Annotated in this window: 41 protein-coding genes and 2 pseudogenes; 17 read left to right on the top strand and 26 right to left on the bottom strand. The window is 65.9% G+C overall.

Annotation, left to right across the window (positions count from 1 at the left end):
* Positions 1-692: 692 nt before the first annotated feature.
* From HDA45_RS42540 to HDA45_RS32780, 5 genes and pseudogenes are all read right to left on the bottom strand, one after another.
* Positions 693-890 (bottom strand): annotated as a pseudogene (locus HDA45_RS42540) (phosphoglucosamine mutase); the annotation flags it as partial.
* A 181-nt stretch (positions 891-1,071) separates the two neighbouring features.
* Positions 1,072-1,356 carry a 5-methylcytosine restriction system specificity protein McrC gene (locus tag HDA45_RS42535; RefSeq protein WP_343072212.1) on the bottom strand — a complete coding sequence of 95 codons (285 nt, stop codon included), beginning with the start codon at positions 1,354-1,356 and terminating at the stop codon, positions 1,072-1,074.
* 233 nt (positions 1,357-1,589) lie between these two features.
* On the bottom strand, positions 1,590-5,843 hold the full coding sequence (locus HDA45_RS32790) for a wHTH domain-containing protein (RefSeq protein ID WP_184901896.1): 4,254 nt from the start codon (positions 5,841-5,843) through the stop codon (positions 1,590-1,592).
* A 1,013-nt stretch (positions 5,844-6,856) separates the two neighbouring features.
* Positions 6,857-7,326, bottom strand: a pseudogene (locus HDA45_RS32785) (transposase); the annotation flags it as partial.
* A gap of 15 nt (positions 7,327-7,341) precedes the next feature.
* The gene (locus HDA45_RS32780; protein WP_246480869.1) at positions 7,342-7,707 is read right to left on the bottom strand and encodes a DUF6998 domain-containing protein; all 366 of its coding nucleotides are present in this window, start codon (positions 7,705-7,707) and stop codon (positions 7,342-7,344) included.
* 546 nt (positions 7,708-8,253) lie between these two features.
* Between HDA45_RS32780 and HDA45_RS32775 the strand changes: the two genes are divergently transcribed.
* On the top strand, positions 8,254-9,747 hold the full coding sequence (locus tag HDA45_RS32775; RefSeq protein ID WP_343072211.1) for an RNA-binding domain-containing protein: 1,494 nt from the start codon (positions 8,254-8,256) through the stop codon (positions 9,745-9,747).
* 1,251 nt (positions 9,748-10,998) lie between these two features.
* Here HDA45_RS32775 and HDA45_RS32770 read toward each other — a convergent pair.
* Positions 10,999-11,262, bottom strand: coding sequence for a ribbon-helix-helix protein, CopG family (locus HDA45_RS32770; protein ID WP_184901894.1), 264 nt, complete (start codon positions 11,260-11,262; stop codon positions 10,999-11,001).
* Between the two features lie 591 nt (positions 11,263-11,853).
* Here HDA45_RS32770 and HDA45_RS32765 point away from each other — a divergent pair.
* From HDA45_RS32765 to HDA45_RS32750, 4 genes are all read left to right on the top strand, one after another.
* Positions 11,854-12,192 (top strand): hypothetical protein, encoded by a 339-nt coding sequence (locus tag HDA45_RS32765; protein WP_184901892.1) that lies wholly within the window; start codon positions 11,854-11,856, stop codon positions 12,190-12,192.
* A gap of 1,119 nt (positions 12,193-13,311) precedes the next feature.
* Positions 13,312-13,569 carry a hypothetical protein gene (locus HDA45_RS32760; protein WP_184901890.1) on the top strand — a complete coding sequence of 86 codons (258 nt, stop codon included), beginning with the start codon at positions 13,312-13,314 and terminating at the stop codon, positions 13,567-13,569.
* 758 nt (positions 13,570-14,327) lie between these two features.
* Positions 14,328-15,158 (top strand): sigma-70 family RNA polymerase sigma factor, encoded by an 831-nt coding sequence (locus HDA45_RS32755; RefSeq protein WP_184901888.1) that lies wholly within the window; start codon positions 14,328-14,330, stop codon positions 15,156-15,158.
* Complete coding sequence (locus HDA45_RS32750) at positions 15,151-15,483, top strand: hypothetical protein (protein ID WP_184901886.1); 333 nt, start codon at positions 15,151-15,153, stop codon at positions 15,481-15,483. Before HDA45_RS32755 ends, HDA45_RS32750 begins: the two co-directional genes overlap by 8 nt.
* 464 nt (positions 15,484-15,947) lie before the next feature.
* Here the strand turns inward: HDA45_RS32750 and HDA45_RS32745 are convergent, their stop codons facing one another.
* From HDA45_RS32745 to HDA45_RS32660, 18 genes are all read right to left on the bottom strand, one after another.
* Entirely contained in the window at positions 15,948-17,024 is a 1,077-nt protein-coding gene (locus HDA45_RS32745) for a hypothetical protein (RefSeq protein WP_184901884.1), read from the bottom strand.
* A gap of 55 nt (positions 17,025-17,079) precedes the next feature.
* Entirely contained in the window at positions 17,080-18,150 is a 1,071-nt protein-coding gene (locus HDA45_RS32740) for a hypothetical protein (protein WP_184901882.1), read from the bottom strand.
* Complete coding sequence (locus HDA45_RS32735; RefSeq protein WP_184901880.1) at positions 18,147-20,726, bottom strand: hypothetical protein; 2,580 nt, start codon at positions 20,724-20,726, stop codon at positions 18,147-18,149. The genes HDA45_RS32740 and HDA45_RS32735 overlap by 4 nt, the downstream gene beginning before the upstream one ends.
* 329 nt (positions 20,727-21,055) lie before the next feature.
* Positions 21,056-21,625, bottom strand: a complete 570-nt coding sequence (locus tag HDA45_RS32730) for a hypothetical protein (protein WP_184901878.1) — start codon at positions 21,623-21,625, stop codon at positions 21,056-21,058.
* Positions 21,626-22,079: 454 nt separating this feature from the next.
* Positions 22,080-23,834: a tetratricopeptide repeat protein gene (locus tag HDA45_RS32725; RefSeq protein WP_184901876.1), complete on the bottom strand. Its 1,755-nt coding sequence runs from the start codon at positions 23,832-23,834 to the stop codon at positions 22,080-22,082.
* A gap of 29 nt (positions 23,835-23,863) precedes the next feature.
* Entirely contained in the window at positions 23,864-24,928 is a 1,065-nt protein-coding gene (locus HDA45_RS32720; protein WP_184901873.1) for a protein kinase domain-containing protein, read from the bottom strand.
* On the bottom strand, positions 24,925-25,233 hold the full coding sequence (locus tag HDA45_RS32715; protein ID WP_184901871.1) for a helix-turn-helix domain-containing protein: 309 nt from the start codon (positions 25,231-25,233) through the stop codon (positions 24,925-24,927). Before HDA45_RS32715 ends, HDA45_RS32720 begins: the two co-directional genes overlap by 4 nt.
* Positions 25,234-26,658: 1,425 nt before the next feature.
* Positions 26,659-28,188, bottom strand: coding sequence for a tyrosine-type recombinase/integrase (locus HDA45_RS32710; protein ID WP_246480867.1), 1,530 nt, complete (start codon positions 28,186-28,188; stop codon positions 26,659-26,661).
* A gap of 30 nt (positions 28,189-28,218) precedes the next feature.
* A complete protein-coding gene (locus HDA45_RS43095) occupies positions 28,219-28,494 on the bottom strand; it encodes a helix-turn-helix domain-containing protein (RefSeq protein ID WP_343072210.1) in 276 nt (91 codons plus the stop codon).
* Between the two features lie 170 nt (positions 28,495-28,664).
* On the bottom strand, positions 28,665-28,856 hold the full coding sequence (locus HDA45_RS32700) for a hypothetical protein (RefSeq protein ID WP_184901869.1): 192 nt from the start codon (positions 28,854-28,856) through the stop codon (positions 28,665-28,667).
* 327 nt (positions 28,857-29,183) lie between these two features.
* Positions 29,184-29,669 (bottom strand): recombinase family protein, encoded by a 486-nt coding sequence (locus HDA45_RS32695; RefSeq protein WP_184901867.1) that lies wholly within the window; start codon positions 29,667-29,669, stop codon positions 29,184-29,186.
* A 245-nt stretch (positions 29,670-29,914) separates the two neighbouring features.
* Positions 29,915-30,406: a hypothetical protein gene (locus tag HDA45_RS32690; RefSeq protein ID WP_184901865.1), complete on the bottom strand. Its 492-nt coding sequence runs from the start codon at positions 30,404-30,406 to the stop codon at positions 29,915-29,917.
* Positions 30,360-30,566 (bottom strand): hypothetical protein, encoded by a 207-nt coding sequence (locus HDA45_RS32685; RefSeq protein ID WP_184901863.1) that lies wholly within the window; start codon positions 30,564-30,566, stop codon positions 30,360-30,362. Before HDA45_RS32685 ends, HDA45_RS32690 begins: the two co-directional genes overlap by 47 nt.
* Positions 30,567-30,672: 106 nt before the next feature.
* Positions 30,673-31,650: a DNA cytosine methyltransferase gene (locus HDA45_RS32680; protein WP_184901861.1), complete on the bottom strand. Its 978-nt coding sequence runs from the start codon at positions 31,648-31,650 to the stop codon at positions 30,673-30,675.
* Positions 31,647-32,534 (bottom strand): deazapurine DNA modification protein DpdA family protein, encoded by an 888-nt coding sequence (locus HDA45_RS32675; protein ID WP_343072209.1) that lies wholly within the window; start codon positions 32,532-32,534, stop codon positions 31,647-31,649. The genes HDA45_RS32680 and HDA45_RS32675 overlap by 4 nt, the downstream gene beginning before the upstream one ends.
* Complete coding sequence (locus HDA45_RS32670; RefSeq protein ID WP_246480865.1) at positions 32,531-33,091, bottom strand: VUT family protein; 561 nt, start codon at positions 33,089-33,091, stop codon at positions 32,531-32,533. Before HDA45_RS32670 ends, HDA45_RS32675 begins: the two co-directional genes overlap by 4 nt.
* Before the next feature lie 139 nt (positions 33,092-33,230).
* Positions 33,231-34,310 carry a TRM11 family SAM-dependent methyltransferase gene (locus tag HDA45_RS32665; RefSeq protein WP_184901859.1) on the bottom strand — a complete coding sequence of 360 codons (1,080 nt, stop codon included), beginning with the start codon at positions 34,308-34,310 and terminating at the stop codon, positions 33,231-33,233.
* Between the two features lie 68 nt (positions 34,311-34,378).
* Complete coding sequence (locus tag HDA45_RS32660) at positions 34,379-35,254, bottom strand: hypothetical protein (protein WP_343072208.1); 876 nt, start codon at positions 35,252-35,254, stop codon at positions 34,379-34,381.
* A 737-nt stretch (positions 35,255-35,991) separates the two neighbouring features.
* Here HDA45_RS32660 and HDA45_RS32655 point away from each other — a divergent pair.
* The 8 genes from HDA45_RS32655 (at position 35,992) to HDA45_RS32620 (ending at position 48,061) form a co-directional block, all read left to right on the top strand.
* Complete coding sequence (locus HDA45_RS32655; RefSeq protein WP_184901857.1) at positions 35,992-37,050, top strand: sigma-70 family RNA polymerase sigma factor; 1,059 nt, start codon at positions 35,992-35,994, stop codon at positions 37,048-37,050.
* A 221-nt stretch (positions 37,051-37,271) separates the two neighbouring features.
* Positions 37,272-37,595: an Mbov_0395 family pilin-like conjugal transfer protein gene (locus HDA45_RS32650; RefSeq protein ID WP_184901855.1), complete on the top strand. Its 324-nt coding sequence runs from the start codon at positions 37,272-37,274 to the stop codon at positions 37,593-37,595.
* Positions 37,596-38,081: 486 nt separating this feature from the next.
* Positions 38,082-39,974, top strand: a complete 1,893-nt coding sequence (locus HDA45_RS32645; RefSeq protein WP_184901853.1) for a TrbL/VirB6 family protein — start codon at positions 38,082-38,084, stop codon at positions 39,972-39,974.
* A 13-nt stretch (positions 39,975-39,987) separates the two neighbouring features.
* Positions 39,988-41,217: a PrgI family protein gene (locus tag HDA45_RS32640; RefSeq protein ID WP_184901851.1), complete on the top strand. Its 1,230-nt coding sequence runs from the start codon at positions 39,988-39,990 to the stop codon at positions 41,215-41,217.
* 6 nt (positions 41,218-41,223) lie between these two features.
* Positions 41,224-43,191, top strand: a complete 1,968-nt coding sequence (locus tag HDA45_RS32635; RefSeq protein ID WP_184901849.1) for a VirB4 family type IV secretion system protein — start codon at positions 41,224-41,226, stop codon at positions 43,189-43,191.
* 68 nt (positions 43,192-43,259) lie between these two features.
* Entirely contained in the window at positions 43,260-45,827 is a 2,568-nt protein-coding gene (locus tag HDA45_RS32630; protein WP_184901847.1) for a type IV secretory system conjugative DNA transfer family protein, read from the top strand.
* Between the two features lie 130 nt (positions 45,828-45,957).
* The gene (locus tag HDA45_RS32625; RefSeq protein WP_184901845.1) at positions 45,958-47,025 is read left to right on the top strand and encodes a replication-relaxation family protein; all 1,068 of its coding nucleotides are present in this window, start codon (positions 45,958-45,960) and stop codon (positions 47,023-47,025) included.
* A 61-nt stretch (positions 47,026-47,086) separates the two neighbouring features.
* Positions 47,087-48,061 (top strand): C40 family peptidase, encoded by a 975-nt coding sequence (locus HDA45_RS32620; RefSeq protein ID WP_184901843.1) that lies wholly within the window; start codon positions 47,087-47,089, stop codon positions 48,059-48,061.
* A 329-nt stretch (positions 48,062-48,390) separates the two neighbouring features.
* Here the strand turns inward: HDA45_RS32620 and HDA45_RS32615 are convergent, their stop codons facing one another.
* Entirely contained in the window at positions 48,391-51,171 is a 2,781-nt protein-coding gene (locus tag HDA45_RS32615) for a tetratricopeptide repeat protein (RefSeq protein ID WP_184901841.1), read from the bottom strand.
* Between the two features lie 320 nt (positions 51,172-51,491).
* Between HDA45_RS32615 and HDA45_RS32610 the strand changes: the two genes are divergently transcribed.
* Positions 51,492-52,598, top strand: a complete 1,107-nt coding sequence (locus tag HDA45_RS32610) for a ThiF family adenylyltransferase (RefSeq protein ID WP_184906289.1) — start codon at positions 51,492-51,494, stop codon at positions 52,596-52,598.
* Here the strand turns inward: HDA45_RS32610 and HDA45_RS32605 are convergent.
* Positions 52,595-54,718, bottom strand: coding sequence for a tetratricopeptide repeat protein (locus HDA45_RS32605; RefSeq protein WP_184901839.1), 2,124 nt, complete (start codon positions 54,716-54,718; stop codon positions 52,595-52,597). The genes HDA45_RS32610 and HDA45_RS32605 overlap by 4 nt on opposite strands.
* 698 nt (positions 54,719-55,416) lie before the next feature.
* Between HDA45_RS32605 and HDA45_RS32600 the strand changes: the two genes are divergently transcribed.
* The 3 genes from HDA45_RS32600 (at position 55,417) to HDA45_RS32590 (ending at position 57,671) form a co-directional block, all read left to right on the top strand.
* Entirely contained in the window at positions 55,417-55,932 is a 516-nt protein-coding gene (locus HDA45_RS32600; RefSeq protein ID WP_184901837.1) for a hypothetical protein, read from the top strand.
* Between the two features lie 6 nt (positions 55,933-55,938).
* Positions 55,939-57,078: a hypothetical protein gene (locus HDA45_RS32595; protein WP_246480864.1), complete on the top strand. Its 1,140-nt coding sequence runs from the start codon at positions 55,939-55,941 to the stop codon at positions 57,076-57,078.
* Between the two features lie 104 nt (positions 57,079-57,182).
* On the top strand, positions 57,183-57,671 hold the full coding sequence (locus HDA45_RS32590) for a hypothetical protein (RefSeq protein ID WP_184901835.1): 489 nt from the start codon (positions 57,183-57,185) through the stop codon (positions 57,669-57,671).

Genomic DNA, 57,671 nt, shown 5'->3' with positions numbered 1-57,671 from the left:
GGAGGGCAACGCCAAGATCCGGACAACGGGAGGAAGTTCACCGCCTGACGTGACCGCGCCGGTTCCAAAGTGCGCATTGCGAGGGTAACCATCGACGTCACTGGCGTTCTGCTCGAGAACACGGATCACGCCCAACCGACCTGCGACCACACCGAGCTTGTCCAGCTGTGGAAGCAAAGAACTCCGAATCTGATGCAGTCCGCGGCGGAAGCAGAAAGGCTGCTACGCCTATCGGCACACCGGAACAAACGGAGACCACCGCGAGTAGCGCCCAGGCGAAATTGCCGCCGAAGGACCAAAATCCCCGCAGAACGGCAGCGATGTTTATGCAGTGGGCCGGGTCGGGCTCGAACCGACGGCCAAGGGATTATGAGACCGCAGATCCGGCATGTCAGCCAGTGTCGTCGAATGCTAGATTCTGCCGGTTTGTGCAGGTCAACGCCAGTTTGAGCTCGGGCCGAGTGTCGCTGCGTGTCTGCCTGTATCGGGCTCTACGTGGGCAACGGAGCCCAATCGGAGACGCCGAGCCCTTCCATTCAACGGCACCTTCTCTGGGTGTTGCGATTCTTATCGGCCCTGGAGAGCCGAACCCGTCGATGAGCAAGTCGCAGCGTTGTGGCCGAAGCAGCCGGTGACCGTCCGGCTCGAGGCCTGGACATGATCTGCGCCGCCCTGGATCGCACAGTCGCCGACGCCGCTGACTGGGCGGTGTCTTGCTCGGCGGCCTCGACCATCACGCGCACCAGATGTTCGAAGCCCGACGGGCGGACCACAACTCGGCCGTGGTCGCCAAGCCCGAGATTCGCCTTCTCGACCGCGTCACGAACCTCTGCCGAGTTGACGATCGCGGTTTTGTCGTGAACCGGCACGTTGACCAGAACCTGCGGCAGAGCGGTGAATCACGCTGGCGAGTTCCGTGGTGGCCGCCTCCCACGCCTCCCGGCTCGTCCAGCGGGCCACGTTGACGAGCTGGAACCGGGTCTCCGAGCATTGGGCCGGTGCAGCCGGGCATAGATGGAGCCAGGCTTGGTGCTCACGATCACGGCACGCCTCCCGACGTTGCCAGATGGTTCAGTCGAGAGTATCCATGCGTCTGCTTGTGATCAGTGTGCTCAACGCGGTTGTGCAGTCGCTTTCGGTCGTCGGGAGCTGGACGAAGTTCATGGCCCGGTTCTGCTGGGTGAGCCATGGGTTGCGCTGCTGGATGTCCGGCGGTGGCTGCTGGTCGAGTGTTGGGTAGGCGAGGGCACCGAGTTCTGCTTTGTGTGCGGTGAGGTAGCTGTTGAGCTGGTAGAGGTCTTCTCGGTCAACTCCGCAGCGGTCGTTGAGTGGTTTGCATTTGGCGTCGATGATCACTTTTGGTGCGTCGGGAGCCGATGAGAATGTCGGGATAGAGACGGCCTAGCACCGCGGTGGGGTGGTGGGCTGATCGCAGCAGCGGTGTGGAGATGTGGTGCTGGGTGCCGTGTGTGACGGGAAGGGCGGTTGCGCGGCGGGCGCAGTGGAGGACGAACAGCTCCCACAGCTCTGCGACGTCGATGAGCAGGCCTGTATCCCGGACGTACGGCTCTGCGATCAGCGTCGAGGGTCTATGAGTCCTGGATAGTCGGAACGCGCGCGAGCAGTGGCGGTAGCACGGTTTCCAGGTCGGGTACGCGGCACCCGAGTTCGGTCATCCGGGCGGCTGCGGCCATGATGCTGATGCGGCAGCGGATGGCAGCCCGGATCAGGTTCGCGATGGAGACCGGTTGGTAGGGATCTTGCCACCTGTTGTGCGAGGTGAGTTCGCGCCAAGATAGCAATTTGACGTCCGAGTCGAAGCAGCAGGCCGGGACTTGATCTTCCGGCGGGGATTGGTATCCAAGAGAGGTGAGCCTCCTCGTCACATCACGAGGGCTCAGGCGATTCTGATGCGCAATTCGGATGATATGAGCTTCCGGAACTGGAACACCTTCAGGGATAAACTTGAATAAATCGAAATTGCTCGACATGGCTTTAAGGTCAAGCTCGGAGCTTGTTGTCGGTAGGTTATCATAATTTTCGACCTGAATTCCGAGTCGCCGCAATCGAATACCCGCCTCCCAGGGTGAACACTCTGCTCCGACCGCAGCCCGGATGACAATCTGCGGGCGAACTACCCCAGAGTACAACATGTTCTGCACGCGATCGACAATCTGTCGATCTTTCGAATCAAGGATTAGCGCCGAATCCACTTCCACGGGAACATTGAATCCCAATTTACTCAGTCGAGAGGCGACCTCCATTTGCGAAATACTGGTCTTGAGTGAAATGTCAATCAGGCAGGCGACCGACACGACGTCACGAAACGACGACATCGCCACTAAGATGGCAACGTCATTACTGTCGAGCGATACTGGAATCGCATACACTTCCTGAAAGTCGAGTCCTGCCATAGTAAGCATTTCAGCCGCACTTCTTGGAGATATACCCCGACGCGCGACGCGATAAGCCAATTCGGCCCGAGATACGCCTTCACCTAGCGTTAACCAGAATTCTGCTGCCAACTGGGCAATCTGTGGCTCCAATTCAAAGATGCTGATCGAGACCGTTCGAGATCCATGAACGGGCAGCTTGAGCTCTCGCGCCCGATAAAGCAATTGATCGACTTCTTGATGGCTCGCAATGGCGAACTGCACAAGTTTCTGAAAGCTAATCCCACCTTTTAGTGATATCCACGGCCGCTTGCCATCGTTGTTGTAGCTAAGGAGGCGCAGATCGGAGTCCTCGACTCGTCGCGGCAGATCGGTGGAGTCAGGTGTGCTATAGCCGAATTCCTTCAACCGGTCTGCGACACGGGTGATGGGCATCTTGAGCCGGACGCTTGCCACGATCAGATGGGAGACATCGACAGGGCCGACCGCCAGCCACGGAGGGCGGCCGTCTGCGGACCTACTCAGAAGAGCGAGGTCGATCGGAGAATGTCGAGGCGTGGCCTCGGTGATCAGCCGGGGGCGGGAAAGGTTGAGCAACTGCATGCGCTCGGAGATGACATCTTCTTCGACGCCCAAGTCGGCGCACGACTTGAAGAACGGTCCCAACGGAAGCTCACTGTCCAGTCCGTCGCGAGCATAATCAGCCAGGTTTCCGAGAATCAGCGTGTCGGATGGCTTGGCGGGCAACAACTTTCTGGTGCGTTCGACTGCGATCCCACTCAGCGAACCCAAAGGGTCCTCGACCAGGGCAAGCAAGCGCCAAAGCAGAATGTGATCGGGTACCTTCCACTCGCGGATGGTCTTGCCAGCTTCGCGGCCGGACAAGTTATGGGCATCGCAGAGCTCACTGTCAATGGCCATTACTCCGGAAACGCCGAGGGACAGAGGCCTATCAGACAGTACGAGTTCGACTCCGGCGTCCGAAAAGGTCTCCGTGACGAGGTCGGCGATCCCGGGCGACGTCCGCGCGACGTCAATGATCCAGGAATAGGAAGCGAAGGCGAACCCGTCGGAACGCAGGACGCCCGCCGCTTCCCTGAGTAGCTCTTCCGCGACGTCGGAGACGTCTTCGAAGACCGACATCCGGTCCACTGTCAGAGCTGGCGCTCGTGGGCCGACGATGTTGATCACCGCGCCGCGGGGATCGAGCGCGCCCTCGACAGCGTGCAGGACCTTCCCCTGGTAGGAGGCATGGACGTAGATGCCGTCCACGAGGAGGGCGCCGCCAAACTGGCACCACACCACCTGGCCGTTCTGTCCGGGGTTGGCGGCAGCCAGCTGGCCGAACGCATTAATCCCGTTCTCTTCCCATGCTTGACGCTCGCGCGGCTTGAGCTCGTTCGGGTGCCATTCGGCCACGGAACCGTCATGCTCGGCGACCGTCTCGAACTCCGCGATGCCCAGCAGAGCCTGCAGCGTGCGGACACACGATGGCAGCTCTTCGCCTGGGCGCAGGAACAGTTTGATAGATGTGCCTGGTTCATTCCCGTGTGAGGCAACCTCATTGATCCGGAACAGGTGGCCGGGCCCGGCGATGAAGACCTTCAGCTCGGGCCCCGGCAGCCGTTCGTCCCTGCTCATCCGGCAAGTCGTGACCTCGATCTCGTCAGCCAGCATGAAGTAACTCATTACCCCGATGCCGAATCGACTGTTCGGGTGCAGGAACACGTCCGCTCCGGCCCACTCGGCCCGCTCTTCGGCGAACTCGAGACGGTCGGCGAACCGGACACCGACCTGGGAGAACACCTCACACAGTTCCGTGCGGCCCATGCCGACCCCGTTGTCGCGGCACAGCAGGTAGGGTCGGCCGTCGACGTCGACGCCCTGCTCGAACTCAATCCGGCCCCGCCACTCACCGTCCGGCTGTCCGGTTCGCCGCCGGTACTCATGCCTTGCCCTCCGGTAGCGGCACGCGTCGAGCGCGTTCTGGTACAGCTCGCGGATGGCGAGCGACCGGTCGCGGTAGAGCTGCTCTCCCATGAGGAGTTCACGAACGCGGGTCTCGTCGAGGGCAAACCTGGCCGGGGGAACCACGAACAGGTCCTTTCCGGCGACTTCCTCTGGTCGAACTTCACGCGCGGAGGCATTAACCGGAAGGAATTGCAATGCCTGCACCGCGGTCTCGCGAGCCGCGACCGACCGCACCGCGCGCAAGACCTCGTCAGTGTGGTCGCAATGCTCCACCAGGGCTTCGAGAACCGCTTCGTGGCGGCAACGCGCGTTGAGGACGATGCCCGATGACTCGACCGTCCAGTCGCAGACCTCAAGGGCCTGCCGCAGCTCATCGATCTTGACGGGCTCCGGGATGCCGAGATGCTCCACGATCGTGCTGGAAAGCGTGGACAGCTGTATCGCCATAGCGTGGGCGGTGACCAGCAGCAACCCGACGAGCCTTTCCCTGACGACCGGCCCGCGAACGCTGCCCAGGTGATCTCGCGCCGGGTTCCGGAGATCGCTCGGCGGCAGCCGGAACAGCCGGATCAAGTGCGCCAAAGGGCCTGCGAGAACACGGTGCAGTCGACCGTCCTCGACGAGGCCTCCGACCGGATTCGCCTCGGCTCGCGGAGCATAGCCAGCAAGCCATCGGTGGTAGAGCCACCAGCCGATCTCCTCCGACTGGGTCTCCCGGCCCTCGATGTGTGGCAGACATGCCCGCGTGACCAGCCGCTGGTGCGGGTTTGAGGCCAGGAACCTCTCGTACCCGGACCGAGGCGATCCGGGCACTGCTGCAGTCTGCTCGAGATTCGTCGGCTCAACGTCGGCGAACTCCGCTGCCGTCTCGAGTGAGACCACGTGGTGAAGCATCGGCGTCAGCACCACCAGCGCGGCCTCGGTCGGAGAGAGCCGGAACGTGCCATCCGCATTGCACCGCTGGAGCAAGTCGTCGGCGTAGGCCAGCACACGTTCGGGCAGCCCACGGTCATGCCACGGGTCGCCGGCCAGCCGCCGCTCGGCGGTCGCGCGCCGGTCAGCCAGCCGCTGCGCCAATGCCTCGGTTTCCGGCCGCAGCGAGTCCGACTCATCCGCGAACTGCCAGGCGCGGTGCTTCCCGGCCAAGTCCACCCAAGCGTCCGGGGTGGGACGGGCGACCGTCTGGATCACGCGCTGAAGCTGGTCCTGCCAGTAGCTGTAGTCCAGGGGGACCGATGGGGAGAGTCCCTTCTCGGTTGCGGTACGGCGGCAGACCTCCACGACTGCTCGCACCAAATCCCAGGACGGCGGGTTGGGGATCTTACCGAGGAAGAGGACGGAAAGTTGGGAGCGCTCAACCGGGGCGACACTCGCCAATGCCTTGAGCGTGGGATTCCCGCACGCGAGTCGCAGCCGTCGGAGCTGTCCGCAGAACTCGCCCAGCTCAAGTCGCTCACTCCGGTCGAACGCGTCCAACATCTTGCTCCTCCGCTTCCGGTGGCTTCCGGCGGGCCACAGCGAGCGGCCCGCTGAACAGCTGGTTCACGGTAGCCGTTCCGCTGGTTTCCGGTGCTTTCCGAATCGCTTCCGCCCCTGACGGCGCGCCGGTCACCTTGACTCGGGAAGCACCAGCCGAGGAGGAACACAATGCAGGCGATCTTGGAGTTCGCGACTACCGCCCTCCAGTTGATGGTGGCGGGGACAGCCCTTGCCACCGTCGGCCGGGCGAGGCGGCGACGCGGTGGCAAGGAAGACGATCGATAGAGCCACCCGGACGTCGGCACAGCGCCTCCCCAGCTTGTGAATCCACAGGAGTCGTGCCGGCCACGCCGGGCGTTACGGCTGGTCTTAGCGCACGAGAAAGAGCCCGCAAGGTGCGGGCCCTTTCTGGTTCTCAGCTTTCCAGCCAGCGTGCGCGGGCCGCGGTGTTCCCTCCAGGCCTCCAGCACCACGGGCCCCAACAGCTGTGGATGAGAACTCGGAACACGTGGTCCGCGATCGTCAGGTCCACCAGCGGACGCGATACCGCCAGCGGATCGCCCGGTAAATCAGCATGCTCCAGCTCAGCGTCAAGCTCACTACGTTGCGGCTGGAATCGGCCGAAGCAAACAGCAGCGAGCGTCACCCATCGAGCTTCGGCTGACAGAGCCACTCTCGGTCGGGCAGGAACACCGGCATGTCTCGCATCGTTTGAGCCAGCGCCACCTGCACCGGCGGTTGAAACACCGCCATCACGCTGCCATCCCTCGATGACGCGCCGACCTCCCGGTGAGCCACCCGCAGCCTGTGTGCGTCCGGCAACCCCTTTTCCGCTGATCCGACCACGTTAATCCGGACGGCCTAACAACGCCCGATTTCGCAACCTGTCCAGGCGATACCGCCGACATCCGCTCCGGACTCCGAGTGCAGCTGTTACATACTCACACCGAGATCCGACATCCCCGCGACAGAGGGGTCTGTCAAACGAGCGGTGTAACTCGGGTTGAAGGGAACTACTTGCGTCCGGCGGCCAGGCGACCGTCGAAGGCGATCTCGAACGCGTTCAACGCGGGTTTCCACCGCATCGTCCAGCGTTGCGGCCGGCGCTGGTCGGGTCGAGGCTCATGATCGCCATGTAGACGCACTTGAGCGCGGCCTGCTCGTTGGGGAAGTGCCCACGGGCCTTCACCGCGCGGCGGATGCGGGCGTTGACGCTCTCGATCGCGTTGGTCGAGCAGATCACCCGCCGAATCTCAGGATCAAAGGCCAGGAACGGCACGAACTCGGCCCAGGCGTTGTCCCACAACCGCACGATCGCCGGATACCGACCACCCCAAGCCTCGGCGAACTCGCCGAACCGCTCCCGCGCCGCAGCCTCCGTGGCCGCGGTGTAGACCGGCTTGAGCGCTTTCGCGATCGCGTCCCAGTGCTGAGGGCCGGCATAGCGGAAGCTGTTGCGCAGCAAGTGCACGATGCACGTCTGGGTGATCGTCTGCGACTAGACCGCAGTGATCGCGTCCGGCAGGGTGGCGCTGTCGAAGGTGATCAGCACGGCGATGTCGAAGTCGAAGGAACGGAAAGCCGAGAAGGAGGCGCTTGCCAGGGTGTCCGTAGCAACGATTCTGGCCTTGACCTGGACTCGACGGTCGTCGGCAGCGAGCAGATCGTAAGACTTGACCGAGTTTGCGGCCAGCTTCCCGCCGTAGACCTGGGCGGCGAGGTACTCGGCGTAGTCGCCCAGCGGGGCGTTGCGAGTCCGCACTACGCCCCGGTCTCGCAGCTCCTGCAGGATCGAGGCGTACCTGGTTAGCAGGTTCGCATTGGATACACCGCTGAGATCGTCGCTAGCCGCCATTTCGTTCATCCTGCCGCCGTCGACGTCCGAAGCTCCGGCCGTGGAGATAGTGTCACACGAGGATTCCGACTGACCGGAAGTCCAGGCACTCCCACGCCATCGCAGGCCTGCACGTCGGCCACGCGCGGACCGGCTCTCCACAACAAAGCACCACCGCAATGCGGTACGACCGCAGGGCCTGCTCCGGCGAGCTTCTCGAAGTACACGAGGTGCCCATGGAAAGCACGCCCGCGGCGACGCCCGTCTCAATGAGGAACCGGTCGACCTCGGCGTACCACTGCCGGACATGCGCTGGTCAAAGCTCGAACGGCTCGTCGCAAATCCAGGCCACCTCGCACCTAGCAGCCTCGTCGGCGAAACACCACCATCATCCCCGCGAGGACCGCCACCCATGATCGCCAGCCGAGATGCGCCGAGACAATCATCATGGTCGCAGCACCGAGATCCAGCTGGCGCCTGCGGGCAACGTGATGACGGTGCCGCGACCACGGGCTGAGTCCACACCGGGACTAGACTTTGTGTCCTTGAACGGCTGGCCGAACAGAGGGGTCTGAGGTGTCTGACGAACCGCGTCCAGGGGACGATGCTCGCCTGATCGCCTTGGTGCACCGGCTGATCGCGCTGCCGCGGGAAACGGAATGGGTGGAGTTCAAGGAGAACTTCTTTAAGGCCGAGGACATCGGTCAGTACATCTCGGCGCTGGCGAATTCCGCCGCGCTCGGCAGCCAGGACAAGGGTTACATGGTGTGGGGCGTCAGCGACACCGACCACACGATCGTCGGTACCACCATGGACCAGCACGGCAAGGTCGGCAACGAGGACTTCCTGAACTGGCTCACCCGGTTGCTGGCACCTCAGATTCACTTCGAGTTCCTCGAGTTCGAGGTTGAAGGTAAGCGAGTCGTGCTGCTCGAGGTCGCGCCGGCGACGGCGAGCCCGGTGCGTTTCCAGAGCGACGAGTGGATCCGGGTCGGGTCGTACAAGAAGAAGCTGCGTGACCACCCGGATCACGCCCGGCGGCTGTGGCAGTCGTTCGACTCCCGGCCGTTCGAGACGCTCTCCGCCGCGTCCGGCCTGGACACCACCGAGGTTCTGCGGCGCCTGGACTATCCCGGGTACTTCGACCTGATGGGGATGCCGCTACCGGATAACCGGAAGGGCATCCTCGATGCCCTGGAGATGGAAGAGCTGGTACGCCGCAACCAGCACGGCGACTGGGACATCACCAACCTCGGCGCCGTCCTGTTCGCCAAGAACATCAACGACTTCACATCGCTCAAACGGAAGGCCGTCCGCGTCATCCGGTACCGCGGAGACAGCCGTGTATCGACCATCCGTGAGCAATCCGGTGTTCACGGCTACGCACCCGCGTTCGCGGGCCTGGTCAACTTCGTCAACAACATGCTGCCCTCGGTCGAGGTGATCAGCGAAGCGATCCGCGGCGACGAGCGCGCTTACCCTGAACTGGCCGTCCGGGAGCTCATTGCCAACGCGATCATCCACCAAGATTTCGCTCAGACCGGCAACGGCCCGATGATAGAGATCTTCGACACCCGACTGGAGATCACCAGCCCCGGCCGACCGTTGGTCGACCCCCTGCGGTTCGTCGACGCCCCGCCCAAATCACGCAACGAGGCGATCGGCGCGCTAATGCGCCGCGCCGGGATGTGCGAGGAACGCGGTAGCGGCTGGGACAAGGTCGTATCCGAGACAGAACTCCATCAGCTCCCGGCGCCGCTGGTCGAGCTGCCTGAGGACAATACGCGGGTCGTGCTGTTCGCACCCAAGCCCCTCAACAGCATGAGCCGCGAGGAAAAGGTCCGTGCCGTCTACCTGCACGCCTGCCTCCGCCGCGTCAACCACGAGACACTCACCAACTCGTCCCTGCGGGAACGCTTCGGGATCAGTCAGCAGAACGCCGCGACCGCCAGCCGGCTCATCAGCGATGCTGTCGCCGCCAACCTGATCGTCCCCTTCGACACCGCAGCCGGGCGCAGATTCATGCAGTACCTGCCGTACTGGGCAGCGGACACCGAGCAGCCCTTTTGACGGCCATTTGATCGAGCCTCTGGACCGGCATCCCCCAAACGGGTGTCTCGACGCCCTGACCGGCGCAAACACCGCAAGATGTCTTTGCGCCGGTCCCGCATGATCCCGCATGCATCAGCCAGCACAACCCGGCGCGTGCCGGGTCGTCCTCGCGTCGTCAGTGTGATCCAGCCTGCATCACTTAATAACTATTAAATAACTTCACGTGATCTCTATTGACAGGCTCATCGAAGGGCCTTGTCCCGCATGTGGTCTAGCTACCCAGGTAGCCCGGGTCGGGGATGCCGCACTGATCGTTGCCAACGGCAGCCGACGGAAGCACGCCGGCACCGAGTCCGCCCATCGGATGGGCGACCAAAACAAGCAAGCAGCCCCACCTCAGATGGCTGCGACCACGCTCTTGATGAAGACAGGGCACTTATCCTTGCCCTGCGCACCATCAGGTGTCGGTCCACGTTCTTCACTCCATGTTCCGCGACCCTAGCCCGGCGACGCGGGCGAGCACGTGACTGACGACGAACCAGCACTCACCGGCTAAGGCCCGGCAGCTGTTCCCGTGCCGAACTTCCCGCTCGTTCGCACCGTCGGCGCCAGTCCACGATCGCCCGGGCAACCCGTTCTCTCACGGTCGGGACGTTCACGATTAACGGGCATGTCTCACCCTGACCAATCTCAACAGCAGACACGTCGAGCTGACCTCAAATTTCATTTCTGGTGTTGACAAGCCCCCTATAGTCTCGGCGCAAACATCAATTTGACCGTTTGCCTCACAAAATCGACCGTTCATGCGAATCCGAAATATCGGCTCAGCTAGTCAGTTGCGACGAGCGGCGTACAAGTTGACTAGCGAGGCATAAGATGATCTACCACTGAAAGCACGGGCGACCAGGACACTAGACGGAACTCGTCCGCCGAGGCAAAGTGAAGCGGAGAGAACAAGCAATGACCTCGATAACAAGAGGGCCATCAGGGTCACGCCTTCACATCACGAGCCCAATCAAATCGCAGGCTACACCGCATGACTTCACAAGATGGGGATGCAGGACATCATGAGTAACGCAATGAAGCCGCCACCTAACGGCGAGACTTCGGCGAGTCTGGGGTATACGAAAAGGCCCGGAACGCATCTGCGTCCGAGCCTTCCACGCGGCAAAACTTGCCCCCTGAAATCATCGTCCTGGCGACTCCAGGGGGCTTTAGTTGTTGCCCCTCCCCGCAGATAGGCAACTACCACTTCCAGTAGAGCGAACCTCAGAGGATGATGACCTGCTTGGTCGAGTCACCCGTCTTGAGAAGGACCTCGGCGCCGTCTTGCTTAACGGCTTGATAGACGACCTCGCCGTAGCCTATGAGACGACGGACAGCCTCGGTGAGGCTGACGCCTTCACGTTCGATTACTGCTTCCAAGGCCCGAATGGTCTCCGGGCCGACAGCGACATTGATACGCTTTGGCGGCGTCTTCTCCTTCTCAGGGTTGGCGCGCTGCTGAGGCGCGTTTGTTGCGGCAGCGGACATGTTGTCTCCTCGACAGGGTCAGTGCGTCGGTCCCTCACCCGATACCGGCACCTGTGGATCTCGGTCTTCGCTGACCAGGCCCCACCCATGAGGACACCTGGTCGAGCGATGCGCCCGTAACCACGTGCCCTGACAGGGGTACGACACTCCCAGGACACGGCTTGCGCGTTATGGCTCACAAACCATACTCAAGCACTTTTTCCACTGGACCACCACCCATATGACGCATCGGTCACACTGTCGTGACATGTGATCCCCACTTCAGGACCACACCCTGAACACGTACCAGTGTCGGCTGAGGTACTCTCAGTGTTACCTAGAGACCGGTCGCCGGCTCGCACCTGCCCCCGACAGGTGTCCGCGCTCCAACTACGTGTCCCGTTACGAGGAACAGGTACAGCCCCGCATGACGACCCACCCCGAGCAACCCAATCCCCCGACCCTGTCGGCAAGCCGCCTCAGTACTGCCAACGCTCGTCACGACCCCGAAGACGACACCTGGGTAGGCCTCACCCCGAACGACCAGCTATCCACCGATCCGGTGGTTCTCGTCTTCACCGACGAAGAGATCACCTCGACGGGCGGGCGCAGGTGGCGAACCCCCTGAACGAGGAAACCTGGAGCGACGACGACCCGGCATCAGGTCGTTCCCACCAGACGCCGCCTCCCAGCCGGGCCCCGGTCGTCAAGGTCAGCGAACTGGCCGCGCAACGTCACGCCCATAAGGCGTCCATGCAGAAGCGCGTACTCGCCGGCGTTTTCGCCCTGCTGCTCATCAGCCTCTTGATCATCGTGCTGGCCGTGTCATTCAAAGGCATCACCGAGAACTTCGCGCTCGAGATCGTCCGGCTGATCCTGCCGGCCGCCCTAGGCTCCGGTGGCACGATCGTCGGTGCGCTGTTCATCAGCCGTGGCCGCGACGAAACCTGACAGTCGATTGGTGGCTTCGCTTGCAGTCGGAGCCACCAATCGCCACTACCATTCGCGCGCCCGCAGGCCGCCAAACGCAGCTGACCGCCACGCTTGCGCCGAAGGCAGGCAAGTCGTCCGGTGCGGTGATTTACCACCCCCGACATTGTTACTAAGAGTGATAACCAGTGCGACATTCCGGCATTGCTGCCCCCACTTACGACAAAGGGGACGAAAACGGTGACGTGCTGAAATGAACGCCGTGCGAAATCACAATCCGTAGCATTGACCCTGCTGACCAAACGCGAGCAACAAGTGATCAACACCGCCCGCCGCGGGGAAGTCGTCAAGCCCGTCAGGCCGATGACGGTGGACAAGCTAGCGACCACCGGCACCGCCCAACAGCAGGTAAGAGCCGATTTGTTCCGCGATCTACTTCGCGGCCTGCACGGCGACCTCGAACCCCGAAGAGTCCGAGCAGAAGGGGTGCGGGTCGCCGGAGTGCTTGACGTCGCAAATATCACTACCGTGATCGGCCTGAGCCTGGACGAGTGCGCGCTCCCGGACGGTCTCGCTCGAGTACCGGATAAGTCGAGGCGTTCGAGTCCGTCCGCGACGAGGGTGACCAGGCCGTCGACGGCCTGGGCCTAGCCGCGGATCAGCAGCGGCGCTTGATCGGGCGATGACTTTACACCGAACCCACACCGTTGACCGGACTAAGAGCCGACACGCCGATGGGTCGCCGTTCGATCTCTGGCCCGTTGTTGAGACTGCGTGCAGCCGAGGTTTGGAGGTCGCATGGGCGCTGTCTCAGCCGGGAGGGCGATCCGGTCGAAGTACGTGTGGTGTTCGTCGGTGCGGATGTGGTTGAAGGCCCAAGGGGCGGCACCAGCGTGCTGTAGCGAGAACTCGGTTGTCGGTACGGTCCCGCCGCGCGGCTGTACCGGGACCGGTGTCTTTTGTGGTTCAGCTGCGGTAGTCAGTCAGTCCACGAACCGCGCAGGTTAGGTTGTCGGGCTGGGGCGAGAAGCTAATCAACAGCGCCCTCGCTCGCTTCGTCATCTTGCTCGGACTCGCCGCAGCGGGCGCGTCAGTGTGGGCTTATCAAACCGGTATCTTCGACAAGCTCGCATGGCTAGCGTGGATCTTGTCCGCACCGGCGGGCGCGGCGTTCCTCTTTGGGCCTTCATCAGGCTGCTCGCCACACCGAACATGACGGCGTCGGTCATTCTCCGGATCACGGGTATCCATCGCGAGGGGCATCCGGCGCGCTGGGCGGCGTTCACCATCGTCGCATTCGGATTCCACCTGGACCTGCTGGCCTCATGGCCCGTCGTTCCTGCTGCGTCGCGAGGAGCGGGGGCCGTCGTCCATCTCGGAACAGGCCAGTCGAAATAGATGCTCGGGTGTCTGCAGGCAACAGTGGCAAGGTAGTCGTCGAGGCCCGGATCATCAGCGTCTCGCAGCCCCGGTCGCCGCGGGCCCGGAATGGATGTCAGGATCGCAACCGTGGCACGCGATATACGACGGGTTGGTTTCCTCGTGTAGCCGATGCTGGTGAGCGAGGCGATCACCGGACGGGCCGTGCACGCCACGCTGTGTCGAGCCGAGCATCACCGGTCACCCGGCGAGGACGTGCGTGGCTGATTCTGCTTTCCACGTGCCGGGTGCGGCGCCGAAGGCGATGTCCCGCTCTTGCCTGGCCGACGTCGTGACCGGCGGCGCTGGACCCGCCATCTCACTCCTACCGCGCTGGCCACGGCACCGCCGAGCACCCAGGGCAGACCTGCGCTGTGGACGACTAACGAGGCCAGGTACAGGACGACTCCCGCGCTCACCAGGACCCGGGTGAGCGCGGACGAAACCCCGGCCAGCAGTTCCTTGGCGTTAGCGGTCCGATCTTTGTCGGCCAGGATCCGGTCAACGAGACGCAGGACGGACTGCGGGTCGCGCCGTCGCTGTGCCCCGATGGTTTCCGCTGGACGCGCCGTCATTTGTGCTACCTCCGACTGTCGTCACCCGTTCCCACAGTGATAGGTCAGCGCGCAGGGTTCCGATCGCCTGTTCGCTTTCGCAATCATTTTGGATGGCACCGCTCGGTACCGTCATCCGACCACCTACAAACTGGTCGTGCGGGCGGAAATGGAGTTGGGTCTATGGCACAGGGTTCTGTCAGGTGGTTCAACAGCGAGATGGGCGCCCAGGCGGGCTTCTATGGGGAGCGTTCCGGTGTGGAGGCCCCGTCCCGCGACCTTGTCGCTACGGGGGTCGCGGGCACCGCCGGAGAGGCGGTCGGAGGCTCCGTCGACGAGCGGCTCGCGTATGACATCGAGATCTGCGCGCGGCTGCGCGCCTGTGGCTGCACCGGCAAAGACTGGGAGGTGTTCGCGCGTGCCCTCTATCAGAAGGCGGTGCGGCTCAGTTTCCGCTGGATCGACTCAGGGATGATGTTCGCCCGGTGCCGCCGGGTAGGACGGCCTATCAGTGGGGGTGATCTCAGCGACTGGGCTCCAGAGGAGCTCAAGGTTCTCGCGCACGAAGTGGTGTCGGAGAACTTCACCCTCTTCGTGCAGGTTGGCATCGTGGGTGGCGCGTGGAACCCACATCGAGGCGCGTCGCTGTTCACCTACTTCATGAACGGCGTTGTGCTGTGCTTCCCCAACGTGGTCCGCAGACATCGCACGGCCCGGTCCCAGTGGGAGCACCGGGTGAACCTGCACGACAACCTCGACGACGTCGATCGAGCCGACATCCACGACTACGGCATGTCCTTGGCGCGGTGTGCGGAAATGCTGGGCGGCCTACTCGCCGCGATCGGCCCGCGTCGCCAGCGCAGAGTTGCCGAGCTGTACTTCGTTCATGGACTGTCCAGCAGCGAGATCGCGGACCGGCTCGACACAACTGAACCTGCGATTCGCAGCCTGCTGAACAGAGCGAAACAGGCGATGCAACTCAGGTATCGCAGTGAGGAGGAACGTCATGACTGACCGCGAAACGAACGACCTGCACCCCACCGAAATGCCGATCGACGAACTAACCCGGCGATCCTCCGCCGGCGGCAGGACAGACCCAGACCTGGACGACGTGTGCACCGACGTCGACGCCACCCGCTTCATCGCCACGCTGGACGTCTCCCAGCTGCCCCACGTGCCCACGAACCAGCTCCCGATCACCGGCCCAGGCCCGACGTACGTGAACCTGCGCCTTCCGGAATCGGCGATCCGTCCCTCGGATCGCCCGAGGTTCAGCTATCCGCTACCACCGGCCGAGACACGAGCAGCTGATCTCGGGCTCGGCGCCGACCGGCTCTGACGCAACGGTGTCCGCATGCCACCCTCCCGCGATCCAGCCACACCGGGCTGACAAACCCCTAGGTGTACTTGGCAATGTTGAGCGGTTGCGGTCCGGTCAGCAGAACCGGCGCGAAGTGGCGACCACCGTTTACCTGGAGGACGTCACGATGCGTGCCACCGACTGGTCCGGCGCGGGCACTCTGCTCATCCAGTTCACCATGGACTTCGGCACGCCGGTTTCTCCTGAACGGGTGGGCGAATGGATCCGGAAGGTACCCCTTTCGCGTCAAAGCGGTGAATGGGCCACGATGGGGCTCAGGTCACGCGTACTGCAGCGACCGGGGCAATGCGGGCTGATCCAGCCGCCTGCCCAAAAGTCCTCATCGCGGCATGAGAGTGCTTTGGGTGGATAAGGGTCGGCTCGGATTGTGCTGAGCCATCCTCCGCGGCAAATGTCGCGTGCTGCGTCCAGGAGCCTAGTGATCAGTCGGCTACGGGAGGACCGGCGGCGTCGGTGGACGTCGGTTGGAGCGACTCATTAGGCAGGACGTCGACTCGACGCAGCTTCGCATAGACCAAGTCGAAGGTGTACCCGGCCGCGATACCCATGGGTACGACGAACCACAGCAACCGCCGGGCGGACTCCGCGGTCAGCGTGTCCTCGTTGGTCAGCAGTTGCGAAGCCACGTACAGCGTAGTGGCGAGCACACCGGCACCGATTCCTCGCGCCGCTGACCAAAGCAGGCTGGAGTACGCCTCTGCGGTGTCACGCACCAGCGCTCCGCCAATGGCGCCGAGGATCGGCCCGACGAGCAAGCAAGCCAATGCCGCACCGATACCGGTCGTCATGTAGGCAAGCAGTATTGACGCGGCGGCCAGGGACAGCGCGGTTGCCCCGGCGAGACTGCTGCCCGCTCGCCGGATGGTGTCACGCCGGCGCGCCTTCTGCTCCGCTTCCTGGGCAGCTTGGCGGCGCGCCCGTTGTGCAAGCAGGCTCGCGACGAGCCGGTTGGCCGACGCATCGGTCCATGACCTCCCCATGAGGTGCAGGTCATCGGCAGTGGCGTCGTTCATGTGCCTGCACAGGTGCTGCCAGACGATCGAAGCTCCGGCCCCGAAGGCCGCCACGGCGACGATCGGGATCCGGACGGCGACCGCGATCACGCCAGCGATGCGGGTCGACCGGCCGCCGCCGATCACGATGATGCCGTCGGCGCCGAACACCGATCGGTAGTAGGAGGTCTCCCAGTCGCCTGCCGGGTCTGGCTCAACCTGGATGCGTTCGGCCGCTTCGGGTGATGTGTCGAACCCGACCGCGACACCGTGCGGCGCCCGGACAATAACCCGTCCGTCACCTACGGTTGCCGCCAGGTAACCCTCGACCACGTCCTTTTCGACATAGGCGGCGTCGCTGGAAAACACCACCAGGTCACATCCGGCTACCGCCAATTCGTAACCGATCGTCCGGCTTGCGCTGACAATCATGGCTCTGTCCTTCAGCGGCGGCTCGTAGATCCGTCCGCGGTCGCCACTGCCCAGGACGACGATAGTAGGCCGCATGAATCCTCCGATTACAGTGACTGACTGTGGATGACGCACCGCTGTGGCGCCGCCGTCACTGCGGCATCAGCACGTCGTCGCCGAAAAGACTTGACTTACGACCACAGACCTGACAAATCCCGTTGGGCCAGTCGCGCTCGCCGTCACCCTTTAGCCCGTGCCGTTGGAGCCCTCGAGTGAAGAAGAATATTTCGGACAGGCGGGCGCGACAGTATGGACAGCCCAGTCGGGCCGCCTCGCGGTTAAGGATCTGGCCCATCTCCTTGTGACTGATCTCGGTGAGCTCGCCGGGCGGCAGGAATAACACCTCTTCGACATTGGTGAACGCCACGATCTTCAGCTCGGCGTCGGGTGGGAGCCGCCTGGGCGTCGCGGACGTCCCCAACAGGTTGTTCAGCTCTGCTGTCGGCCGTTCGCGCGACCCGTGGCTGGCGATCACCTCTAGCAACGTCGGAGCCAGCGCCGCGGCGAACTCGGGCAGCAAGGCGCCGCCGTTCGGAGGGTGCCGGTATGTGACGCCCCCGTACGCTTTCCGCAGGTGGCCCACCTGCTTGTCGATGGCAGTCAGACGTGGGGTGACGAGATTGCCACGTATATCGGTGGCATCGCCCATTGTGCCGCCGAGGGCGATCAGATCGTCGAGGGTGGGCTGGTAGCGGGCGTCGCAGACCACGACAGTGTCGGGCAGCCGTTGCAGCCGGTTAAGGTAACAGATCTCCCGCAGCAGGCCGCGGCCTGTGATCGGCCGTGCGAGAGGGCTGTCCATGAACTGTTCCCAACGGTCCCCTGACATCTCGTAAATCGGCGGCCCGAACGGGAACTCCGGAAAATCGATATCCTTCGGCGAGATGTGCAAGACAACGCCGTCGACGGCCTCGATGCGACTGAGCACATCCCGGCGCCATGCCTCTCGAGTCGAGGGGAGCAGCTCCACGATGTCGACCATCGCGACGTCATGGCCGAACGCCTCGCGCCAGCTCGCCTCCATGACCACGCGGTCCCGCAGGTCGCCGACGATCTCAATCACTGCGGTGTCCCGAACCGCGTGCGCGAGACTATTGAGCACAACAAAGTTCAATGGATCCGGCTTGAAGGTGCGCAGGAACAGGATGTGTGGCCGTGTCACGGCGCTGGCTCCGACGGCTGGACGCCACGTTCCGTGTCGTCGGTCTGCACCCATGTCAGGCCAGACTTGCGGGGCTCACCACGGTTCCACGCCTGGACGTTGGCCGTTGCGTACGGCGAGGTGAGATCCTCGCGGCCAGCCTCGCCCACATCGGAATGAATGATCAAGTGCGGCGGATGCTCCCGAGTAGCGCGGACACTGGCGAGAGTAGAGGTGAGTTCGGCGTGTGCATCGGGCTCGTGTTTAGCGAGTACCGGCTCGGCGAGCAGCAGTTGTTGCTCCGCCTCGTCCAGGTCCGCGGCGTTCCGTCGACGCCGGAAGCGCCGAATGAGGGCAGTGGCGGCCGACCTGCGGTGGAGGGCCGCCATGACACTTGTTCGGTTGTGATCGGCGCTGGCCAGGTCGGCGGCCCTGATGAGGCTGGCGATGGCGTCGTCGAGATCGGCTCTGGCCAGCGTCAGCTGCCATCGGCGGATGAGGAACTCGCCGCGAGTTCCGATCAGTATCGCCGAGCGTGGCTCGTCGGCGAGGCTCATGGCATGATCCAGGATACCGATGGCATCCTCGACGAGTTCCAGATTGCGCGTCTGTGCCCCTGTATCGACCAGTTCAAAACTCATGAAGACGGCGCACTGCTCATAGACTGGCAGCAACTCGTCCCGGATTTGACTGTACTTTGTCAGGCGTGCAGCGTCGAATTCCATGTCTTCGATTGGCAGTGCATCGTCGATCAGACGATTCATGAGTTCGAGGAGCTTGCCCAAGGCGTTGAGCCAAGTGGGAGCTGGGCTGACACCTCGGTTGATAAGTTCGGTGATCTGGTCAAGCGTGGCGGTGTCGCGCATGCGGTCGAATCTGATGGTCAGTGCCGCAAGCAGCGTCGGACCGAGCGACGACGACGCTTCCTCACTGGGATTGGTAGCGAGGCTCAGCTGGGCATGCTCGATCGAGCGGTCGAGGTCTTCCGGTGCGCCGCCGGCCTGGAAGCGGCCCCAAAGCGCGACGGCGAGATTATTGCGGTGCGACACGCCGTTTGGGTCGTCGGGAGCGAACAGGTGTGTAGCACGTTCGGCGACCCGTACTGCCTCGTCTAGCAGCGAGCGAGTCTCACGGGAGGCGCCGGCCTCCCGGCCTGCATCGGCACGGAGCGCCAGCGCGCCAAACAAGTTTGACAAATGCCGCGCCTCGGCCGCTGAGTCCCCGTGTGGCAGATGCGTCGCCCGGCGGCCGTAGGTCACGGCATCGTCGATATCGCCAAGATTGTTCGTGCGGCGGTATTGCACTTGAAGCATGTAGCAAAGGTTTGACAGATCTCCACTTGCGAGCCGAACGTCTGGTCTATCAGCGGGCGCCCGGGCAGCTTGGATCGCCGCGTTCAAGTCCTCCGGCGACAGCGTCTCATTGAACCTATCCCACAGCAGCCGAGATCGTCGATGCTCGAGCTCCGTGCGGAGATCGCCGTTGAAAGAGGGGGTCAGTTTCAGGCTCAGGTCGATCAACTCGTCGCGGTCCTCTTTGCTCGGCCGGATCCTTGAGCGTTGGGAAAGTAGGTCCCAGAGCGCCACGGCGACGCTGAACGCTAGCGGTGGATCAACGGCCTCCGCGTGCGAGTATCGATAGTACTCAATCGCCTTATCGAGATCCTCTGCGTTCCTGGTTAGCTCGTGGCGCGTCACGTATGCTTGGGCGTGAGCAGCCAGCAACACCGGGCTTTCGGCGTCGCGCGAGTTGCGCACCGCACGCTCACCAAGATCGATCGCCGCGTCCAGCCATGCTGGGTTACTCGTGGTCTCGAATTGCTCAAGCCGAGCATTACGCAGGACGATTACGAGCTCACGCGTGAAATGGTCTAGTGGTGCCGCGCCCTCCGCTGAGGTCGCGCATAGCCCTTCCAATCTGACGAGGTCCTCGGCGGCGCCTGTGATTCGGAACCGTTCGAGAAGTAGCGAGACCCGTGCGATTTCTGCTTCGGCCCGATCCCGTCCGTCTGCGTCTGCGATCACGAGTTCGTTGATCGCCAGTGCCCGGTCGAGGTCGAGGGGATCGTGTGTGACGTCGAATCGATGCCAGTAGCTACTGGCGAGCTTGTTCTGACATCGCAGCCACGTCCTGGGAGGCAACTCGGCATCATCCGCCGCTATGATCAAGGTCGCCATGCTGGCGTCGAGAATGGCCAGGTCATCCTGGAAGATTGCCTTAGTGACGGCTCGCATGGCAGCCCGCGCTTGGCGTTCGATGGTCACGGCCTCGGCGACCGCATACGCAAGCTGACGCAGCTGGTCGGGAACCTGGTCTGACGCCGCGGCGCTGAGCACGAGCAGCAGCCAAGCCGAGTCCAATGGAGCGGACGCCGTGGCCTCGTACGCCTCTACTTCCTGCCGACAGCTATGGAACATTGCGACGACGGCCCACGAGGTGGCTAGGTCGTCGCGAGCCCCTGCCTCGGCAGCGGCGGCGACCGTGACAGCTGCCGTCGCCGTAGCGGCGTCCAGCAAGGGACCGGATTCGTTGGTCTCGACGAACGCCACGACGGCATTAGCCAGCGCGGCGAGATGTGGCCCAAGGTCTTCGTCCAATCTGCGTCCTCCTCGGCACGATGGACGTCCTGCCGTCGGTGAATCTATCGCCCGGTGTCTGCCTTCGTTTCGTGTTCCCACAGGCCGACCGTGGCTGCGTCGCGCGCACCCGCCGAGCGGCCATTCTCGTCAGGGGCTCAACATCGGCATCCTCGACAACACACGCCGCGGACCGACTTGCTCGTCGCCCAGAACCACCTCGAACCCCGAGCTGTCGACGACCAGACAGGACACCTCTGCCGCCCTCACCTCACTCGGCGACCAGGCGACCGGGCGAGTCATCCACTCGTCATGACGCAGCATCCTCGAAGGTCGCCAAATCGTCCATTTCAGTTACTGGACGTCTCACAACAGCCATAAACATCCCTCAAACGGCCTATTCGAGCGCTTCCTCCTCCTTCCTCCACGCCGCGGTCTGGTGAAATACCGGGGTAGCGGTGCTGTTGCGCAACCCTTGTCCAGCCCGCTTCAGTTACGTCCTCGCCGGGGTGCGCGTCGGCGCGTCTTCGGTGTGCGCCGGTTCTTGAGGTGGGCGTGGTAGATCGGGGGGGGAAGGCACGGACGCACAGGTCGAGGTAGTGGTCGTTGAGTGCGGCGTCGGGGGTCCAGCGGTGCTGTTCGAGGTCGGTGACGAGCGTGGTCCAGACGGTGAAGACGGTGTCGCGGGCGAGGTCCTCGGCTTCGTCGGCGGTGAGGTGTTCGGGCATGCGGAGCATGGTGCGCCCGGCGCGGGTGGCCTTGCGGAAGATGTCGCCGGTGGTGATCCAGGTCCGGACGAGTGGCTGGGCGTGGGCGATGACCCGCTCGGCGAACTGGTCGAACTCCGGGCCGGTGAAGCCGGCCGCGCGCAGGCGGTCGACGACGGCGGCATCGACGGGGTGCGTGGCCAGGCGAGCCAAACAGGACGGCCGCGCGGAGGCCCGAATCCTAGCTGCGGACGGCTTCGTATTCGGCGTCGAGTCAAACTTTGGCGCGCACTGATCTGTGGCACGCCCACCACTCTGGCCAAGATTGCAATCCAGCTCGGACGGCCACGGGCTCCGCTAGCGCGTCGTTCTGAGACGTCCTCGCGCGTTTGCGCGAGGACGCAGGTCAGGGCCGACGACGCGCGGCCCAAGGGGGCCTCAGCCAGCCTGCTCCGCCGAGTTCGAGGTCTCGTCGGTGAGCAGCTTCCCGGTCTGACCCGGGTCGCGATGCGGTGGGAGCACGATTGTGACCACGGCCGCGTTGACTCCTGCTGGGGTGGCCGACCACTGCCGGACTCACCGGCGCGGACCTGGTCAAGGGACGGCTGGAAGCACTGAAATCGGGCTCAGCAGCGGCGGCTATTGAAGCACACGACATCCCAGGACTTCACTCTGCCGCCCACGGCCAGGGCCATCGATTACTTCGAAATATCCGCCACAGCAAGACAAATTCGGGACGCTCTTGCCATTCTGACGGGAGGTTCACGTCAGGCAGCGACTTAGCGAACAACTCCATACTATCAATCTTATCATAAATACCCAGTCGTCGAAGTGAAAGAACTTGATGAAGTCTCATAAGTGCCAACTTTGCATTACTATCCCAATAGTCATCAACCATAGCGGACGCTTTCCTGTATAACTTCAATCCACTATCGATATGCCCAAGAGTAAGCTCCACAAGTCCCGCAGTAGCAACCAGATAGAATGGCTTCTCTTCAATCTGATGAACTGCAGCGCGCGCCTCCTTGGCTCTGCCAGCAGTAGCCAGCACGTAGGCAGCATTATTTACCAATAGAGCATCGTGCCGAAATCGGGAGAGCGCAGAACGCGCCATGCTGCAAGAAAGTTCCAGATCTCCCGTTACCTCGGCATGAATTAGAAACGCCGCAGAGACCGCGTTAGGTTCAAAATGATCATGCTGACTCCATTTGAGCGCAAGCGCGGCTGCCTTACGAAACCTAAGCTCAAGATAAGCGACCCTGTAACGCAGAAACAACAAGCTTTCCTCGGCGTATTCACCATCTAGCGGAGCAATAAGTTGACGCAACTCGGCCGCATTGGAGCTTTTATTAAGCGACTCCGCCAAGGATTGGATAAGAATAATATCTTTAGGATTTTTCTGGATCGCACGCCTCAGCTTTTGCTGATAATCTTCCGGCGTCTTGCATTTTTCACGGAAGTTCATTATCGCGAGATTAGACTCAATTTCAGTCACTAGTCCCTCGATGCCAGCACTCCGCGCATCACCCAAGGCGCGCTTCAACAAGGCGAGGGCCTTGACTTTCTGCTCAGCTTCAAGCGAGACCCTTGCTTGTAGTACTAAGAAATTCGGAGTCTCAACGACGTCTCGTTGCTTCAGGCTTGCAATCTCAGTGGATGCCAACTGAACGTCACCGGCCGCTAAAAGCAGCTCAATAAAAGCAAACACTATGTCTCGCCGGAAGGGAGCCAGCCTCGCAGCCTGCATAGCATGATGTATAGCTTTTTTTCGAGACCCCAGCTGCCAGAAAGCAAAAGCCATATTCAACAAAGTATCAGGATCTGTTTCAAATCGAGCCGAGCTACGCAGCTCTTTAAGTGCCTCCGCCGGCTTACCTTGACTTAATAGTGTATATCCGCGAAGTGCATCAGCTTCCGGCGACTCGAGCCCATCTAGGATCTCAATCACATCATCCCACCGCTTTTCTTCGGCGGCAAGACTGGCACGAATGCGGCGAAGAGTTTCAGTTCGAGGCAGTCGATCGAGCCAGTAGAAGACCTTGCTCCGATATCCCACCTGAAGGAAAAGTCTAATAGCTGCGATTGCCGTCGCAGCGTCGAAGCTGCCTCGGTGGCCGTCTTGTACAACAAGATTGAGACAGTCATCCGCAGCACGAACTGCGTCTTCCGAATTTTCGGCAGCAAGCTCGGCGTGAGCTAAGCGCGAAAAAGCAGTCGCATTTGGCGTACCACCATACACAATGACACGGAGACGTTCTGCGAACTCAGCAGCGTTTTGAGACCATTCGTCTAGTTCTCGACGCAAACCCGCCTCGCCACCCTGCCGTACCCGCGGGCGCGAAACTGGCGATGAGGCTAACGCGGATTTTTCGACTCTTCCACCTGGGCGAACCGGTCCGCTTATCGGGTCAATTGCAGTCACGCTTGAGTGGACTGTAGCGCCATTCACATTCATGAGACCCCCCGGAGTGAGCTGCGACGAGACTTAACCTTTTCAGTCTTTACTGTACGAATTAGAATATCAGTCCTACGAAGCAGCCATTCGAGTCCTGAAAGATTTCCCCCGTCAAGAGAAATGCCTTTCTTTGGCAATCGCTCCGAAGGAACCGGATCGCATAACTGCCTAATCAAGGCTGCACCATGCTGCTTCAGCGAAGCGGGCAACTCTTCCTCGAATATCTCAAAGGCGAGTTTGTAGTTCTTCCTAACGCTAGAGAGATCTACGATGCGCCCCTGTTGCCGCTCCATGAAAGCATGGGTCACCTGAGACCGGGTGGGCGCTAGAGTGAGACTTGTCAAGGCTTGACCAGTGCCTAGCTCAAAAAGGATCGAACCGAGCCCATATAGGTCAGCCAACATGTGTGCTCGCGGCGAGTCCTCACCCTGTGCAAATACGAACTCTGGCGGAGCAAATCTCATGTCACCTCGCCCCACAAAGTAGTCCTCGGGTCGCACGATCGCTTCTTCACGAAGATCCCGAGCCCGCCCCAAATCCCCAACCTTACAGTCAGTGATGTTTTTGGGCTTCACGAAGAGGAGGCAGTTCTCGCTTTTCATATCTCGGTGCACAATTTGCTTCAAATGCATTTGATGCACGCCTAAGATTACTCCTCGCCACAATGTTAAGCGTTCGACCCACGTAATCTTGTCTCGACACAAAACGAGAACTTCGAGACACTCATTAGATAGCTCTAGCACATGGTACTTGAGATCGATCAAAAGAGCGCCCGAAGCTCCGTACTGCAACTCAACCTTTTCAGACCCAGAGTCTACCAAGTCGACGACGTTCGAACTTTTGTGCAGCAGCGACAGGAGGGAGCGTTCACGGTCAAACTCAGCAATAGCAGGCAACTCTGAGTTTGGAAGTAATACTTTGACCGCAACCCGATCGCCGGACGAAACGTGTGACGCTTCGAAAACGCGACCAAATTGGCCGCCGCCCAGGTAATTGTGCAGTTGATACTGCCCAAGTTGCAGACTGGCCAGGAAGTCGTTCCACGAGTCCGGACTGCTCATTCACCCTCCTCGCCTGACAGAGAATATTTTTCTCTGATTCTTTGCAGCTCGTCAGGATTTTGCTGCAAGATGCGCAGGATGTCACCCGGCACACGGCCATCCGCAAGCTCGATGAGTTCCGATGAGATGCCGTAGTAATCTGCTACTCGTTTTGCCACGCCAGGCGTAAAGCGACGTTGCCCCGTCTCAAGGCGCGAAAGCTGGGACGCCGCAAGACCGAGTTCAGTCGAGGCCACGCGAAGGGAACGCCCCTGGTCGCGGCGCAACTTACGCAAGAAACTGGCAGCACTCTCTTCCTGAGTCACCACCGAAGGCTACTGGACTGTTGCCACACTTGGCAACGGACGCCCTATCACAACTCGATCGTGAATCCAAGCGACACGACCCCGCGAGTCGGTAGCTACGCAGCGTAGCTGATTGCGACACTCGATACCGCCACGGGAGTATGTGGAAAGCTGCAGGTAGAGGGCGTATTCACGCAGAGTTCTGGGCGTGCGGCGCGTCTTGCATCCGCAGCAGGGTGCTAGCCGCAGCAGATGCGATGGGGCAACCGATGGGGGCACAACAGCCACGACTACGACACTTGTGGACTTCTCCCAGGGTCTGTCGTCCACCAACAACGCTTAAGACCTGTGGATCGGCCTAAGAAGGGCCCACCTTCCCAGGTGATCGAGTTGAGGTCTCGAACAGGCCGACGTTGGCGCGTCGGTTGAGAGGGCACGCCCATACTCACGTCGTCCCCCCACCTAGCCGACTCTGATGACAACAACCAGATGATGCCACCCTGCTGGCGATCTGCTCGACCGCCTTGGTGTAGCGATCGGTGCACTGGCCTTGTTCGGCGACCCTATCCACGCTTCCGCGTGGTGTTGAGTGACAACTGCACCCAGCTGGGGATCATCCCCGCCACCCGCGGGGAGCACGGGACCGGATTGTGCGCGTTCGGCTGGATGCTCGGATCATCCCCGCACCTGCGGGGAGCACCCTGACGATTTCGACCGGGACGCGTGGCAGGAAGGACCATCCCCGCGCCTGCGGGGAGCACTCGACGGCGGCCATCATTCCGCCCTGGGCGGACGGATCATCCCCGCGCCTGCGGGGAGCACACTCGCTGACCTGGGATGATAGCGCGCCCTCAGGCCATTCTGCTTCGGTTTGCATGTGAAGACCCTGGGGCAGGCGGCTTCCAAGAACACCGCGAACTGCAAACCTGGAGCACAACATCGGTTGCACCAGTGCTCGACTATGTCAGACCGCATCAACAAGGTCGCAGCTACTCCAGCCGACCAGCAGAGTCTCGAACATCGCAGGTCAGCGCCTGCTTAGACCTGACTGGGACGTGTGTCAGGAGCTCAAGTCTCGTCGGACGATGCCCCGCGTGTCGGTGAGCAGGCCCGCACCGGGCCGCGATCGCATCATCGGGTCGCACGAGCGGGCGGAGCAGATCTCGCCCGCTGACCACGCCGCCCCGGGACACCGGCCTCGGCCGGCCCCGGGTGGTCATCAACTCGCCGGCCGTGGTCCCTTTGTCGCCCTCCTTCGTGCCGCGAAGCGCGTCGAACTCAGCGAACGTGCCGACCACCCGGCCCGCAGCGTCGACCACGGGCAACCCAGCGAAACCGTGTTCGACGAGAAGCTCGAGCGGATGTCGCGGAGCGTCATTGGCCGCTCCGGAACTGGTCATGATCTCCGAAGCACTGCCCACCGTCCACAAAGGAAATACGAAGGGATCAGGCGGTGCGGCGGTTGTGTCGTTGGTCGCGCGGGACGATGGCGGCAACGGCTTCGGCAGTGTCGCGGGCGAGTTCGGGCAGTACGTGGGCGTAGGTGTCTGCGGTGACCGTGATGGAGGAGTGGCCGAGCAGCTCTTGCACGACTTTGAGGTCCGCTCCGGCAGCGATCATGAGGGTGGCCGCGCCGTGGCGTAGGTCGTGCAGGCGTACGGGTGGGAGTTCGGCGGCGTCGGCGATGACGTGGAAGGCGTCGGTGAGCTTCGCTGGGTGCAGCGGATTTCCGTCGCGTTCGGTGCACACCAGCTCGTGCTCGACCCAGTCGGTCCCGGCCGCCACGCGCAGTTCGTGCTGGTGTTTCTTCTGCCTTCGCAAAACCAGTGTGGTGGCCTCGTCGAGGGCGATGACGCGGCCGGAGGCTTCGCTCTTGGGTTCGCCGAACTCGGCCCTCCATCCCAGTTGCACGATTGCGGTGGAGATGGTGATCGATCGGCTGGCCAGGTCGATGTTCCACCACGGTAGCCCGCAGGCTTCGCCGCGTCGCAATCCCCGATAGGCGATGACGTGGAACAGCGCGTAGTAGGGGTGGCCCTCGGCCTGGTCGAGGAATCGGCCGATCTGCTCGGGCGTCCACACCATGACCCGTGAGGGCTTCTGTCCGGTGCGCTGCCACCGCTCGACCCGGTCCGGTGTCCACAGCAGAGCCTTCGGGCGGCGCCCGGAGGGCAGCTCAACGTAGGAGGCCGGATTGAAGGTGATCTTCTGGGCGCGGATGGCGGCGTTTAGCGCGGCACGCAGAGTGGCGCGATAGCGCTGCATGGTGGCCGCGCCCATGACTCGCATGCCGTGCGCGCTCTTCCGGACCTCGGGGTCGTCGCTGCTCTTGGCGGCCGTGATGGTGTCGTTGCGTTCGGCCATGGCATCGAACATGCGGGAGATGTGCTCGACGGTGAGCGTGTCGAGTCGGTAGTGACCCAGATGCGGGAGCAGCCAGTTGGTGATGTGGCGCTGGTAGGACAGCCGGGTTCCTTCCCGGATCTTTTTGCGTGTCGCGATCCAGCTGGTCAGCCATTGACCGACGGTCGGGATGGCGTTGAGGTCGGCGTTACCTGCGTCGAGTTGTTTGCTGACTGCCTCGGGTGTGGGAAACGGTTCTCCTGTACGCAGCCGGTTGTCGATGAGGTCGCCGATCGTGGCGTGCGCGGCCTCGCCGCGTCGTTCGCCGAGTGTGAGGAGGTCGGCGATCTGGTCGAGCTGGTCTTGCGCGGCGGTCTGCGAGGCGAATCCGTGCCGCCTACGGGTGCGGCGAGTCCCGTTGTTGTGTTTGGGAAGTTCAGCTTGAAACGACCAGGTCCCGTGGTTGGAGCTCCACATGCCGTTGCCACGTTTGAGTTTCGTGCATTGACTCCCGAGTTGCTTCCTGGTGCCGGGATCGGTACAGGTACAGCGTTTGAAAGTGCTGCCTTTGAACGTCATCGCGGATTTTCCTTTCCCGCAATCCGTGGGATCGTCGCGTTTGGACACGGACATGGACGCTCCAATGCACACAGAGGGGAAGCGTCAGGTACGAGGCTCTTTGTCGAGCCCGAGTAGCTCGATCAGCGGTGCGACGGCGATGCGATAGCTGCGGCCGACGCGAATCGCTGGTACTGGGAGGGTTCCGTTGCGGGCGAGTTTGTAGGCGGTTGTCCGGCCGATGCCGAGCATGCGGGCGGCTGTCATCAGGTCGGTTGTCACTCCGAGGGCGCCGAGCTGTTCGCGCGACCGCGCCGGTGATGACGCGGTCGTGGCTGCCGAGTCAGGTGCGGCGGAGGAGCGGCGGTCGAGATCGTGCACAGCAACCTCCTCTCTGTGAAACGGGTTCGTTGGTAGGCATGGGGTTCTCGCGCGCGGGCGGCGACCGCGATCAACGGGCACCCGGTGCGACTGGGATCGCCGGGGATCGGAACGGCGCCAGTGACCGGCGCAGGACCCGAAACGGTGCCTGTGTTGGCGCGCGGCTGGTCCTACGGGACCGATGCGGCAGGAGAACGGGGGCAGCCGTCGGGGTCGTCTTCTTCGGCGCTCAGGCGGCCGCGAATGGCATCGGGGTTGACCTCGTCCAACGGCGACGGGAAGCGGGGATGAAAACTGACCGCGCAACGCTTTGCCGTCGGCGTTCGCACGGGGCTGCCGTGGCGGATCACCTTGTCGAACACGGTCAGAACCGGGATTCCGGCCTCGGTGCCGATCCGGCGGGTGGTGTCGAGTTGCGCGTAGACCTGTTTGGGTTCCTAGCCGGTATCGGCGAACCATGCAGCATTGAGATGCGAGATCTGCCCCTCGCACGCGAGCAGTAACACGGGCAGACTCTTCACCCCGGCCTCGAGGCTCAGGTATTGGCTGCGTGGCCGCGGGGTAACGCTCGCGACGCGGCGTGCCTGGTCGGTGCGCCGATGTCGTGGGCGGACGGCAGCACGCCGACGACTGTGTGGGCGGGCGCGACGGTGGCGGCCCCGCGCCGCGGAGGGTGGGCGATGCCATGATCACCGCGCCTCCTTGTCGTGCCGCACGCTGGTCGCGGGATCCTGTGCCGCCCAGAACAGCGCAGGGGTGACCAGGGTGCGGTGCGCGGGCTGGTCGGAGAGCACCCACTGCTCGATCGGACGGAAGGCGCCGTTCTCGTCGCGGGTTCCGGTGGCCTGGTAGCCGGTGTACTTGATGTTGGTCAACATCAAGTACACCGCTGCGAGTGGCCAGGAGGAGTGTGTCCCGGGCGGTGGATAGCGGTCATGGTCGGCGTCGAGCCGCGCGGTGATGTGCTCGACCGACAAGCCGGTGATCGCGCGCCAATAAAAGACGTCTTGCACCACGAGAGCGCGGCGCGGGTCCGGTGTCAGGCGGGTGCGAGGTATCCCGCGACGGCTTTGCGCTCCGGTCACGGTCATCGTGGTGTAGCCGTAGGGCGGGTGGTGAACGTTCCAGCCCTCGCGGATCAGAGCCGTGATCGTCTCGGCCGACCGTCGCGTCACCGGATGCCGCACGGGCTGAACACCGGAAGGTCTGTGGCTGGCGAGTGCTCGGTTCGGTCGCCGCCGGTATCGGAGCCGGAGGCAGGTGGTCTGGGCCCAGCGGCGCAGTTGGGCCGCTGGGTGGCGTGTCCAGCTGTGTGTAGGCATGGCAAAGAGACCCTTCAAGAAAGTTGAGGTGTGGAAGCGGTGGAGCGTGGCGCTCCGGGGCGGGCTCGGTGGTGTCCTCGCCCCGGAGCGCCACGGGTTCAGCGCCGTGTGCGGGGAGCGCTGCGGCGGGTGCGCGCGGCGGGCGTCGCCTGGGCGGTGCCCGGCGGATGCGTCAAACCACTGTCCACCCGGGACGGTCGGCTCGCTCGGGAGCGCTTGTCCCGCTGCGGCGGGCTGACCGGCGGCTGGCAGGGCGGACGGTGCAGGTGAGTGAGGTCGTCCAGCAGGTGACGCAGTGCGCGCGCGGCTTGCTGTGGCACGACTCCGTTGCCGAGGGCGCGAAGTTGCGCGGTGCGGGGCAGCTCGAGGTGCCCGGCGGTGACCCAGCCTGGGGGCAGGCCCATGAGCCATTCGACGAACGGTGGTGCGAGCACGGGACGTCCGTGGCGGCCGGGCTGGGTCGGGTACGGGGCCGCGCGGCTGGTGATGAGTTCCCATCGGTGCACGGCGGCGGCGTACTCGCCCCAGTTCACCGGCCCGGGTTCACCGCGTGCTGTGCGGCGGGCGCGCGGTGCGCGGGTGGTCGTCACGGTCCTTCACCTTCTTCCGCGCTCGGGACTTCGGTGCGGGTGTGGTGACGGCGATGACGACCGAGGGCAGCATCAGATCGCCCTTCGAGCCGCGCTGCGCGGGACAGCCTTTGGTGCCGTCGGTCGCGCGTGGAGTCGGCAGAAGTCGTGGAGTGTCCATGAGGGCTGGGCCTCCTTGTCATGGGCGTGGCGGGGATTTAGGTGGACGAACCGTCGTGCGCGGTCGGGCGGCGGCGGCATCACTCCACGCACCGGGGGAAAGGCAGCTATCGATCTCTTCGCTGTGGGCCGCAGCGCATCCGGTTCCGTCTGCCGGTGGCGTCGGCGTGCTCAGGGCGCGGGCGCGATCGGGAAGAGACAGTCCGCCGTCGTGCGTGTCGTGGGTGCAGTTCTTCGCGTCCGAGGCGGTCGGGGTCGGCAGCAACCGCACCGAGTCGGTCAGGGTCACGCACCCGGCTGGGATCGGGCGGCCCGGCTTCTGCACGGTCTGGATCGCCGACGACCGCGAGTCCGCCGCCGTCGGTGTCGGCAGGAGTTGCGCCGCCTTGACGACCGAGTCGACCGCGTCGTTGAGGTTGACCTGATGCCCGCCCGCGCGCCGCCGTGCCGGGTCGACCGGACCGCGGGGTTCGCCGTCGCGGGCCTGCGGGGTCGGCATCATCCGCATCCCGTCCCGGGGCGGGGACGGCACACAGGAACACGCGTTCGCGTCGGTGGGCGGCGCCGATGTCGGCGGCTCGTACGCAACGCCAGACCGCGTCATACCCCGCTTCGGCCAGCCCCGCGAGTACTCGGTCGAGGCCGCCGTTCTTCCAGCGGAGGGCGGCGACGTTCTCCACGACGACGAGGCGGGGTCGTAGTACGCGAATGGCGTCCAGGATGGTGTGCCACAGTCCACTGCGAGCGCCTTTCTCGATGCCCGCGCGCCGGCCGGCGGCGGAGATGTCCTGACAGGGGAAGCCCGCCGTGAGCACCTCGACCGGTGCGACGGAGGTGAAGTCGACAGCGCGCAGATCGCCCAGGTTCGGCACGCCGGGCAGGCGTACGGCGAGGATCGCGGCCGCGTGCGGGTCGTTCTCGCAGTACCAGGCGATGCGCCCGCCGAGCACGGCGGCGACGCCGAGGTCGAGCCCGGCCACGCCGGTGCACAGCGACCCGATCACCGGGCCGTCGGTGGCCACAAATCGCAGGTCCTCCCGGGCCTTGCCGGTGCGGGCGAGGGTGTCCTCCTGTGGGGCGTTCATCGCCACTCCCCTCTTTCGCTGCCCGGCCACGCGGGCGGGCGTGTTCGCTGAGTGCGGCGTGGGCCGGTGTGCCCAGGCCGCGCACCGCCGGGCCCACGTGGTGAGGTTTGTGACGCGGAGCGCCGCCCTGTGCCGGGCTGGTGGTTCGGCCGGCGCAAGGCTTGTTGGAGCCGGGTGTGCCAGGCCAGGGCGTAGGTCAGGCAGTTGGACTCGCTGCGATGACTCGGAGTACATCCCGGCAGGAAGCGGCCGCTGTAACTCCACTCGGCGGAGTCGCTGGAGCGGATCGCGTCGCCGTAGCGGGCCAGCCCGGCTGTTATGACGCCGAAGCAGTGCAGCCGCAGGCCCCGCGCGTGCAGGGACCTCACGATGCGTTCGACCTGTCCGCTGTGCTGGCGCCGGCATACCGACCCGACACCGACCAGCGGCAGGGCCGCGAGGTCGACGCCGTGACGCTCATAGGCGTCGGCGCAGCGGTGGTAGTCGGCGATTTCGTCGCCTTGCACGATTGGGATGATCGGCAGGTCCGGCTCCAAGTCCCGCAACTGGAGGTAGTTGCGCACGGTCCGCTGCAGGTGGGTGCGCAGGCTCAGACCTGTGCGGGCCCGGACGTGTGCCTCGACCATCCAGTCGTGCGGCGCGGCCCACGCCATCCGGCCGATCTCGGTGGCGTAGCGGCGTACCGCGGCGGTGTAGGCGCGGGCGTCGCTGCGCCAGCGGCCGTGCAGCGAGAGCTCGGTGAAGCCGCCGGAATCCAGCGCCCACTCCCCCGACGCGCGAGGCAGGCTGCGGCGCCCCGCGAGGCGCCGGTGTGAGACCAGCAGCGGAACCCCGAGATCACGAGCGAGCCAGGCAGGCTGATGGGTGCCGAGAAAGAACCTCACGACGCCACCCCCGGCCGCCGCGACCACAGCGCCAGGACCGCGCAGACCGCCGCTGTGGCGGCGGCTTTGCCCGCGAGCTGCCCGGGCAGCGCCCACGATCCGAACGCGAAGGGCACGAACACAGCGCTGTCCACGATCAGGCCGGCGAGATTCGATCCGGCGATCGCGGCTGCACGTCCTCGCGAGCGCCACCGGCGGTACAGCCACGAGTCGGCGAGTTCGGACACGGCGAATGCTGCCGCGCTCGCCACCGCGATCCTCGGCGAGGCCACGATCGCCGACAGCGCCGTGCCCGCGCCGATGGCCGCGAGCACGCCGCGCAGGCCGAGCGTCTCGTGCAGGAGGTCACGGGCGACGAAGACCATGCCCGCGATCCAGGCGCCCGCGGGGACGGCCAGCCCTCCCACGGTGAGCAGGTGGTGCGCGCTGGCCCAGTTCGCACCGGCCACCGCGACCAGGTAGCAGCCTGCGGCGAGCCAGCCCATCACCGGCGCGAACGACCGGCAGCACCACGGCGCGGGAAACGCGGACATCGAGCCCGCCGCTGCCGCGATCATGATCGCCCGCCAGACCGAGGAGATTCCTCTGCGAGTGGCAGGGGTACCGGACAGCGGTGCCGTGCGGCGGCGCGACGCGCCGTATTAACCCATGGGTCGCGGATGGTCCAGCCGCAGTCCTGGCACCGGGCGCGGGCGCTCATGACCGCCCCCTGGTACCGGGCGCCGCCTGCGGGGCGGCGGGCTCGAGCGGACGGCGCAGCACGATGACGTCCTCGTGCGCGATCAGATGCAACGGCAGGCCCTGCTCGCGCTGTTTGCGGATGAAGTCGCGCTGGAAGAACGAGCCGCGGGCAACCAGCTCGCGGTCGGCGACGCGGGCCAGCAGGGCGACGCAGCGTTCGACCGGCACCAGCCCGGCCGCAAGACCGCAGGCGATGATCTGCGACGGGAGGTCGATCAGTTCCGAGTGCTCGCGCCACGGGCGCACAGTGATCGCGATATGCCCACCGGGGCGCAGCACCGCCGCGCAACCGGTGAGGACGCGGGTGAAGCCGGCCAGCAGCCGGTGATGGCCGACGTTGGCAAGGTTCCCCCGGTCCAGCGCGGAGCCGTAGCGGTGGTGGTACTTGTGCACCTTCCCGTCATGCGAGGAGGTGCCGGCGGTGACGACCTGCCCATGCGTGGACGGCCCATACGGCGGGGACGTGATCACTAGCGCGACCTGACCCCGGTGCCGCTCGGGCAGCAGGGACGGCAGCTGCCGGGCGTCGCCGTGCACGATCTCGCCGTCGTGATCGTGGCCGCGTTCACGAGCCAGGTCGAGGTTCGCCTGGGCGACGCTGACCCAGTGCGGCTCGTACTCCACGCCGACAGCGCGGCGGCCAGCGTCGATCGCCTCCACGAGTGTGGTGCCGGAGCCGGCCATCGGATCGAACACCAGCTCTCCGGAACGGGTGTAGGCGCGGATTGCGTGCGCCGCCACGGCCGGGAGCATCTTCGCCGGATGTGCGGTCGATTCGGGTACATAGCGGCCTTTGCGCTGGGAGGCCGGGGAGGTCTGCGCGGTCGCCCACACCGACAACGGCAGCGCACCGACGTCGAAAGCACCGGTCTTACTGGTCGGGCTGTGTCCGGCCGTGGTGTCCGGCTGTGCGGGGTTGGTGTCGAGGGCGTCGATGAGCGCGCGGGAGATCGGCACGGTCGGGTCGTCGCTGCCGTAGGTGGTCGAGCTGGTCGCGCCGGTGGTGGTCGATGTCGCGGGGTGCTGGTGGGACATGAGGGCGCTGCCTTTCGCAGATGCGGGAGTGGCCGGAGAAGGCCCGGGCGGGCGAGGCGGGGGCGGGGTCACTGGCCACCTCCAGTACCGGGCGCGGCGGTCGCCGGACCGGTCCCCGACGGCGGCGCGCCGGGGTCGGACGGTTGGGCGAACGCGAGGACATCGCCATGCGCGCGCAGATGCGGCGCGGGCAGCCCGCGCACCGACGCGCGATGCCGGGCGCGGTCGTACTCGGCGGCCACCGCCGCGCTCGGCGCGGCTCGCAGGCGCCCCTTCTCCACGGGGGTGTGCAGCGTGACGATGTGCTGCAGGTAAAGCAGGTCGGCGTGCTGGGCCGCGGTCACGATCGCACCGGTCGGGTCGCCCAGCCGACCCCGCGTCCAGTCGCTGTGCGTGTACACCGCGAGGATGCCGCCCTGGCACAGCCGATTCGCCGCCAGAAGCGCGACCCGGTTCAGCGGCACCGACTCGGCGGCGTGGGCGGGCAGGGAGACGATCACCAGATCCGCCCGCGCGCCGCGCTCGGACTTCGGTGCTTCCGCGCTACCGGGGGCACCGGTGCGCACCGGGGTCGACGGTGTTCCGGCCTGTGCCGCGGACGGGTCGCTCGCGTCGACGACGAGGTCGGCCCAGAACGGTCGAATCGACGCGGCAGGACCGCCTTCACCGCTGTGGAAGATGAGCGTGTCGGCGGTGCGGCCGAGCTCGCGCACCGCCTCCAGCGCCGCCGCTGCGCTGTCCGTCGTGACGGCATCGATGTCCGGAGTCGGGGCCGTGGTCCGTTCGGGGTCGAGATCCACCAGGACGACGTGCGCACCCGGGTCGGTGAAAGCTGTCGTGATGGCCTCGACGATCGGTACCGGCCACACCGCGTGGGCGTCGATCGGGTCCGGCCCGCACGTCCACACCGTCGCCGGGATCGATGCCGTCGACGACGGCGTCACGCGTCGACGAGACGGGACTGACGTGTCTTCGGGACGCAAGGCCGTGCCGGTCCCGCCGGCGCCTGCTGTGGTGTGTGTGCGAGCGCCGGGGTAGGGGGCGAAATCGCCACCGCGCCGGATGCGCGGCGGGCGAGTCGAGTCTGTCCGCCGACCAGGACGGCCGTCCGGGGACTGCGCGCGCTGGGTCATGTGAAGCCTCCTGAAGCGAGTGCCGCCGGTTGCGAGCCGACGCCGGGATGCGGTCAGCGGCTAACTCCGGAAAAAAGGCAGTTTGGAGACACTCGATCCCGAGAAATTCAAAAAAATTTGCGGGACCTTGAACGACCAATGGATCTACACCGGACCACAGCGCGCCCAAGTGAACCCTGCGGAATTCGCAACACCCGAACCTCTTGCCGCTGGAGCGTCGCGAGCCTGGAGCGAAACTTTTATCTCGACGTCTTACCGCGCGCCTCACAACCCGGATACAACGATCAGCCCTGAGACCCCAACTCTGACCACCGGCGGCTTCTGGACATTTGACCGCAGCTCAAGGCCACAATCGAGGGCGCCTCACCTGGCACGAAAGCACCTCGCCAAGGGCCGCAGCCCGGACTGCACGCAAACCCCCCGTCGCACCTGATGCGCTTTTGAGGCGCTTTTGAGGCGACCGAGAGGCGCTTCTGAGGCGGTATTGAGACGGCCTGGATTGCTTTCTGATGGCCGCACTGATTCCGCCCTTATCAGGAGTTGCCACCATGGATTCGCCTTTTCCGGAAACAGAACCCGCGTCGGGTATTTTCACCCTTCGCCGCAGCGATGACTACGCGGGGGACGGCGGGGTGTTCGACGCCGCCATCACGACCTTCGGGTGGCTGGTGACCGGCCCGCATCCGGTGTGCGTGGACGGCGCGGCGATCCTCGGGCTGCCCGCACGCCCGGTGCCGCTGGACGAGCTCGGCGCGCTGCTGCTGAGCCAGGACTGCGCCCAGGCGACGCGTGACGCCGCGTGGACCTACCTGATCACCCGGGCGCGAGCGGAGAGCGGCACCTGGATCATGGCGTGTGTCGGGCTGGCGATGCCGGTGCTGCTGCCGGTCGCCGCGCAGCTGACCAACCGGTTCCGCGGGGACAAGCACGACATCCACGCCTCCGTCCTGGCCGGGTTCCTCGCCGGGCTCGGCGAGGTCGCTCTGGACCGGCCGGCGATCCTCGTGCGCCTGCGGTGGGCGGCCTACCGCTCCGGCTACACCGCGCTGCGCGCGGCACTCGACGCCGTGCCGCCGCTCGAGGACATTGGTTTCCGTTCCGCGCCACCGCACCGTCCGGGCGGACATCCCGACCTCGTGCTTGTGACCGCCGTGCGGGCGGGCGTGATCACCACCGACGAAGCCGCGCTGATCTCGGCCACGCGCTTCGGGGACGTGTCCCTGACCGAGGCCGCGCAGGCGCGCGGGCAGTCCTACAAGGCGGCTCAGCAGGCCCGCCATCGTGCCGAGCAGCGACTGACCCGCTTCCTCACCGAACCGGCCGAGGACGCCTTCGGCCCGGCACCCGGCACCAGCGGTCGCGGCCACTCCAGCACGCCCCGCCACCCAGCCCTGCACGTCTCCCGCACCCACCGGCTTCGGCTACGCAACGTGACCCGTGTCAGTCCGGAACTGGCGGAGAAATTCGTGCGCCCGGTGTCTCCGCACGGCCCGGAGTCCGGAGTCAGCGCACGCGGAGGCCGCCTGCCCGCACCTCCGCGCCGCACCCACCCGCCCGGCCTCGCCCGCAGTTCGGCGTCCACTCAGGAGGCCACGTCATGCGACTGACACCACCGCGCATCCATGGCTCTCGCCCGTACCCGGTGCCTGCGCGTCGCACGACATCGTGCTTCCACGCCTCCTCGGCCCTCACGACCTGGGCACGCCCGGCACACCCCCGGTCCGCGATCACCGCCGCGCACTCCACTGGGAACCGGTGTGCGAGTCCCACCGGCACCGCGACACCCGTCCCGGCGCGACCGCCTCGGCGAGGACACCGCCGCCGTGCCGTGCTGCTGCTCGGGTGGCTGGTCGCCGCCGGGGTGCTGCTGACGTCCTCGGCCGCGCGGGCGGACACGGTCCACTATGTCGCGCTCGCGGCGACTGTCGATCAGGTCCTCAACAACATCCGGAACTGGATCATGGGGATCCTGGCCGGGGTCGCGGTCGTGTTCATCACCATCGGTGGCCTGCGCTACCTGATGGCCTCGGGCGATCCCGGCGAGATCGAGAAAGCCAAGGGCGCGTTCAAGGCCGCCGGCATCGGCTTCGGGCTCGCTGCCCTCGCCCCGCTCGTGGTCGAGATCCTCAAGGGCATCGTGGGCGGGGTGTGAGCGATGACCACCCGCCACCGCACACCGGCCGCCCGTCCACGTAACCCTGCGCGGCGCCAACCGGTGGCGCCGGCCGTGCGCCCCGCCCGATCTGCCGATTCCCGTCCTCACGACGGTATGGACGCCGGATCGGGGCGCGACGACCGGCTCATGCTCGGACCACCGTCAGCCCCCGTTAGGCGCCGCCGCGGACGCCGGCTGCCCCGGCGGCGGTGGGCCCGCGCACTCGCGGTGCTGGCGCCGCTGTTAGCGGCCGTCACCGGAATCGCGCTGACCGCCACGGCCTCCCCCGCGCCCACACCCGTGGCAGCGGCGACGCCGCTGGCGCCCGCGCAGCCACCGGTACTGCCGCTACCGCCCAATCCCAGCTGCGTACCAGGCTCTGCCGAACCGGCGTGCCTCCTGCCGACGCCGTCGTCTCCGCGACCCGCGCCTCCGACAGGACTCCCGAGTACGCCACTGGTTCCCGGGCCGTCGGCGCCGCCGGTGTCGTGTTTCCCCGGCTCGGTGCTGCCCGAGTGCGGCACTCTCCCCACCCAGCCACCCACGAGCCAGCCGTGCGACGGACCGAACTGCATCCCACAGCCAGTACCCCGCGAGCCCGGCGGCGAGAGCGAGTGCGGGTTCACCGACCCGGTCGCGTGTGTCACCGAGGCCATCGACACCTTCTTCCGCAGCCTGGTGATCGGCGCGCTGAACCCGTTGCTGGAACTGCTGGGCAAGACGGTGCTGTCCACACCGGACCCGAGCCTTCTGCCCGGCATCGGCCAGGCATGGAACGAATCGTGGCAGCTGATGCTCGCCTTCTACGGGAGCATCATCGTGATCGCGGGTCTGATCCTGATGGCCTACGAGACTCTGCAGACCCGCTACACGATCAAGGAGATCGCGCCGCGGCTCGCGGCCGGGTTCCTCGCCGGGACGCTGTCGCTGTTCCTGGCGACCCAGGGCATCGAGATCTCCAACGCCGTGAGCTCGGCGCTGATGACCGGCGCGATCAACCCGAACACCGCCGCCAAGGCGATGACCGACATGATCCTCGGCTCGCTCAACGGCGGCGCGGGTTGGCTGCTGTTCATCGGGCTCGCGCTCGCGGTGATGCTCGTGGTCTTGCTGCTCACCTTCATCGTGCGGGTCGTCGCGACGATCCTGCTGATCGCGGCCGCGCCGATCCTGCTGATGTGGCACGCCCTCCCCCACACCGAGGGCGTCGCCGTTTTCTGGTGGAAGGCCTACGGGCTGTTGCTGGTCATCCCGGTCGGCCAGGCCGCAGCGGTGACGGTGGCCTTGCGGGTGTTCTTCACCCCGGGCGGGTTCACCGTGTTCGGTCCGACGCTGAACGGGCTGACCAACCTGCTGTTCTGTGTCGCGCTGCTGTGGGTTCTGGTGAAGATCCCGTTCTGGTGCCTGCGACCCCTGCGCGGCAGCGGCGGCCGGTCGATGCTCGGGTCGCTGGTGCGCGGCGCGATCGCCTACAAGACGATGGGCCTGCTCGGCGGCGCCGGCTCTCTCTTCGGCGGCAAGGGCCGCAAGCCCGGCACCTCTTCTCGTGCTCGTGGACGCGACACCGCGCCCGCGGATCCGCCGTCGACGCGCACGGGCCAGTTCATGGTGCCGATGCGGGTCCGCCGAACACGTCCCTCTCCCGGCCGTTCCCCACGTCTGGGTGAGCTGCCGGGCACCGGCGCCGACGCGACGAGGAAACCCGGACCGGGTCAGATGTCGCTGTTCACCACGAGCGGCTCCGGAGACGAGCAGGCGGTCTCGGCGAATCCTCGGGCGCTCCCGGTGAACTCCCTGCCCGGTGCGCTGCCCCGTCACCAGCTCGGGCTGCCGATCACCACCCGCAGGGACCCCGACCGGGTCGGGCGCCGGTCGCTGGCCGACGACCTCGCCGCGCGAGGCGCCGGCATGCCGCCACCGGCACCCCAGGCCGGGCTGCTCACCAGTGATGGGCGGGTCAACCGCAACGCGCGCCCGCCCGCGCACCTACCGCGCGCGCTGATCGCGCCGAGCACGGGAATGCTGCCGATCCATCTGCGTCCCGCGCCACCGGCCACGCCTCGGCGGTCGCTGGCCGACGACCTCGCCAACCCGGCGCCCACCAAGCCGCCGCGGCAGACCGGGCCTGGGCTGATCACCCCGTCCGGCCAGATCAACCGCGCCGCACGCGCCCCGCGCCGCCCGGCTCGGGATGCCTACACCGGCAACCGGTCACTCGCCTCCGGCCAGTACCCGCTGCCCCTCGGAGTCCGCCGCCAACCCACACCGCCGCCCGTGAGCGGAGCGAGCGCGTCCCCGCCGCCGAAGCGGCGAGCCGGAACGCAACTGCGCCTGCCACTGGACCTGCCGAACCGGCGGGGTCCGAAGACGAAGTGAGGACCGATTCGCCATGACTTCTCCCGTACGTGTGCCTGCCGACGTCGACCGCCCGGACCGGGTGCTCGGGCCTTTGACGGCGCGGCAGCTCGCGATTCTCGGCGTCGCCGGCCTGCTGCTCTACGGCCTGTACTCGCTGACCCGTGGGTTCGTGCCGGTACCGGTGTTCCTAATCGTCGCGATCCCGGTCGGGATCACGGCCGCCGTACTGGCTCTCGGGCAGCGTGACGGTCTGCCTCTGGACCGACTCGTCCTCGCCGCGATCCGCCAGCACCTGTCACCGCGGCACCGGGTCGCCGCGCCCGACGGCGTCCGCTCGGCCCCAGCCTGGCTCACCGCCCAGAACACCGACACCCTTACCCGAGGCCGTGGCGGACGACGCCCGTCATCAGGTGGGGCCGAACCGGTGTCCCCGGCACCGCTGGAACTGCCCGCCCACGGTGTCGCCGACACCGGCGCGCAGGCCGGGATCGTCGACCTCGGCGCCGACGGGCTCGCGGTCATCGCCGTGTGCAGCACCGTCAACTTCTCGCTGCGCACACCCGGGGAACAAGAGGCGCTCGTCGCCAATTTCGCGCGCTACCTGCACTCCCTGACCGCGCCCGTGCAGATCCTCATCCGCGCCGAACGGCTCGACCTCGCCCCACAGATCGCCGAACTCCGGGTCCACGCCGGCGGGCTCCCGCACCCCGCGCTGGAGGCGGCCGCGCGGGACCACGCGGACTACCTCGCCGAGCTGACCGCCCAGGCGGATCTGCTCCGCCGGCAAGTGCTGCTGGTGTTGCGCGAACCGCTGCGCACCGGCTCCGCCCCCGCCGCGTCGAGCGTGCTGCCGTGGCGGCACCACCGCCACGGCAACGGACTGGTGGAGAACGGATTACGGCAGGCCGCCGAGCAACGCCTGGTGCGCCGCCTGAGCGAGGCCATCGAGCTGCTGACCCCGGCCGGGATCGTGGCCACCCCGCTCGACGCCGCCGCCGCGACCGGTGTACTCGCGGCGGCCTGCAACCCCGACACCTTCCTGCCGCCCTCGGCCGTACTGGCGGGGGCCGACGAGGTCGTCACCTCCAGCACCACCTTTACCGACCTCTACGGCCCCGACGACGTCGCGGCGGCGTCTCCCCCGGCCCCGACGCCGCTGCCCTCCACTGGCGTACCGCGCTCCGGTCGTTCGCCGGCGCCGGGACCGTGGCTGTCCGAGGACGAGGACTGGGACTACGACGACGAGATCGAAAGCAGGTAGACCGTGATGGCACGTACCAGAAACCACGGGACGGCTGCCCGCTCCGGGTCGGCGGGAGCGTTCACCCCGGACGCGCTGTCGGTGTCCGCCCGGCACCTCGAGGTCGGCAACGAATTCGTCGCCAGCTTCGGTGTCACCGGGTATCCGCAGGAGGTCTACCCCGGCTGGCTGGCACCGCTGCTGACCTACCCGGCACGATTGGATGTCTCGGTCCACGTCCAGCCCGTCGACCCAGCGACGGCGGCCAGCGGCTTGCGCAAGCAACGCGCCAAGCTCGAATCATCTCGCCGGCACAACGCGCGGCACGACCGGCTCGACGACCCGGACCTCGACGCCGCCGCCGAGGACGCCGCCGACCTGTCGCGCAGCATCGCCCGCGGCGACGGGAAACTCTTCAAATTCGGGCTGTACCTCACTGCGCACGCCCCGGACGAGACCTCACTCGCCGAGGAAGTCTCCGCGCTGCGCTCACTGTGCGCGTCCCTGCTGCTGGACGCCAAACCCGCGACCTACCGGGCTTTGCAGGGCTGGGTCAGCACCCTGCCGCTCGGACTCGACCCGCTCGGTCTGACAAGAACGTTCGACACCGCCGCGGTCAGCGCCGCCTACCCGTTCACCTCGCCGGACCTCCCTCCGACCGACCCGACCACCTCCGTGCCCTCCGGCGTCCTCTACGGCTACAACGTCGGCAGCTCGGGGCTGGTGCACTGGGACCGGTTCGCCTGCGACAACTACAACTCCGTCGTGCTCGGTAGGTCGGGCGCGGGAAAGTCGTACTTCGTCAAGCTCGAGACCCTGCGCAGCCTCTACCGCCGACTCGGCGATCACGAGAACGGGTGGGCCACGCACGGAGTACAGGCGTTCATCATCGACCCCGAAGACGAGTACGCACGGCTGGCCTCCCAGATCGGCGGCACCTACATCCATCTCGGCGCGGGCGGAGTCCGGCTGAACCCGTTCGACCTGCCCGTGCACCTCGGCGCGAACGGACGCCGCACCGCACCTCACGACGCGTTGAAGCGACGCAGCTTGTTCTTGCACACAGTCCTGGCCGTGCTCTTCGGCACGGAGATCACCGCCGCCGAACGAGCCGTGCTCGACACCGCGATCACCGCCACCTACCACCGCGCGGGCATCACCGGCGACACCCGCACCTGGACCCGCCCAGCACCGCTGCTGCGCGACCTGCGCGACGTCCTCGCCGCCACCGGAGACGGCGGCGGCGCGATGGCCGCCGACCTCGCCGCCAGGCTGCACCCCTTCGTCGACGGCTCGTTCGCCGATCTCTTCGACGGACCCACCACCACGACTCCGGACGGGCACCTCGTCGCGTTCTCCCTGCGCGACCTGCCCGACGAACTGCGCACGATCGGCACCCTGCTCGTGCTCGACACCGTCTGGCGGCGCGTCTCGAACCCGGCCGACCGCCGGCCCCGGCTGGTCGTGGTCGACGAAGCCGGAGTCCTCATGCGCCAGCATGAAGCCGCGCTGTTCCTGCTGCGCCTGGCCAAGGCCGCCCGCAAACACTGGTGCGGGCTCACCACAGCAACCCAGGACGCCGCTGACTTGCTCGGCAGCGACCTGGGCAAAGCCATCGTCAGCAACGCCGCCACCCAGGTACTTCTTCGCGCTGCGCCGCAGGCCATCGACGAGATCGCCGAGTCTTTCGACCTCTCCGCCGGAGAGCGGCGGTTCCTCCTGTCGGCCGACCGCGGTCAGGGCTTGTTGTCCTCGGGTCCGCAGAGAGTCTCGTTCCAATCGCTGGCCTCGCCCACGGAAAACTTCCTCATCACCACCGACCCCGCCGAACTCGCACAATTCGCCGAGAACGAACCCGACGCCACCGACGCCGGCCTCAGCGACGCCTACATCGACCTCGGCCCCGTCGACACCAGCGGCTCCATCGGCGCCGATGCCGGGTTCGACGGTGGTGAGTTCGACGACGCGGGACAGGTCGACCTCGACCCCGTTTGATCCCGGCCTCGTGCCGCTTCACGACTTTCCCTTGTCTCGCAGGAGTTTTCCCGGAAGGGAGTTTCGTCATGGCCGTACACACCGCAGCATCCCCGGTGGCGCGGAACGGCGTGAGTGACTACCTACGTGACCCCGGCGGCGTTACCGGCCGCCTGCTCGCCGCCGCGGGCAACTGGGCACTGACCTGGGGACCAGTCGCCGTCCCGATCCTGACTGCAGCCCTGGTGAGCGTGGTCGTGGCCCGGCACTGCTGGCGCGCTCGCCGCCACACCGCGCTGCTGGCCGATGCTCGCCGGATCACCGTGCTCGCCCCGCCCACCGTCGATCCCGCCGGCGGGGCCGCGGTCTGGTCCAACCTCGTCGGCCTCCTCCGCCCCGCCTGGCGGCGGCTCTGGGCCGGACAACCGCACCTGGCGATGGAGTACGGGTTCGGCGAGCACGGCGTCACCGTCCAGTTCTGGGTCCCTGGCGTCATCCCGCCGTCGCTGGTGGAACGGGCGATCGAAGCCGCCTGGCCCGGCGCCCACACCCGCACCAGCCCCGCCACCTCACCCTTCCCTGTCCTGGAAACCGGGCGTCGGCGGATCACCGTCGGCGGCCAGCTACGCCTCGCCCGCCCCGAGGCCCTCCCGATCCGCACCGCATTCGACGCCGATCCGATCCGCGGTCTGCTCGGCGCGCCGGTCGGGCTCGGTCGCGACGAGCGGGCATGCGTCCAGATCCTCGCCCGTCCTGTCACCGGCCGCCGTGTCGCCCGGGCCCGCCGCGCCGCCCGCCGGGTCCACCAAGGCTCGTCGGGGCGTCTTGGCGGGCGGCTTCTCGACGCGCTCACCCCAGGTGCGAAAGCCCTGCGCGCTCGCCGGACCTCGGACTCGCGGCGCATCAGCCAGGATCCGCAGCTGTCGCTCGAATATTCGACACAGAACAAGGCGATCGTCGGCAAACAACGCGGTTCGCAATACGAGACTGTCATCCGCTACGCCGTGGCCACCGACCTTCCCACCGACGTGGCCGACGACCTCGTCCGGCAGGCCCGTGACACCGCACGCGGACGAGCGCACGCGCTCGCGGCCGCGTTCGCCGTCTACACCGACCACAACCACTACACCCGCACCCGCCTCCACCGGCCCGCCCGCGCGCTCGCCGACCGGCACCTCGGCCGCGGCGACCTGCTCTCAGTCCCGGAACTCGCGGCACTCGCGCACCTGCCCACCGACGCCGAGATCCCCGGCGTCGAACGCGCCGGAGCCAAAGCCGTCGCCCCACCACCCGGCATCCCCGCCCCAGGTCCCGGGGTGATGCCACTGGGGCACTCCGACACCGGCCACGCCCGCCCCGTCGGGCTGCGGCTCGCCGACGCCCGCTACCACATGCACCTCATCGGGCCGACCGGCTCCGGAAAGTCCACCCTGCTCGGCCAGATCATCCTCGACGACGTCAACGCACACCGTGGTGTCGTCCTGATCGACCCGAAAGGCGACCTGGTCACCGACATCCTCAACCGGCTCCCCCGCAGCGCCGCGGAACGGGTGGTGCTGTTCGACGCCGACTCCCGCCACCGCCCACCCATCCTCAACCCGCTGGAGGGCGGGGAAACCGACCGCGAGGTCGACAACCTCGTCTCCGTCTTCCGCCGCGTGTACTCGGCGTTCTGGGGACCACGCACCGACGACCTCATGCGCGCCGCCTGCCTCACCCTGCGCGCTCAAGAAGCCGTGCCGACCCTGGCCGAACTCCCGAAACTGCTCACCAGCGAAGCGTTCCGCTCCCGCATCACCACCGGGCTCACCGATCCCGTGCTGCGCGGATTCTGGGAGTGGTACGACGAACTCACCGACAGCTCCCGTTCTCAGGTGATCTCGCCACTGATGAACAAACTCCGCGCGTTCCTGCTGCGCCCCTTCGTGAAGGAAGCCATCGCCGGAGGACGCTCCACAGTGGACCTTTCGCAGGTGCTCGACGATGGCGGGATCTGCCTCGTGCGCATCCCCAAAGGATCACTCGGTGAAGAGACCACGCGGCTGGTCGGCTCGCTGGTGGTGGCGCGCACCTGGCAGGCCACCACCGCCCGCGCCCGCGTCCCACAGCACCTGCGCCCCGACGCGCACACCGTAATCGACGAATGCCACAACTTCCTGCACCTCCCCTACCCCATGGAAGACATGCTCGCCGAAGCCCGAGCGTTCCGGAACGGATTCATCCTCGCCCACCAGCACCTCGGCCAGCTGTCGAGAGAGCTCAAGGAAGGCCTCTCCACCAACGCCCGCAACAAAATCATCTACTCCTCCTCCCCCGAAGACGCCCGCGAACTCGCCCGCCACACCACACCCCGCCTGTCGGAACACGACCTGTCCCACCTCGGCGTCTACCACGCCGCCGCGCGGCTGGTCGTGCACGGCGAGGAAACCGAGCCCTTCACCATGACCACCACCCCGCTGCCCGACCCGATTCCCGGGCGGGCCCGCGAAATCCGGGCCGCGCTCCGCGCCCAGCGCCGCGCACACACCACCACGAGCGGCGACAGCGGCCCGACACCCGGCACCGCAACCCCAACGGCCACCACCGCGACGCGGGCAGAGCGCCGGGTTCCACCGACCCGGCCGCCCCGAACCGACCCACGCCGCACCCGCCCCTGAGGGCCAGCACGACGCGGATTCCTTCGCACCACACGGAAACAGCCGCAGCCACCCCGGTCTCGCCCGTGGCCAGCGTCGGTTTGCCCACAGCACTTGTCCACAGCCTGTTGACACTCGAGGGAGGCGCCCGTTGATTACGACCACAACCCGCCAGCACACCTTGCGCGATCATCTTCCCGGACGCCACACCGTCCGCGCCGCCAGCTCGGTCGAGCACCAAGCCATGCTCGCCTCCCGACTCACCGTCCGCGACAAATGGCTACTCGCTCTGCTGCACGAGCACCGGGTCCTGACCAGCTTCCAGATCCAGGCCGCGGCCTTCCCCTCCGGCCGATCGGCCCGCCAGCGGGTACTCGACCTCTACCTCTGGCGGGCCGTCAGCAGATTCCAGCCGTTCCAGCAGCTCGGCTCCGCCCCCATGCACTACGTCCTCGGCCCGGCCGGAGCCGCCGTGCTCGCCGCCGAACACGGCCTCGAGGTCAAGGAACTCGGCTACCGGCACGACCGCGCCATGGCCATCGCCCACAACCAGCGCCTCGCCCACACCGTCGGCGTGAACGACTTCTTCACCTCCCTCATCGCCCGCACCCGCCACACCACAGCCGACGAGACGGTGACGGCCTGGTGGTCGGAATCCCGCTGCTCCCGACATTTCGGCGACCTCGTCATCCCCGACGGCTACGGCCGCTGGCGCACCCGCCACCGTGAGGTGGAGTGGTTTCTCGAATTCGACACCGGCACCGAGTCCCTGACCAAGGTCGGCCACAAGCTGGCCGGATACGCGCGGCTGGCCGAGTCGACCGGGATCGCGACGCCGCTACTGGTGTGGCTGCCGACCACCCGCCGTGAAGCCGGTGCCCGCACCGCCCTGGCCCGGGTGCATACCGGACTCGACGACCCTCGCGCGGTGCCGGTGGCCACCGCCGCGGCCGACCTGCTCGACCCCGCCGCACCGCATCCGAGCCCAGCCGAGGCGGTCTGGCTGCCACTGACCTCCGCGCGCGCCAGCCGCGCCGGCACCCGCTACACCCTCGCCGACCTCGCCGACGCCTGGCCCGGCCTCACACCACCGGCCGAACCCGGCACCGAAGACGGCGAGGGCAGCGACGCCGCGGCTGCCTCGCCGTACCGGCTGCCACCACCGAGTCCGATCCCACCGCGAGCAACGCCGAACCGGATCGCTCGCGGCGAGCACTGACCCGGGAACGCCACCTCGCCCGAAACGAGTCCCATCGCCGTGAAAGGAACGCGATCCAGCCATGGGAAGCAAACTCGGGGCCGCCGTCGCCGCCGTGGTCCTCGCCATCCCGTTGCTCGTCGGCGCCGCAGTAGCCGGCATTGTCAGCACGCTGTCCGGCGGCAACGGCACGAGTTCGGTGATATGCACGCCCGACGGGACACGGACCGGCACCGTTCCAGGCCTGACCGCCGAGCAGATGGGCAACGCCGCCACCATCGTCGCAGTCGGCAAACAGATGACGGTGCCCGAACCCGGCTGGGTGGTCGCGATCGCCGCCGCAATGCAGGAATCCAAGCTCCGCAACCTGCACTACGGCGACCGCGACTCCCTCGGACTTTTCCAGCAACGCCCCTCGATGGGCTGGGGCAGCCCGCACCAGATCACCACACCGACCTACGCCGCCACCAAGTTCTTCGAACGCCTCACCGCCACACCGAACTGGCAGGCCATGAGCGTCAACGACGCCGCACAGACCGTGCAGGGCTCAGGATTCCCCAACGCCTACGCCCAACACGAGCACAAGGCACGTGTGATCGTCGCCGCGGTGTCCGGGGTCCACTGTCAGCCCTCGCCCGCGATGGCCGGGACCGGTGACTGCAACAACATCCAGGCGCCGAACGCTGCCGCGATGGCCGCGATCAACTACGCATGCGGGCAACGTGGGCTGCCGTACGTGTGGGGTGGCAACGGACCGCTGAACGGTGACAGCGGATTCGACTGCTCAGGCCTCACCAAGGCCGCCTACAACGCGGCCGGAATCTCGCTCCCCCGCACCGCACACACCCAATACCACGCAGGACCACCAGTACCCGACGGACAACTCCTGCCAGGCGACCTCGTCTTCTACGGCCCACCCTCGAAAATCCGGCACGTAGGGATCTACATCGGAGCCGGGAAGATGGTGAACGCCCCGGACTTCGGTCAAGCCGTGCGAATCGACGACTACCGACGCCCCGGCGACGACTACGCGGGCGCCACACGGCCCGTACAGTAATGTCACTTGTAGTTTTCGGAGGAACATGACATGTTCCACACCTAAATGATATGTGCCTGATCTTTTGATCAGATGCCGTGGAAATACTCCGGGTTGCTGGCTCCGGAGCGCGGTTAGCACGCCAATTTACAGGCTCTCTAAAATTAAGCCCAACCCCATTCACCGCGAAATGTTGACCCTCTACTGCAAGCCAATGGGGCGAACTCTCTAACCGCATGAAGTTCAGAGCAAATATCCATGTTGCCGTGATCGGCCGGCCGTAGCTGACTGCGCCATCCAACGCGCACGCTCGAATTGCTACTCGTCTCAGTGGCAAGGCGCGAGAGCTGTCAGTACTCGGCCGTGTCGTTCCGCCAGCGAGCGAGTTCGTGGTGGGTGCTGAGGGTGTCGGGGTGATGGGGACCCAGCACCCGTAACTGGTCGGTAAGTACTTGTTCGAGAGCCGCGGCCGCGCCAGCCGGATTCCCGGCAAGCCCTCGCCAATGAGCGAGGTTATGGCGGGTGACCAGATTGTGGGGGTGGTCGGGACCCTGCACCCGCAACTGGTCGGTAAGTACCTGTTCGAGAGCCGCGGCCGCACCAGCCGGATCCCCGGCAAACCCTCGCCAGCAGGCGAAGTTATGGCGGGTGACCAGGGTGTCGGGGTGATCCGGACCCAGCACCCGAAACCGGTCAGTAAGTACTTGTTCGAGAGCCGCGGCCGCACCAGCCGGATCCCCGGCAAGCCCTCGCCAATAAGCGAGACTAGAACGAGTGGTCAAGGTACGGGGGTGGTCGGGACCCAGCACTCGCAGCCGGTCGGTAAGTACCTGTTCGAGAGCCGCGACCGCACCAACCGGATCCCCACCATCCCCACGCCAGCGGGCAAGATCGTGGCGGGTGTCGAAGGTATCGCGGTGATCCGGACCCAGCACCAGAAACTGGTCGGTAAGTACTTGTTCGAGAGCCGCAGCTGCACCAGCCGGATCCCCGGCAAGCCCTCGCCAATGAGCGAGGCTAGAACGAGTGGTCAGGGTGTCGCGGTGGTGGGGACCCAGCACCCGTAACTGGTCGGTAAGTACCTGTTCGAGAGCCGCGACCGCACCAACCGGATCCCCACCATCCCCACGCCGGCCCGCGAGATTGCGGCGGGTGGTCAGGGTGTCGGGGTGGTGGGGACCCAGCACCCGTAACTGGTCGGTAAGTAGCTGTTCGAGAGCCGCGACCTCACCGACCGGGTCCCCGGCATACCAACGCCAGCGGGCAAGATCGTGGCGGGTGACGAAGGTATCGCGGTGATCCGGACCCAGCACCCGAATCTGGTCGGTAAGTACCTGTTCGAGAGCCGCGACCGCACCAACCGGATCCCCGGCATACCCACGCCAGCAGGCGAGATCATGGCGAGCGAGGAGGGTATCGGGGTGGTCGGGACCCAGGCGGCTGAATGCTTGGTGGTGCAATCGTTTCGAGGCTGTGATGGCTGCGTCTAGCAATTCTGCTTCGCGGAGGCTGGCCGAAAGGCGGAACAGCACCGGGTGCCCATCAGGTTGCCACAGGTGTTCCTCGGCGGCGTCCTGCAGCGTGCTGGTGTTCGAACGGAGCGCTTGAACCAATTTTTGACCGACATCGGTGTCTGGCCATGCCTTGAGCAGGGCGCTGGCGGCGACTCGCGCGAGACTGCCGTGGATGTCTGGGGTGAGCACGTCGCGGACTGCGCGTTGAACCAGGGCATGCACGCGGATCCCGCGGTGGGGCTCTTCGGGGTCGAGAGTGAGCAAGCTGAATCGCCGCAGGCACTCCAGTCCCCCTATTAGATCCTCGGGGGTGACGTCGCGGTCCAGCCGAGTCTTGAGGTGAGCGGCGATAGCGTCGGAGGTGAAGACCGTCACCGGAATGCCAGCGGGGTCGAGCAGCGCTGCGATCTCCAGCACAGGGCGGGCGAGGCCAGCAGGGTCGAGTTGGTCGGCGGCTTCGATAGACAGCGACCATGTCGCGGCCACGGTCTGCTCGTGCTCATCGGGTAGTTCCCCGACCCTTGGCAGCATCTGCCCGAGCGTGGTTATCCGGTCGGCGAGCCGGGTGCGGTAGTCCGCAGTAGCGAGTAGAGGTTTGTTGGTCAGATATGCGGCGGCCTGTGCGAGTGCCAGCGGCAGGAATCCTAGTTCTTGGGCGAGCTTGCCTAACTCTGTGGTTTCGGTGGCGCGGACCGGAAGTTTCTCAGTGAGGTAGGCCAGGGCTTCGGGTGCGGTGAACAGGTCGATGTCGACGATGTGTCTGCGGTCGCCGTGAAGGGTCGCGTCGCGGCAGCGGGTGGTCACCACCACTTGCCCGCCGCTGGTGTGCGGTGGCCACAGGCCTGTCAGGTCGGCGGGGTCCTGGAGGTCGTCGAGCACGATCAGCCATCGTGCCGGGGTTTCGGCAAGCCATTCCCGGAACCGACGTGACGCCCGCTCCGGGGCGGAGGGGTCCTGGTCGAGCCACTCGACCGCGATTTCGGTGTAGGCGGCGGTGATGGCGTCGCGGGTGCGGGCGGAAATCCATACCAGCAGCTCCACCTGCCGACAGTCCCACACGGTGTGAGCGTGGTCAGCGGCCAGCTGTGTCTTACCCACTCCGCCCAATCCGGTCAGCACGCTCGTCGGCGTAGTCGCGGCGCCGGTGAGCACCGCGGTGCCCTCACTCTCCACTGCCCTCTTCAGGGTCTCGGCCACCGCGCGGTGCTGGAATGCCCCGGCTCGCGGTGGCACCGCGCCGAAACGGCGCCGCCGCTGTGGCTCCTGTGTGACCGCACAGTCGTCGGAGACCAAGCTCGGTGTGCGGCGCGAGATTCGGTCGAGCGCGGCTGCCAGGGCTTCGTGGCGATGCCGCAACCCTTCGAGTAGCACGTCCTCCGGCAGCATTCTCAGGTTCTTGCTTTTACCGACCTGCACGCATGCGGACACGAAGGCGCTGATCCGCTCCCACGGCGGCGGGTCCGTAAAGTCCCCGTTGAGCAATCTCGAGACGGACGACTTCGCGAGCCAGACCTTGCTCTGTGCCTCCAACGCGACCAGCGTTGGACGGCCGGCCTGTTCCCGCAGTTGCTTGAGCTGGTCGACGAACCGATCCTTCGCCCGTTCCTCCGGCTTCACGCGCAGCGACCCCCTCGCGGCTTATCCCAAATTCTCCCGCCTCCCAGATCGGGAACCGTAGTCCGAGTTGGGGTAGCAGGTCAGGGTTTCCCAGGTTGTCCCGAGAGGAGCTACCCGATCGGCTGAATGGCGCACCGTGGTCAGCGGCAGGCCTACTCCCTTGACCATCTGGGACATCGGAGCAAGTGGTCCGGTGCGGTGAGCCTGCCTCGGTGATCTGACGGGAGGTGGGTGGCGTGATCGAGTTCGTGGAGATCGAGCAGGAGCCGACGTTTAGCGACGTCGACGACAACAACTGATAGGAAAGGAGGGTGAGCGCCATGTGGCGTCCGAGGATCAAGTTCGAGCACCGGCCGGTGAAGTATGACGATGGCCTGGTGCGGATCGGCGGCAATACGCCCGGAATCACGCGCGGTCTGCGTGATCCGGACGGGTCGGTGTGGATGCTGCTGGCGTTGCTCGACGGGTCGAGGACGGTGGGCCAGATCGCCGATGAGCTGGTCCACCGTTTCCCCGCACGCTCGCCCCGCGAGGTGAAGAAGGCGGTCGACCGCCTGAACACTGCCGGCCATTTGGAGGATGCCTCCGAAGTGGAACTGAGCGGGTCCGAGCGCGAACGTTACAGCCGCAGCCGTGCGTTCTGGCGCTCGGTGGATCGCACCCCTGGCCGTCGTGGCTGGGATGCGCAGTTGCGGCTGCGGCAGGCGCGGGTCGTGATCGTCGGTGTAGGAGGTGCCGGGGGCGCGGCGGCGAGGTTGCTGACGATGTCGGGGGTGGGGCAGCTGCATTGCGTCGACGCGGACGTGGTGGAGCTGTCCAACCTCAACCGGCAAGGGCTGTTCACCGAGCAGGACCTCGGCCGGCCCAAAGTCAAGGCCGCGCTGGAGCAGCTCCGGCAGCACAACTCCCACGTGGAGCTGACCGGTTCCAGGGAGCACATCGTGGGCCCAGACCAGCTGCGTGCCCTGGCGGTCACCTGCGATGTGCTGCTGATGGCCGCGGATCAGCCCTCGACGGGCGAGATCCGCTCGTGGACGAACCAGGCCTGCCACGCCACAGGAACGGCCTGGGTGCACAGTGGGTATGACGGGCCACGGATCAGTATCGGGATATTCCGTCCAGGCTCGGGACCGTGTTACGACTGCGCGCGCGCCGCTGAGCAGCACCGGCGAAACGTGGTGTCACCACGCACCGCATGGGCGCCGGGAGATTCCATGACGCGCGAACACGCGGCCACCGCTTCCTCGGCCTCGGTAGCCGGAGATCTCGCCGCGCACGCGGTAGAGCGCCTGATCATCGGGACATCAGGCCTGGCGGTCAACCAGGAGTACGGCCTGAACCTGGCGACCTTGGGCGGCTACGACACGCTGCGGCTGGAACAGCCGTGGCCGGACTGCCCAACCTGCAGGCACGAGGGCCACGGTTAGGCTTCCGGCTGGGCGGTGGCGCGGGCAGTGACCTCGCGCCACCGTTTCCGTACGGCATCCGCGGGGAGCTCGAGATCGGTGTAAAGGGTGGCGGCGCGCTGCAGATAGTCTGCGGCCCGGGCGAGGTCTCCGACGTGTTCGAGGCATGTCGCGGCCAGCTCCAGCGCCCGCGCGACCAGCTTGTCGATGCCGGGTAGTTCCCGGTAGCCGGCCAGCGCCCGCTCGGCAAACTCCAGTGCAGGGGCGTGGTGGCCTTGAGCTAACTGTGCGGTCGCCGCGCGATAGAAGCTGTGGGCGTGGCCCACTTGGTCCCCGGCTTGGTGCCGCAGGTCGCGTTCGCGTTCGATGTGGGCCAGCGCCTGCTCGTACTCACCGAGCCTGATGGCGACGGCGGCCAGGTTGCCCTCAATGACCGCCAGTGTGCGCGCCAGGCCGTGAGCGCGCGCCAGCGGAAGCGCCTGCTGATAGCAGTCGCGGGCTTGCTGCCAGTGTCCCTGCTTGCAATGGACCCCACCCAGGCCGATGAACGCGGTGTAGCGCTGGGGATTGCGTGGTGTGTCGAGACTCATGAAACCGGCCTCGGCCTCCTCCCATCGCCCCAGCATGCTCAGCGTTTCGCTGTGGGATTCGCGGAGGAAGAAGTCGGCGGCGAGATCGCCCAGAGCACGAGCTGCGGTGATACCGAACGTTTCGATGTCCAGCCGCACGGTCCACAGCGGGCGGGACAGATAGGTGAGGAAGCGTGACGTCGCTGCCAGAGCCAGCACGAGGGTGTGGAACTCCCACTCGAGTGCGGTCCGCGCCGCGGCGTGCAAGGTGGGTTGTTCGGCAGTGAACCACGCCAGAGCCCGGGCACGGTCTTCTAAGGTCGGCGTGGGTCCGACTCGGTCGATCTCGAGGTCTAAGGACGGAAATCCCGGGTAGAGCAGCCTGTCGGCGAGTTGCGCGACATGGGCGTACCAGGTCAGGACCCGCTCGCGCGCGGCGTGCTGCTCGTCGGAGGTGTCGAGGCGGGCGCGCGTGCGGGCGAAGGCGTGGAGCAGATCGTGCATCCGGTACCGGTGCCGGGCCACAGGTTCGATCAGGTGCAGCTCGGCCAACGCTTCCAAGCACCGGTTGGTTTCGCGATGGTTCAGCCCGCACAGGACGGCAACCGCAGGCATAGAGAACTCAGTGCCCGGATGCCAGCCGAGAAAGCGGAAAACCTGCGCCGGCTCGGGGGCGAGGCGGGTATAAGACCAGTCGAACACCGCCTGCACCGCTTCGCCCACCATCCCGCTGATGCCGTCATCAGCGAGCTGATCCTCCTTGATCTCCTCGACGACATCGGCGATCCGCCACTGCGGGCGCAACGCGACCCAGGTGGCCGCGAGCCGAACGGCCAGCGGCAGCCCGGCGCACAACCGGACCAGCTCACTCGCGGCGTCCGGCTCCTGTTCGACGCGAACTCGACCGAGCACCGCCAGCAGCAACGCGTACGACTCGACAGATCCGAACAGGTCGAGACTGATCCGGTGAGCGCTTGCGGAAACAAACAGGTCGGTAAGACTGTCGCGGCTGGTCACCACCGCCATGCATCCGGCTGTCGTGGGCAGCAATGGGCGCACCTGCTCGGCCGTAGCAGCGTTGTCCAGCACCACCAGTACCCGGCGGCTCGCCAGTAAGGATCGGAACAACCCGGCCGCGGCGTCGGGCTCGGCGGGGACCTGATCCTGGAGCACGCCGAGCCCGGTCAAGAAGCCAGCCAGCACGACCGCGGGATCCAACGGCTCACTCGGGCCGTAACCCCGCAAGTTCACGAACAGCGTGCCATCGGGGAACTGATCTTGGACCCGGTGCGCCCAGTGAGTAACCAGGCTGGTTTTGCCTACTCCGCCGGTACCGTCGAGTACGGCGACCGTTCCGTAGGCGGTCATGTCGTTTCCCAGCACCCTGTCCAGCGCGGCCACCTGGTGCCCTCGGCCGGTGAAGTCCCGCACTGGCGCAGGCAACTGCCGCGGCACTGGCGCACCTCCCTGACCACTGGCGGAAACACCGGCCTGCGCAATATTGCCTGCCCGCCCTGCCGGTCCGGTCTCAGACTCGCTGATCATGTTGCTCACGCCGCGCTGATCACCCACGCAGCCAGTCTGACCTGATCCCGCTCACGAGGTGACATGCGAATCCAGCACCACACTGATGGAGTACCGGCCGCAACAGCTGTCGGTCAGAACAAATCACCGACGCCGTGAGCTACTGGCATACCGCTGCTCGCGCGGCCCGGCATCTGGCCGCCAGAGGCCGCAGGGCGGGTCTGCTGACAGCCGGCGAAGTGCCCTCGGCCTCAGACCAGTCACGCTTTGATTGGTGCCAGCTATCAAGTACGGCGGACACCAGCATCGGTCGAGTGATCACATCGCCCGGAAACCACGCCGTCACGTGGTGAGACCTTTCAAGTTGGCGCGGAAAGTACAGTCGCGAACAAGTTTCCACCACTCGCACCAGAAGGCCTTCAAGGTCTGCGATTGTGCGCGTGGTTTCGTTTTCGATTGGGATCATAGCTCCATCTAACGCTTGTCCTGTCGTGTATGTCAGTTCGCGCCACCGTAGAGGCAAACGCCGAACATTCCCGATCGCATGACAATACACGGATATGTCGAGGCAAAACCTATAACTGGCTTGACATCCCGACGTGTATGGAGCGTCCCTGGACATGTCTAGCGCGGATCGCGCACCTTGCCACCCAAGGGATGTGTCTCTTATGGACGGAACACGCGCAACCGTTCCCGACTGTGCTGCAGCACTTCGGGTGTTGCCGGAGGGCGAGGTGTGGGTAGCGATGCCGTACAAACCGGCATTCCCCGGCATCATTCCCGGCGACGAGACGCCACTAGGTGTCATCGAGGACCAAACCCGGTTCCCCACCCTGCACACCCCGAACAACGACGTCGAGGTCGGGCTGCGGTTTCGCCCCCCTGTCGCACGCTGGATCGGAATCCATCTGGAATCGTTCTACAGCAGCACCGAGTACCGTTTCACCTGGCGCGGGGACACCCTGGAAATCCACGACGGCGGCCCTTGGGGCGACGCCGACGGTTCACCGCCGCGCGTAGTCGGGCCCGGGGATGACGGGCGCTATGAGATCCGTGACTTGTGGTACGCCTTGGCCCCGGCGGCGGTCGGCGAGCTGTATCAGCGTCATCCTGACGCAGTGGCCACGCTGGGACGCGACGACTTCCCAGCCCCTGTCCCGCACATGGTGGCGTACCTGACCGATCATCCCGGTGCACCGTCGTCGTTACGGCGGACCATCGAGACGGTGCTGTCGACACCCACCGCTGAACCGGGTCGGTGACTTCCGATGCCAGCGGCGGTCACGGCCCACGACGTCCCCGAGATCCGGAAACGCATGACCGAATGGACCCGCGATCCGGGAACGGACGGCGCGGGGAACTGGTACCGGTTCTTCATCGGCCCCCGGCCCGAGGACTCGCCGGGCGAGCCCGCGTTCCTGCCACTGAACGATGTCGGCGCCACGATCGCGGACACACTCCGCGCCCAGATTCCCGCCGCCGAGCTGTTCTACGTCTCCGCCGACCTGGCCGACCTCGCAAGCCACGCCGCGACCACCCTGGTCGACTACCGCCTCCACCCCGAAGACCTGCCCGCCCCCGTGGGACTCATGGTCTACGAACACCCACCCGTCACCCAGACCGCCAACGCGCTGCACAACGACGTCTCCCTGGTCTCGTGGGGTCCAGGGCCTGGCGGTTTGTGGGTGCAGACCTGGGGCACCGTCCCCGATCCCCTGCCAACAGCGGTCGACATGGGCCGACGGCTCGCCCGCTTGCCCCGCGACCGCGCGCTGTCGCAGATGCGGAAGGCCGCCGCGCTGAACCTGTCACTACCCACGCCCGACGACAAACCCGCCAGCCACGACGACGCTGTCGACCAAGCCGCCAAGTATCTCCTGGCCACGTTCCTGACCAGTGCCGAACGCGCACCGATCCCGCCGAGCTTCTCCCCGCCACACGGCTACCAATGGTGCGGCATCACCCCCATGACGTTCACCGACATGAAGGGCTGGCCCAGCGCACTGACCGAAGGCACCTCCGCCACCACTATCGACGCGCAGCTCGCCCTGCAGCGCACCATTCTCACCACCTGGCTCCTGATGGGCCAAACCCTCGTGCGCCCCGAACGCACCAGCGCGCCCCGCGCCGCCCGCCGCAGGATCGAACGCTACGACCCCGCCCTCGAAACAGGCGTCCGCCTCGTCGATCTCCGCCGCGCCCGCACCACACCCGCCGACCGCCACAGCGATGCCTTCGGCAACGGCACACGCGAGTACCACCACAGCTGGATCGTTCGCGGCCACTGGCGCAACCAGTACTACCGCAGCCGAGACGACCACCGCCCCATCTGGATCGCCGACCACCTCGCCGGACCGGAAGACAAACCCCTCATCGGCGGCGAACGCGTCAACGTCCTGCGCCGCTGACCCGGACATGGCCGCCCGCCGTGGCGAGAGCTGGCCGCGACTGTCCACAACAAGACGCCCTGCGCCCGCAGGCGATTGCAAACAATGGGAAAGGTATCCGAATCATGACCACCACAGAAAGCGTCGGCACTCCGACGACCCAGCCAGCACCCGCCCTCACGACGATCATCGGCGACCTCTACGACCGCACCGCCGAGCTGCCGCTTCGGGACATCGCCACCCGCATCCGCGAGGACCTCGTCGCCGTACAGGACGATGACATGATCCACGCCGACGCCGAGTTCGTCGTCGCGGCGGATGAATCCGGCCCTCAGAACCAGATCCGCATCACGATCACCGGGCTACCCCACAGCGATCACGGCACCGCCGACGCGCCGAGTATGGACGTGACGCGGGACGTGTTCCGATCGGCGTTCGCACTCGCCAGCCACTACAACCGGTTCGTCAGCAGCCCCTACCAGCTGCGGTACCTCGTGGTCATCCAGGCCGTCCAGGACAGCGGCACCGTCTACGCCGAAGGCGTCGGCGCCGTCGGACTCTGGGCCACGCGGCCCCTTCCCGAAGCCGCGGAAGCAGTTCTCCGCCAGGGATAA

This window comes from Amycolatopsis umgeniensis (genome assembly GCF_014205155.1).
GTDB classification, from domain to species: Bacteria; Actinomycetota; Actinomycetes; order Mycobacteriales; family Pseudonocardiaceae; genus Amycolatopsis; species Amycolatopsis umgeniensis.
This window is presented reverse-complemented; position numbering and strand designations above follow the sequence as displayed.

Coding starts and splice junctions, on each gene's coding strand:
- HDA45_RS32720 (WP_184901873.1), bottom strand. CDS start 24,928: ATGAGCAGTCCGGACTCGTGGAACGACTTCCTGGCCAGTCTGCAACTT.
- HDA45_RS32755 (WP_184901888.1), top strand. CDS start 14,328: ATGGCACAGGGTTCTGTCAGGTGGTTCAACAGCGAGATGGGCGCCCAG.
- HDA45_RS32640 (WP_184901851.1), top strand. CDS start 39,988: ATGACTTCTCCCGTACGTGTGCCTGCCGACGTCGACCGCCCGGACCGG.
- HDA45_RS32745 (WP_184901884.1), bottom strand. CDS start 17,024: ATGCGGCCTACTATCGTCGTCCTGGGCAGTGGCGACCGCGGACGGATC.
- HDA45_RS32750 (WP_184901886.1), top strand. CDS start 15,151: ATGACTGACCGCGAAACGAACGACCTGCACCCCACCGAAATGCCGATC.
- HDA45_RS32710 (WP_246480867.1), bottom strand. CDS start 28,188: ATGTCCGTGTCCAAACGCGACGATCCCACGGATTGCGGGAAAGGAAAA.
- HDA45_RS32595 (WP_246480864.1), top strand. CDS start 55,939: ATGCCAGCGGCGGTCACGGCCCACGACGTCCCCGAGATCCGGAAACGC.
- HDA45_RS32635 (WP_184901849.1), top strand. CDS start 41,224: ATGGCACGTACCAGAAACCACGGGACGGCTGCCCGCTCCGGGTCGGCG.
- HDA45_RS32655 (WP_184901857.1), top strand. CDS start 35,992: ATGGATTCGCCTTTTCCGGAAACAGAACCCGCGTCGGGTATTTTCACC.
- HDA45_RS32685 (WP_184901863.1), bottom strand. CDS start 30,566: ATGGACACTCCACGACTTCTGCCGACTCCACGCGCGACCGACGGCACC.
- HDA45_RS32630 (WP_184901847.1), top strand. CDS start 43,260: ATGGCCGTACACACCGCAGCATCCCCGGTGGCGCGGAACGGCGTGAGT.
- HDA45_RS32680 (WP_184901861.1), bottom strand. CDS start 31,650: ATGAACGCCCCACAGGAGGACACCCTCGCCCGCACCGGCAAGGCCCGG.
- HDA45_RS32670 (WP_246480865.1), bottom strand. CDS start 33,091: ATGATCGCGGCAGCGGCGGGCTCGATGTCCGCGTTTCCCGCGCCGTGG.
- HDA45_RS32600 (WP_184901837.1), top strand. CDS start 55,417: ATGCCGTACAAACCGGCATTCCCCGGCATCATTCCCGGCGACGAGACG.
- HDA45_RS32780 (WP_246480869.1), bottom strand. CDS start 7,707: ATGAACGAAATGGCGGCTAGCGACGATCTCAGCGGTGTATCCAATGCG.
- HDA45_RS32610 (WP_184906289.1), top strand. CDS start 51,492: ATGTGGCGTCCGAGGATCAAGTTCGAGCACCGGCCGGTGAAGTATGAC.
- HDA45_RS32665 (WP_184901859.1), bottom strand. CDS start 34,310: ATGTCCCACCAGCACCCCGCGACATCGACCACCACCGGCGCGACCAGC.
- HDA45_RS32590 (WP_184901835.1), top strand. CDS start 57,183: ATGACCACCACAGAAAGCGTCGGCACTCCGACGACCCAGCCAGCACCC.
- HDA45_RS32790 (WP_184901896.1), bottom strand. CDS start 5,843: ATGTTGGACGCGTTCGACCGGAGTGAGCGACTTGAGCTGGGCGAGTTC.
- HDA45_RS32770 (WP_184901894.1), bottom strand. CDS start 11,262: ATGTCCGCTGCCGCAACAAACGCGCCTCAGCAGCGCGCCAACCCTGAG.
- HDA45_RS32620 (WP_184901843.1), top strand. CDS start 47,087: ATGGGAAGCAAACTCGGGGCCGCCGTCGCCGCCGTGGTCCTCGCCATC.